The sequence below is a fragment of the Psychrobacter sp. CMS30 genome (genome assembly GCF_904846565.1).
GTDB lineage: Bacteria > Pseudomonadota > Gammaproteobacteria > Pseudomonadales > Moraxellaceae > Psychrobacter > Psychrobacter maritimus.
The window spans coordinates 115,343-160,966 of record NZ_CAJHBF010000005.1 but is presented as its reverse complement, the minus strand read 5'-3'; the positions used below and the strand labels follow the sequence as shown (position 1 = coordinate 160,966).

General features: G+C 44.0%; 35 protein-coding genes, 1 pseudogene and 1 riboswitch (1 of these 37 running past the window's edge). Of the genes and pseudogenes, 14 read left to right on the top strand and 22 right to left on the bottom strand.

Translation table 11 applies throughout. The annotated features are described in order from the left end of the window. From JMX94_RS04425 to JMX94_RS04415, 3 genes are all read left to right on the top strand, one after another. Positions 1 to 396, top strand: a 396-nt coding sequence (locus tag JMX94_RS04425) for a PQQ-dependent sugar dehydrogenase (protein ID WP_201563562.1), incomplete at its 5' end; no start/stop codon positions are given. A 197-nt stretch (positions 397 to 593) separates the two neighbouring features. Next, positions 594 to 2,243: a BCCT family transporter gene (locus tag JMX94_RS04420; protein WP_201563560.1), complete on the top strand. Its 1,650-nt coding sequence runs from the start codon at positions 594 to 596 to the stop codon at positions 2,241 to 2,243. Between the two features lie 225 nt (positions 2,244 to 2,468). Then, a complete protein-coding gene (locus JMX94_RS04415; protein WP_201563558.1) occupies positions 2,469 to 4,124 on the top strand; it encodes a BCCT family transporter in 1,656 nt (551 codons plus the stop codon). A 201-nt stretch (positions 4,125 to 4,325) separates the two neighbouring features. Here JMX94_RS04415 and JMX94_RS04410 read toward each other — a convergent pair whose 3' ends face one another. The 16 genes from JMX94_RS04410 to JMX94_RS04330 form a co-directional block, all read right to left on the bottom strand. Then, positions 4,326 to 4,691 (bottom strand): hypothetical protein, encoded by a 366-nt coding sequence (locus JMX94_RS04410; RefSeq protein ID WP_201563556.1) that lies wholly within the window; start codon positions 4,689 to 4,691, stop codon positions 4,326 to 4,328. Between the two features lie 251 nt (positions 4,692 to 4,942). Next, positions 4,943 to 5,296 (bottom strand): DUF3144 domain-containing protein, encoded by a 354-nt coding sequence (locus JMX94_RS04405; protein ID WP_193031653.1) that lies wholly within the window; start codon positions 5,294 to 5,296, stop codon positions 4,943 to 4,945. A 136-nt stretch (positions 5,297 to 5,432) separates the two neighbouring features. Further along, the gene (metK, locus tag JMX94_RS04400; RefSeq protein WP_201563554.1) at positions 5,433 to 6,599 is read right to left on the bottom strand and encodes a methionine adenosyltransferase; all 1,167 of its coding nucleotides are present in this window, start codon (positions 6,597 to 6,599) and stop codon (positions 5,433 to 5,435) included. Between the two features lie 144 nt (positions 6,600 to 6,743). Beyond that, positions 6,744 to 7,340: a DJ-1/PfpI family protein gene (locus JMX94_RS04395; protein ID WP_201563552.1), complete on the bottom strand. Its 597-nt coding sequence runs from the start codon at positions 7,338 to 7,340 to the stop codon at positions 6,744 to 6,746. A 79-nt stretch (positions 7,341 to 7,419) separates the two neighbouring features. Beyond that, positions 7,420 to 8,115, bottom strand: coding sequence for an endonuclease III (gene nth / locus JMX94_RS04390; RefSeq protein ID WP_201563550.1), 696 nt, complete (start codon positions 8,113 to 8,115; stop codon positions 7,420 to 7,422). A gap of 53 nt (positions 8,116 to 8,168) precedes the next feature. Continuing rightward, on the bottom strand, positions 8,169 to 9,020 hold the full coding sequence (locus JMX94_RS04385; RefSeq protein WP_227673514.1) for an RnfABCDGE type electron transport complex subunit B: 852 nt from the start codon (positions 9,018 to 9,020) through the stop codon (positions 8,169 to 8,171). A 123-nt stretch (positions 9,021 to 9,143) separates the two neighbouring features. Further along, a complete protein-coding gene (nudC, locus tag JMX94_RS04380) occupies positions 9,144 to 10,232 on the bottom strand; it encodes an NAD(+) diphosphatase (protein ID WP_201563548.1) in 1,089 nt (362 codons plus the stop codon). A gap of 144 nt (positions 10,233 to 10,376) precedes the next feature. Beyond that, a complete protein-coding gene (locus tag JMX94_RS04375) occupies positions 10,377 to 12,488 on the bottom strand; it encodes a ribonucleotide reductase N-terminal alpha domain-containing protein (RefSeq protein WP_227673513.1) in 2,112 nt (703 codons plus the stop codon). Positions 12,489 to 13,039: 551 nt separating this feature from the next. Then, positions 13,040 to 13,420 carry a YbeD family protein gene (locus JMX94_RS04365; RefSeq protein WP_192524586.1) on the bottom strand — a complete coding sequence of 127 codons (381 nt, stop codon included), beginning with the start codon at positions 13,418 to 13,420 and terminating at the stop codon, positions 13,040 to 13,042. Positions 13,421 to 13,547: 127 nt separating this feature from the next. After that, positions 13,548 to 14,246 carry a class I SAM-dependent methyltransferase gene (locus tag JMX94_RS04360; RefSeq protein WP_201563546.1) on the bottom strand — a complete coding sequence of 233 codons (699 nt, stop codon included), beginning with the start codon at positions 14,244 to 14,246 and terminating at the stop codon, positions 13,548 to 13,550. Between the two features lie 99 nt (positions 14,247 to 14,345). After that, on the bottom strand, positions 14,346 to 14,993 hold the full coding sequence (tenA, locus tag JMX94_RS04355) for a thiaminase II (RefSeq protein ID WP_201563544.1): 648 nt from the start codon (positions 14,991 to 14,993) through the stop codon (positions 14,346 to 14,348). Between the two features lie 123 nt (positions 14,994 to 15,116). Further along, positions 15,117 to 15,234, bottom strand: a riboswitch (TPP riboswitch). A 140-nt stretch (positions 15,235 to 15,374) separates the two neighbouring features. Continuing rightward, positions 15,375 to 15,965, bottom strand: a complete 591-nt coding sequence (locus JMX94_RS13400; protein ID WP_201563542.1) for a TetR/AcrR family transcriptional regulator — start codon at positions 15,963 to 15,965, stop codon at positions 15,375 to 15,377. After that, positions 15,952 to 17,199: a multidrug effflux MFS transporter gene (locus JMX94_RS04345; protein WP_201563540.1), complete on the bottom strand. Its 1,248-nt coding sequence runs from the start codon at positions 17,197 to 17,199 to the stop codon at positions 15,952 to 15,954. Before JMX94_RS04345 ends, JMX94_RS13400 begins: the two co-directional genes overlap by 14 nt. Positions 17,200 to 17,462: 263 nt before the next feature. Next, positions 17,463 to 19,385, bottom strand: coding sequence for an RNA polymerase sigma factor RpoD (rpoD, locus tag JMX94_RS04340; protein ID WP_201563538.1), 1,923 nt, complete (start codon positions 19,383 to 19,385; stop codon positions 17,463 to 17,465). Between the two features lie 697 nt (positions 19,386 to 20,082). Beyond that, positions 20,083 to 22,266 (bottom strand): DNA primase, encoded by a 2,184-nt coding sequence (locus JMX94_RS04335; protein WP_201563536.1) that lies wholly within the window; start codon positions 22,264 to 22,266, stop codon positions 20,083 to 20,085. A gap of 178 nt (positions 22,267 to 22,444) precedes the next feature. Next, positions 22,445 to 23,617 carry an outer membrane protein assembly factor BamD gene (locus tag JMX94_RS04330; protein WP_201563534.1) on the bottom strand — a complete coding sequence of 391 codons (1,173 nt, stop codon included), beginning with the start codon at positions 23,615 to 23,617 and terminating at the stop codon, positions 22,445 to 22,447. 809 nt (positions 23,618 to 24,426) lie between these two features. On the opposite strand from JMX94_RS04330, the gene JMX94_RS04325 reads away from it, so the two are divergent. After that, positions 24,427 to 25,614: an RluA family pseudouridine synthase gene (locus JMX94_RS04325; RefSeq protein ID WP_227673515.1), complete on the top strand. Its 1,188-nt coding sequence runs from the start codon at positions 24,427 to 24,429 to the stop codon at positions 25,612 to 25,614. A gap of 106 nt (positions 25,615 to 25,720) precedes the next feature. After that, positions 25,721 to 26,617: a polyphenol oxidase family protein gene (locus JMX94_RS04320; protein ID WP_201563532.1), complete on the top strand. Its 897-nt coding sequence runs from the start codon at positions 25,721 to 25,723 to the stop codon at positions 26,615 to 26,617. Positions 26,618 to 26,739: 122 nt separating this feature from the next. Here JMX94_RS04320 and JMX94_RS04315 read toward each other — a convergent pair whose 3' ends face one another. Continuing rightward, positions 26,740 to 28,002: a YeeE/YedE family protein gene (locus JMX94_RS04315; protein ID WP_265088933.1), complete on the bottom strand. Its 1,263-nt coding sequence runs from the start codon at positions 28,000 to 28,002 to the stop codon at positions 26,740 to 26,742. Between the two features lie 539 nt (positions 28,003 to 28,541). Between JMX94_RS04315 and JMX94_RS04310 the strand changes: the two genes are divergently transcribed. Next, positions 28,542 to 29,165: a flavodoxin family protein gene (locus JMX94_RS04310; RefSeq protein WP_201563530.1), complete on the top strand. Its 624-nt coding sequence runs from the start codon at positions 28,542 to 28,544 to the stop codon at positions 29,163 to 29,165. Positions 29,166 to 29,255: 90 nt separating this feature from the next. On the opposite strand, the gene JMX94_RS04305 is transcribed toward JMX94_RS04310, so the two are convergent. After that, on the bottom strand, positions 29,256 to 29,549 hold the full coding sequence (locus JMX94_RS04305) for a hypothetical protein (protein ID WP_201563528.1): 294 nt from the start codon (positions 29,547 to 29,549) through the stop codon (positions 29,256 to 29,258). 702 nt (positions 29,550 to 30,251) lie between these two features. On the opposite strand from JMX94_RS04305, the gene JMX94_RS04300 reads away from it, so the two are divergent. The 3 genes from JMX94_RS04300 (at position 30,252) to JMX94_RS04290 (ending at position 34,373) form a co-directional block, all read left to right on the top strand. After that, positions 30,252 to 31,706, top strand: a complete 1,455-nt coding sequence (locus JMX94_RS04300) for a cytochrome c (RefSeq protein ID WP_201563526.1) — start codon at positions 30,252 to 30,254, stop codon at positions 31,704 to 31,706. A 356-nt stretch (positions 31,707 to 32,062) separates the two neighbouring features. Continuing rightward, on the top strand, positions 32,063 to 33,664 hold the full coding sequence (locus tag JMX94_RS04295; RefSeq protein WP_201563524.1) for a flavin monoamine oxidase family protein: 1,602 nt from the start codon (positions 32,063 to 32,065) through the stop codon (positions 33,662 to 33,664). A gap of 76 nt (positions 33,665 to 33,740) precedes the next feature. Beyond that, a complete protein-coding gene (locus JMX94_RS04290) occupies positions 33,741 to 34,373 on the top strand; it encodes a cytochrome c (RefSeq protein WP_201563584.1) in 633 nt (210 codons plus the stop codon). Positions 34,374 to 34,688: 315 nt separating this feature from the next. On the opposite strand, the gene JMX94_RS04285 is transcribed toward JMX94_RS04290, so the two are convergent. From JMX94_RS04285 to tolR, 3 genes are all read right to left on the bottom strand, one after another. Then, the gene (locus JMX94_RS04285) at positions 34,689 to 35,981 is read right to left on the bottom strand and encodes a PD40 domain-containing protein (protein WP_201563522.1); all 1,293 of its coding nucleotides are present in this window, start codon (positions 35,979 to 35,981) and stop codon (positions 34,689 to 34,691) included. Positions 35,982 to 36,155: 174 nt separating this feature from the next. Next, complete coding sequence (locus JMX94_RS04280; protein ID WP_227673512.1) at positions 36,156 to 37,196, bottom strand: cell envelope integrity protein TolA; 1,041 nt, start codon at positions 37,194 to 37,196, stop codon at positions 36,156 to 36,158. A 139-nt stretch (positions 37,197 to 37,335) separates the two neighbouring features. Beyond that, positions 37,336 to 37,794 (bottom strand): protein TolR, encoded by a 459-nt coding sequence (gene tolR / locus JMX94_RS04275; RefSeq protein ID WP_201563520.1) that lies wholly within the window; start codon positions 37,792 to 37,794, stop codon positions 37,336 to 37,338. Between the two features lie 88 nt (positions 37,795 to 37,882). Between tolR and JMX94_RS04270 the strand changes: the two are divergent. Continuing rightward, positions 37,883 to 38,116, top strand: a pseudogene (locus tag JMX94_RS04270) (MotA/TolQ/ExbB proton channel family protein); the annotation flags it as partial. Here the strand turns inward: JMX94_RS04270 and JMX94_RS13540 are convergent. After that, complete coding sequence (locus JMX94_RS13540; RefSeq protein ID WP_374220397.1) at positions 38,100 to 38,297, bottom strand: MotA/TolQ/ExbB proton channel family protein; 198 nt, start codon at positions 38,295 to 38,297, stop codon at positions 38,100 to 38,102. The pseudogene JMX94_RS04270 and the gene JMX94_RS13540 overlap by 17 nt on opposite strands. Before the next feature lie 844 nt (positions 38,298 to 39,141). Between JMX94_RS13540 and JMX94_RS04260 the strand changes: the two genes are divergently transcribed. From JMX94_RS04260 to JMX94_RS04245, 4 genes are all read left to right on the top strand, one after another. Continuing rightward, positions 39,142 to 40,437 carry an NCS2 family permease gene (locus tag JMX94_RS04260; protein ID WP_201563518.1) on the top strand — a complete coding sequence of 432 codons (1,296 nt, stop codon included), beginning with the start codon at positions 39,142 to 39,144 and terminating at the stop codon, positions 40,435 to 40,437. A gap of 701 nt (positions 40,438 to 41,138) precedes the next feature. Beyond that, positions 41,139 to 44,366, top strand: coding sequence for a bifunctional proline dehydrogenase/L-glutamate gamma-semialdehyde dehydrogenase PutA (gene putA, locus JMX94_RS04255; RefSeq protein ID WP_201563516.1), 3,228 nt, complete (start codon positions 41,139 to 41,141; stop codon positions 44,364 to 44,366). Positions 44,367 to 44,377: 11 nt separating this feature from the next. Beyond that, a complete protein-coding gene (locus JMX94_RS04250) occupies positions 44,378 to 45,070 on the top strand; it encodes a 1-pyrroline-5-carboxylate dehydrogenase (protein ID WP_201563514.1) in 693 nt (230 codons plus the stop codon). A gap of 357 nt (positions 45,071 to 45,427) precedes the next feature. Continuing rightward, on the top strand, positions 45,428 to 45,624 hold the 5' end (the start) of the coding sequence (locus JMX94_RS04245; protein WP_227673511.1) for a uracil-xanthine permease family protein. 1,165 nt of this gene lie beyond the right edge of the window; only the first 197 of its 1,362 coding nucleotides appear in the window; its start codon is at positions 45,428 to 45,430; the stop codon falls past the right edge of the window.

Below are 45,624 nucleotides of genomic sequence, written 5' to 3'. Positions count from 1 at the left end.
GATGAGCTTCATCTTATTGAAAAAGGTAAGAACTATGGCTGGCCAATCGTCTCGAATGGCCGTAATTATACCGGAACCGATATTCCGGATCACGATACGCGTCCTGATTTTGCAGCGCCTGAAATTACTTGGACGCCGGTCATATCACCTTCTTCTATGAGTATTTATCACGCCGGTAAACATAATGACTTTCCAGCGTGGCAAGGCAATGCGCTGATCAGTGGCTTATCATCAAAAGCGCTCATCGTGGTGAGTTTTCATAAAAATAACGGAGCGGCAGAACGCTATCGCTATGATATGGGTGAACGTATCCGTGGCGTCTTAAACGTCGATGGGCAAGTGTGGTTATTAGAAGATGGCGCTAAAGGTAGGCTGCTGCGATTATTGCCGAACTAGTGATGTATCTAATGGCCTGCATCAATCGCTGGCTAAATAATCTAACTGGATAATTACTTAAAATGTCTAAATCAAGATTTAAAATAGCCAAGCAAGTTGTTACAAAAAAATATCTTTATCAAGTTTATTTTGTAGTTAATTGATAATTAAAGGTTAGTTTGTTAAGGTGACCTTTCTTAAATATGAGGTTTTAGCGAATGAACGAAGTAAAAGTAGGTAAGCTCGGCCCATTTCCAAGGGTAAATAAGCCTGTATTTATCACGTCAGGTATCTTAATTGTCGGCTTCATCATTTTTGGCTCGTTATTTACTGAAACTGCCGCAGCGCTTTTTAGCTTCTTACAGGACTTTATTGCCGAAAAATTCCGCTGGTTATTTATCATCTTATTTAACGTGGCGCTGGTGTTTTGTATTTACCTTGCCGCCAGCCGCTACGGTGATATTCGCTTAGGTAAACAGACAGAGCGACCGCAATATACCTTGTTTTCATGGATTGGGATGTTGTTTTCGGCGGGCATCGGGATTGGATTGGTCTATTGGGGCACAGCGGAACCCTTATACCACTTTATGGCACCGCCCGTTGGCGAGGGACAGACTGTAGAGGCAGCAAAGCAAGCGATGAATCTGTCGTTTTTGCATTGGGGGCTGCATGCATGGGCGATTTATACCGTCGTGGCACTGTCGTTAGCCTATTTTCACTTCCGCCGTGGTCTGCCGTTATCGATTCGCTCAACCTTGTATCCTATCCTCGGGCAAAAGATTTATGGTAAATGGGGTCATACCGTCGATATCTTGGCGGTATTTGGGACGATGTTTGGGGTTGTGACCTCGTTAGGTCTTGGGGTTATGCAGATTAACTCGGGTCTAGAGGGTTTATTTGGTATTCCTAATACCTTGACCGTACAGTTTATTATCATTGCCTTTGTAACTTCACTGGCTTGTGGCTCGCTGATGCTAGGTCTTGATAAAGGGATTAAGCGCCTCAGTGATATTAATATGGGGCTGACCGGTATTCTACTGGCCTTCATGGTGATTTTGGGTCCCACCTTATTTATCTTTGACAGCTTTATTGAAAACGTTGGCAACTATTTGGCAAACATCGTCACGTTATCAACGTGGAGTGAAGCCTATAGTGGCACTGATTGGCAAAGTGCTTGGACGATATTTTATTGGGCATGGTGGGTCAGCTGGTCACCATTTGTCGGCGTATTCATTGCACGTATCAGCCGTGGTCGTACCATTCGCGAGTTTGTATTTGGCGTGCTGCTTATCCCGATGACAATTTTATTTTTCTGGTTTACAACTTTCGGCGGCGTTGCGATTCAGATGGAGCTGCTAGCCGCCATCAGTCCTGATTTGGTCAGCCCAGGATTGGTCGCCGCGGTGCAAGCGGATACCGGTAGTGCCATTTTTAAATTGGTTGAATACTATCCGCTTACCAAACCTATCACCCTATTGATTGTGGTGATGATTGTACTTTGGTTTGTGACCTCGTCAGATTCGGCCAGCTTTGTCATCGATATGTTGACCGCTGGTGGCGATACCAATCCACCCAAAATCCAACGCTTATTTTGGGCCATTATGCAGGGCGTGATTGCGGCAATTTTATTAGCAGCAGGTGGATTAGGAGCATTACAAGCGGCGGCCATCGTGGCAGGATTGCCCTTTGCTTTGGTCATATTTGTGATGATGTATGCGCTGTTACGTGGCATGAGTCGCGACCGTCTTATCTTATATCGCAACCAGCAGCGTTACATTACTGACGAGTCAGCCGACCATAATTCAGCCAATGAGTTTGTGGATGAAGAGTTATTAAAAGGTCCGCCTAAAATTGTGAAAGGTGATTGATAGGCTATATATAGCCGAATTAAATATATATTTATACGTTGAATCATATAGTTAGCTTATATTTATTTTACCTAAATAAACAATATAATAATTGTCATTTAAAATCCTAAGATGCATCGTTATCTTAGGATTTTTTAATTTTGCCCATTAACAGATGACTGACCGGATTTGATAGTTTGTAAATATCTTGTTAAGGTTGGCGTCCTAAAAAATTGAGACGACTGAATGGATCACGTTAAAGTTGGCCGATTGGGCCCTTTTCCACGGGTAAGTAAACCTGTTTTTTTAACCTCAGCGATTTTAATCCTCGCATTTATTATCTTCGGTGCCTTTTTTAATGAATTGGCAAGCGAAGTGTTTGGCCAAGCGAAGGCATTTGTATCGATGCGCTTTGGTTGGTTTTTTATCATGGTGGTCAACTTAACGTTGGTGATGAGTATCTATCTGATATTTAGCCGCTATGGCGATATTAGATTGGGTCACCAAAACGAGACCCCAGAGTACAATATTGTTTCTTGGATTGGCATGCTGTTTTCGGCAGGCATTGGTATTGGCTTGCTCTACTGGGGTACAGCTGAGCCGCTATATCACTTTATGGCACCGCCTTTAGGTGAGCCTGAAAGCATTGCCGCGGCCAAGCAAGCGATGAACATCTCGTTCTTGCATTATGGTCTGCATGTCTGGGCAATTTACGGCATGGTGGCGTTATCGTTAGCGTATTTTCATTATCGCCGCGGCTTGCCATTGGCCATTCGCTCAACCTTATATCCGTTATTAGGCAAAAAAATCTATGGCCCTATGGGTCATATTGTTGATACGCTGGCAGTATTTGGCACCATGTTTGGTGTGGTTACGACCTTAGGTCTTGGGGTGCTACAGATTAACTCAGGGCTTGAGAGTTTATTTGGTATTCCAAATAACATCACCGTGCAGATTATCTTGATTGCTTTTATCACTATGCTGGCAGGATTGTCACTATTGATGGGGCTTGATAAAGGCATTAAGCGTTTAAGTGATATCAATATTTTCTTTACCATTGTGCTCTTAAGCTTTGTGATTATTTTGGGTCCAACCCAGTTTATCTTTAACAGCTTCTTTGAAAATATCGGTAATTACCTACATCAAGTAATTCCACTTGGGCTATGGACGGAATCTTATGAAGGTGAAGCAAACTGGCAGTCATCATGGACAGTATTCTACTGGGCGTGGTGGATTAGTTGGTCACCATTCGTTGGGGTATTCGTTGCCCGTATTTCTCGTGGCCGTACTATTCGTGAGTTTATCTTAGGGGTTTTATTAATCCCTATTACCATTTTGTTTTTATGGTTCACCGCCTTTGGTGGTTCAGCAGTGCATATGGAGCTGATGGCGGCGGTTGACCCAAATGTGGTAAGCCCTGGACTGGTTGAAGCAGTGCGCGCGGATACCGGTAGTGCTATTTTCAAATTAATGGAGTCGTATCCGCTGACGGCAGCGCTGAATGGGCTTATCGTGGTGATGATTGTCCTTTGGTTTGTCACCTCATCAGATTCTGCCAGTTTTGTGATTGATATGCTGACCTCAGGCGGCGATACCAATCCACCAAAAATCCAGCGCTTATTCTGGGCAGGTACCGAAGGGGTTATCGCGGCGGTGCTATTAGCCGCAGGCGGTTTGGGTGCGCTACAAGCAGCCTCTATTGTCTCGGGCTTTCCGTTTGCCGTGGTCATTGTCATTATGATGTATTCATTACTGCGAGGTTTGAGCCGTGATAGATTGATACTTTATCGTAATCAGCAGTGGTTTATCACTGAAGAATCTGCCGAGCATAACTCAGCCAATGAGTTCCGCGATGAAGAATTATTAACCGGACCACCAAGTCTAAAGCCGACTAATGACTAGTGATGAGTAATAGATATAATTAAAAGCTATGTAGCGAATGTTCATAGCAAGCTTGCTAACAGACAGTCGCAGTAAAAATATAAAAAATCCCAGTGTTAAGCTGGGATTTTTTATGGGCGTTTAATAATTTATTGGTTTTTAACGGATGATAAGTATTTAACGATATGCTTTTAAAATCAGCGTTACTGTTTTAGACATTCATTATGAGCATTCGCCTTTTACATAGCTGATTGCTTCAGGGGTGCTACAAGCTGAGCAGGCATTGCCCGCCGTGCGATAGCTTATCACTGAGCCCACTTGCGTTTTTACGCAGACCGGATCGTATTGCGCCGTACACATGGTTTTTTCGGGATCAAAGGTTGGACACTGGGCAACGATTCCTTTTGGAGGTTGGCTGGTATTAGAAGCGGGCGGCTGAATAGCTGTGTTATCAGGCATAGGGCTTGAGTTAGAGTTAGGGCTGATATTGTTACAACCCGCTAAGCCGAGCGTCAAGGTTATGGTCAGTGATAGGGCGAGGGTAGAAGGCTTTAATAGAGATAGCCATGGTTTAGATAGAGCGCTCATAATAAATATCCTTATATTTTATGTATACGTGCTTTTAATTATTCATTTTGCATCAAAAGTTTGTGTTAAAAAGTCAATTATCCATGCAATGGTTAGTATTTAATCATAGAACATTTGCTCGTAAGATATTTGATAGTAAAGGATTTATGCTCAGTCATCTAGTGCAAAACAGATAAAAAAACCCAAGCTTATAAGGCTTGGGTTATTTATGTTACTTCTTAATAAAATTCTTGAGCGAGCTTTTAGAAAGCTTACTGCGCAGGTTTATCATCTTTATTAAGCTGTACGTACTTATCAAAGTTTTGTGCATAATCAGTTAAGTTGTCGCTTAGCATTTGGCGATATTGTTTGGTATAAAACTCAACGATATCGTCTTTTTCTTTGGCGAAATCATCACCTTTTACAAAGCCAATCGAGGCAACTGATGCACTATAACGTGCCGCCGCATAAAGCAGTGACGCACCTACTTGACCTGAATGCGCTTCAGGACCTAGTTGACTGTTTGCCACGCCAATAATCGCATCGGCACGCTGATAAAACGCTTGCATCTCAGGGGTGATTTCAAGAGCGGCATCAATATCATCATTTTGGGCATTGTTTGGCATATTGTCTTGAGACATAAGCGACTCCTAATAAGGGTAAGTAAATTTAAATATATCACGCCAGTCTTTAAACTTAAGAAGGGTAAAGACTGGATAAATCTAAAAAATGGATAAGATAGTAAAAATTCTAACGTTAGGCTTATAAACCTGCATCTGCTTTTAAGATTTCCGCTTTGTCAGTCTTTTCCCACGTAAAGGCGGTTTCAGAACCTTGGCGACCGAAGTGACCAAAGGTTGCCGTTTGCTGGTACATCGGCTGCAATAAGTTCAGCATACGCGTAATACCATAAGGACGTAGGTCAAAATGCTTACGAATCAAGCTAATGATTTCATCGTTGCTGATTTTGTTAGTACCAAAAGTGTTAATTGAAATCGAAGTCGGTTCAGCAACGCCAATCGCATAGCTCACTTGTAACTCACAGCGATCTGCAATACCGGCAGCGACGATGTTTTTGGCCACATAACGTACTGCATAGGCAGCGCTGCGATCGACTTTTGAAGGATCTTTACCACTAAATGCACCGCCACCATGACGCGCCATACCGCCGTAAGTATCAACGATAATTTTACGACCAGTCAGTCCAGCATCACCGACAGGACCACCAATGACAAATTTGCCAGTTGGATTGATATGATAGCGCGTACCGGCATGCAATAACTCTGCTGGCAATACTTGCTTAATAATGGATTCCATTACTGCTTCTTGCAGGTCTGCTTGCGAGATGCTTGGATCATGCTGCGTTGATAAAACCACGGCATCAATGGCAACCGGTTTATTACCGTCATATTTGAGGGTGACTTGGGCTTTGGCATCGGGACGTAACCAAGGCAGCTCACCGCCACGGCGCAGCTCAGATTGACGCTCCATCAAGCGATGGGCATATTCGATAGGCGCTGGCATCAATACTTCGGTCTCATTGCTGGCATAACCAAACATTAAGCCTTGGTCGCCGGCACCTTGTTCTTCAGGATCGCTACGATCGACACCTTGAGCAATTTCAGGAGATTGCTTACCGAGCATATTAATAACGGCACAGGTCTCGCCATCAAAGCCCAAGTCTGAGTGATGATAACCGATGCCATTTACCGTATCACGGACGATACGTTCAACGTCGATATTGGCAGTCGTGGTGACTTCGCCTGCCAGTATGACAGCACCTGTCTTAACCAGCGTTTCACACGCCACACGGGCATGTAAATCTTGGCGTAAAATGGCATCAAGGATAGCATCTGAGATTTGGTCAGCCATTTTATCTGGATGGCCTTCGCTCACAGACTCTGAGGTAAATAAATTATATTCGCGCATAGTGGGATCGCTTAATTGCAGGGACTGTAATATATAAAATCAGTCATTATTAAATGTTAACGGAAAATAGAAGGTAAAAGTGAATCAAAAAATTATGATATTTTACCGTGAATCGAGGTAAAACTCTAGTGTCAGCCATGACGGCTAACAATTGTAGAAATCATCGAGGCGGCTGTCTTCTTGCCAGCGGTATTCTGTATAGTCAGCGACTTCTTTTGCGCTATCGCGACCTTGTCTATCAGCAATAAAACCAAGCGCCATATCCATGCCAGCCGTGACACCTGAAGAAGTATAAAACTTGCCATCTACGACCCAGCGCGCCTGCTTTATCCAATCAACCTGATCTGATTGTTCGGTTACCCATTGCCAAGCACGCTTGTTTGACGTGGCTCGTTTATGGTCTAAAATACCTGCCTTCGCCAATAAAGCACTACCCGTACAGACGCTAAGCACCCAGTCGGCGTTATCAGCGAGCGTAGTCAGGGTCTGCAAAAACTTACTATCATTAATCAGTGGGCGTGTACCTTTACCGCCGACGACCAATAATATATTCGTTTGCTGGGCTAACTCTGCTACTGCGACAGTTTGTAAGGCAACACCATGATGGTTATGAATGATACCACCTTTCATTGACGCAAACTGAATGCGAAAATCGTTAGGTAAGCTACCGAATAGCTCAATAGGTCCAAATAAGTCCAAGGTTTCGAAGTCGTCAAATACGAGTGCGGTCAGGGTCTGCATCCTGCTTCCTTAAGTTAAAGTATTAAGCCGAAGTGTTTAGAAAGGAGATGTTTAAAAGTTTTTAAGGCTCTAAAAGCCTTTAAAGCTCTAAAAATGCCGCTTTATCCTTAAACATACATTCTTCATAAACAGGACAAGCGCCGCATTTTGGGGTGCGAGCCTGACAAGTATAGCGCCCATGCAAAATCAAGTAATGGTGAGCATCAACGATAAAGTCATCGGGGATACGTTCGAGCAGTTTTTTTTCAACGATTAAGACATTTTTACCCGTGGCAAGTCCAGTACGATTGCCGACGCGAAAGATATGGGTATCAACCGCCATCGTCGGCTGCCCAAAGGCGGTATTTAACACCACATTCGCCGTCTTCCGCCCGACACCCGCTAGAGACTCTAAGTCTTTACGGTTATCAGGGACGGTGCTATCAAATTTCTCAATCAAGTCACGGCAGGTTTTAATGACGTTTTTGGCTTTGGCATTAAATAAGCCAATATTCTTAATATACGCTTTCAGTCCTTCTTCGCCTAATGCCAAAATGGACTCAGGCGTATTCGCTACCGGATAAAGCTGGTTGGTGGCAATATTGACGCTGACATCGGTCGCCTGCGCCGATAATATGACCGCGATAAGCAGCTCAAAGTTACTGCTATAATTGAGCTCAGTTACTGGCTCATCAATCGTCGCAGCCAACTTCTCAAAAAACGGACGCACATCACGATTGGGCATACGCCTCGATGGCGGGGTATCGGCAGTTTTATGTTTAACGGTTTTACTCATGGTATTGTTACCATCGTTTTATTCATTGGTTAGTCAGGAGTAGATATTGGCTATTAAAGTTGTGCAAGCTCAGCTTGTAACCCTTCAAGTTCCAGTTGTTTGCTCTCATTAGGCCGTACGCTAAGCTGCTTTTCTAACTTCTTAATTTTACTGCGTAGCTTTGCCGCTGCAATGGTATTTTTTGCTTGTGCTTCACTGATATTCAACGATTGACTGGCGGCATTATTCAGTTTTGCCTCCACCATGCTGACCACAGGTTTGCTATTGCTGCTATCCGCCAATTGCTCACTGACGCGTCTTAGATGGGTATGATAACGCTGGCGCAAATCCTCTTGTTCAAGCGTGCGCTCAGCTGTTGATAGGGTACGCTCAACGGTGACCAAGTCAATGCAATCAACCGGGCAGGGCGCGATACATAGCTCACAGCCTGTGCATAAATCCGTAAAAATAGTATGCATATGCTTGCCAGTCCCGACGATGGCGTCAACAGGGCAAGCAGGGATGCATTTGGTACAGCCGATACAATCATCTTCTCGAATCACCGCGCGCACTTCTACTGGACGCTGCGAGCTTACATCTATTGGCCATTTTGACGGCTCAGCGCTAAAGGTTTGTGTATCGCTACTATCTTGATTGATGATTTGTGCAATCGCATCGGTCACCGGCTGACCGCCGGGCACACATTTATTATAAGGCTCATTGTCGATAACAATCGCCACCGCATACGGCAAGCAGCCATCAGCGTGGTCGCAAAGTCCGCATTGGGTTTGCGGCAAGCAGGCGTCAATGCGCGCAATCTTTGCTTGGGTGGCGACAGGCAAGCTTTCTATGTTCAAGCTATCGAACAAAATAGGTAGATTAGTGAGACGGATATGACTGCTGTTTTTATTCATGGTGCTTTGCATTTAATGTAAAACCTTTATATCAATGCTAGATGCTGATATTAAAATAAATAGGGTAATAGCGCTATTTATTAAGAACATCTATATTTATAAAAAGACATCTTGCCCGTATGAATTAAATATCCATTAAAGTGAGATGCCTTGTTCATGAGCAATTTGGGCAATCAGCGCATAAGCAATGCTGCCTTTTGACGGTATTTTTGGCAAATCTGACAGGTCAAAAAAATCGGCATGTGACAGCTCATCTTCTTGTATCACGATGTCACCGCCAGCATGAGAGGCTCGAAAACCAAGCATTAAATTAGACGGAAACGGCCAAGGTTGACTGCTGACATAGCGAATATCTTTGAGGCTGATATTCACCTCTTCTGCAACTTCGCGTACCACCGCATGCTCTAAGCTTTCACCGACTTCTACAAAACCGGCAATCAAACCATATTGTAGCGCTTGCTGAGGCGTTTTTTGCTGCCCATAACGGTGATGGTGCGCCAATAATATTTGCATTTTACCCGTTTGCGGATTCGGTCGGGTAATGGCGGTAATAACGCACGGCTGCACACGTGGATACTGGCGTAAGCGGCAAACTTGGCAGACCATCGCACGCTCAGCGCTTGCGGCATGTACCACGGGAGCGGCGCAGCGACTACAAAACTGCGTATCTGCTTGCCAACGTAATAACTGTATGGCTTGGCTAAGCTGGTCAGATAACGCGAATGGCAGCTGCGTGATAAGCAGACGATACGCAATAAAAGCGCAAGTATCGGTGTCTGGACTAATTTTCTCGTCGCTATTACTTGTTAAATCGTTATTCTTTAGAGCGTTGCTTTCTAAATCATGACTTTCTAAAATTCTAGGTAAATCAATATGATTGGCTATGGCATAGTCATAATTAATGGCAATGGCCGCTTGTGATGTAAAAGTATTGGCAGTATCGGTTTCAAAATCAGCCAAACTATCGTTATCTGCACTATCAATGCTGAGTGTGCTGCTTTTTACCTCATTATTAGGTAACCAATGAGTCGGCGCTAAGCTTTCAAGTAACATAACTCGCCCAACTTGATAGGCTGGCTGAATGTTATGGATGTTATGAATGTCATGAGTGTTTAACGCTGTATCATTAACCGAATCTGGTAACTGAACCTGTACAGGCCACCAACCCTTGGGCGTTTGACGACATAAAACCGTCTCGTCACGAAGTATAAAGGCGTGGGTCATAGGATAAGTTTCCAAACAATCAAAGACAGACTCATATCCGCATCGATATGAGTCTGTTTAAAATGGACAGTTAAATGATAACTCAGTAAGTAAGTAAGTAAGTAAATAAGCAAGCTACCTATCTACTACCGAATAAACCAGCAATTAGGCAGCAAGCAACTGGCTTAAGCTTTGTTGCCCGACATCTAGCGCCTGTTTACTCACGGGACGATTGTTCTCAAAGCCATCTAAATGATGGTCAACGGCCATGATGACATCGGCGATATAAGCCAAGGTACCATCATCAATTCTTGCACCGCTATCAATACGCTGCTGCAAATAACCCGCTAATTGGCTGAGCATGCTAGCAGGGGTTGGCAATTGTAAAAAGCGTACCGCACCTGACACTTGACGCAGCATTTCAGGAATGTTTTGAATATTAAGGATATCACGCTCAGGTTCAGCCAAATAGTCATTGACGGCTTGTTCGGCACTGGCAATGGCGGTACGGCTCTCTTGTATCAGCGTATCATAGGCGGTATTCAGCTGATGTAATGAGATATGTGGATTGTTTAAAGGCAAATAAATAGCCCCTGGGGTGTGCATTTCTGCCATGGCGATAGTGGCATTTTCAGCGTGCATCAATGCTAATAATAAATGGTCAAAATCTTCTGGCGTAGGCGCGCGCCATTTGCTCACCGCCTCTGCTGCGGTACTCAAGCTGTTTGCAGCATTTGCTAAGCCTAACAATCGGAACGCTGAACTCAGCTCGGTCAGCTGCTCAGTGATTTGCGAGGTTTGCATATCGACAGGATTGATAGAATCACCGCGTGCGTAGCTATCGACATTCTCTTTGATATTATTGATTTGTGCTTGAATAATGGTGTTTAAAGTGTCCGTCAAAGCACGATTAGGACCAAATAAGAAGCGCGCCATTTGCTCAAGTTGCGGCGTCTCTAACTGATTGGCAGCATATTGTTCACGTAGGATTTTAGCCTCTGCTGTATCGCGCTGGCAAGCAAAGCTGACCAAGTCTGCAAAGCGTGTGTCCATTACGGGCAGATAGCTTTGGAACTGCTGCTCTAAGTAAATAAGCGTATGTTTTTGGCTTAAGTTCAGCGGTAAAATGCTGGCAATATCAGCCACGGCGGCAGTTGCTGCTTGCCAAAACAAACGGTTAGAGTTTGCGGCTATCAAAGCGCAAGCTGCTGACATGGCATCGAGTTTTTTCTGCTCATCGTCGCTCACATTGCCGTCTTGATTTAACAACGCAACCCCAAGTCCACTACGATAAGCGTAAGTCAGTAATTCGCTATCAAGATTGAGCTCGTGCAGCGGTTGAAAGTTGTTTTCAGGGTTGGCAATGCTGACGCTGCTGCTACCAAAGGTTGAAAAATAATCAGCGGCGATTGGTGCTTCTTGCCCGTGAGCATTGAGCTTATTAATAATAGGCAGTAGTAAAGTCGGCTCTACTGACTCAGTCAATAAGACAAACTCAATATAACGATCAAGCGTCATAATGGCTTCTGATAAGTCCATAATCAACGCTGGCGCTGGTGGTGGCGTATCGCTATTATCACCGCATTCGATCAATACACACGAGCTAAACTGGCGCGATGGCGTACGTACACCTGACATGATAGGCGTCGGTAGAGAGATTTTAAATTGTGAGGTTGCATCATAGAAGCGCTTCACATAATCGAGACGCTCTGATTTTTCATAGCTGGCAAACAAGCACATGCCAACCAACATATATAAGAACTGTGGGCTTTCATAAACGGTCTTGCTGACGCGATCTTGCACGAGATATTTACCCGCCATTTGCTCGACAGCAGCATAAGCAAGATTCATATCGCGCCAGTGGTCAAGGTATTCTTCTAATTCATCAAATTCCGCACGGCTATAGTCAGCTAAGATATGCTGATCGTATTTACCGGCATCAGTTAGCTTTTTGACATGGTCATACAAGTGAGGAGGGGTGAATTTATTATAAGCAATCTTACGTAAATGGAAGATGGCCAAACGCGCGGCTAAATACTGATAATCAGGCGTGGTTTCAGAGATAAGATCAGCGGCAGACTTGATGATGGTCTCATGAATATCACGAGTTTTGATGCCTTCATAAAACTGAATGTGCGACTTTAGCTCAACTTGTGATACCGACACATTATCTAAATCATGAGCAGCCCACTCGATAACCTTGTGAATCTTATCTAAATCAATAGGCTCTAAACGTCCATCACGTTTGGTTACTTGGATTTTATCGATATGTGTCATGCTGACCTCGTAAGTTGATTGCTTGGCAATTAATTTATAATGATGCTTATAGTGTTACTTATAGTAATGCGGCGCGGTTAATACCGGCGGGCATTCTTTATCACGCTATCTTTATTACGCTATAACATCCTGTCACGGCAGAGTGTTTTTTTAGGCAAAACGATGCCGTTGCTCATAGTGAGGGTTTAAATCACTGAGCACTACATATAGCGTATTTGTTAGTAGGTGGACACAATATAGCGGGAAAATTTTGAAAATGCTATATTGATTTTAGCGGCAAACTATGTTGATGAGAGGGTAAAGCGTGTCCAAATTTTAGCAAAGGACGATGGGATAAGGGTTAGACGCCAATAAGAAAAATAATAAAAGTTTTGTAAAAAATGGCGCGAATTTGCTTTTTATTGTTGGCTAAATTAACGAGCGCAAATCTGCTGAATGGCGCGCATATTTCGGGTGGTGATTGTACCCCAGCCAATAGAAAATCGCCACCCATATGAGTGACGATTCGGACGAAAAACGGGCTGGTTTTTGTTAAATTGATAAAACTATGATTAGACGACCATACGTACCGTTTTTGCATTATCGAGTGATGCATAAAGCGTGTTTACTTGCTCAACGGTGGTCAAGTATAAATTGGCACGCACCGAATGGAAGCGTCCTGTTTTTGACGGTTTAACTTCCATAGACGCCAAATCAAACTCTGGAAACTGGCTACCAAGGATAAGCTTCACTTCATTGAGTAAGCTATCGTGCTCGCCTTCATGACCGATGATGCTCAGTGGGTAGTTCATTGGGAACTGCCACAGCTCAGGGTTTTGCACGTCGGTTTTTTTGCCTTTTAAGATACCGTCATTGGCGACCAATTCTGTCACTTTGACCTCTCTTTTAGGCGTTTGATTTGGGTTAGTGGTGTCTTTTGGATCATCAGTCATGATGTTGTCCTTATCTTTGTGAAAATATGAGCTTATGGGTTATGCCGATAAGCGCTTTGTTTACCATTTATAAGGCCACTCATCATATTATTCAAGGGTCACCAAACGTTAAGCGGTATTAAAATCGTTATTTTTTATAACCACATACCGCCACATAATCGCCGCGATCATAGCCTTCGATGACCTCTTGTACCTTGTCATTGGCATACATAGGATGGGTCAATAAAGTTTGCGCATATTCAAAATCGACAAAACCATTGGCTTGCATTAACTCGATTTTCTCATCAGAGGTACGCCAGTTTGCTGACTTCACCAGCTCAATAGGATAAGGGTCAGCAGGGGAGATGTGTTCGAGTAGTGGATGCTCCCACGTATCTACCGCGCTGGCCAAATTGTATAAGCTGGCAAAACCGCTTTCTTTTGGCACATCAATCAGGATAAGTTTGCCGCCAGTCTTTAGAGCATCAAAGGCCTTTTTGATACAGACATCCAAATCGCTGATATAGCTGACGCTGCCATTAAACATGATGATATCAAATTTATTAGGCGCAATCTCGCAGGTTTCGGCAGGGCTGATATCCACTTGCAAGCCGCGCTTTGCAGCGACTTCAGCCATATCTTTCGAAGGCTCGATACCATGCGTGATATGAATGTCGTAATCTTTGGCCAACAGTGATTCGAAAAGACCGCTACCACAGCCGATAGACAATATCTCGCTATCTTTATCTAAGAAATGAGCGACCAGTTTTAGCTCACTGGTCAGTAAGTTTTGGTTGTCAAAAAACCAGCTGTCGTACGCGCTTGCGTGTTCATCGAATGCTGCCATGATGTTTCTCCTTGTTGATCGTTATTATTGATCGTTATTATTGATCATTGTTTTTGATTTTAGAGGGCTTTTTTAGAACCAAGCTAGATTGAGTATAAGTTAAGACAAATCTAACGCCTGCTGCCAAAAATTGACTTCCATACGTGCGGCGGTGTTAAATAACCGTTGGAACTTGTCTGCTTGAGCAGGGCTGGCATCGGCTAATAGCGTATTAATCAGCGCTTCGTTTTGCGCGGTAATTACTTGAAACTCATCACTGGAAAACACATCAATCCATGGTTGATAAGGGTTGTTATCGATAAAACCCTCATCTTTGATGCATTTACCAATTTCTCCATAGCCCATCAAACAAGGCGCAATAGCGGCATAAAGTTCGGCTAGTGAGCCTGACATCGCAGCGTCTAATATATAGCGACTATAGGCGATGGTGACGGCAGATTCAGGAGCGTTTTCTACTTGTTCAAGTGGTATATTCCACTGACGGCAGAAATCCAAATACATGGCGATTTCCATATCGAGCATGGCATTGATACCTGCTTGACCGACGCGCATTTGTGCCAGCGTGTCACTCTTATACACGCTCAGCGCCATCACGCGGGTATAGTGAATTAAGTATAAATAGTCTTGCACAAGGTAGTGGCGAAAGCTGTCAGGGGCAAGCGTGCCAGCGGCCAGCTGCTTGACGAAATCATGCTGAATGTAATCATCCCATGTGGGACAATTGTGACGTAGCGTTTGGTAATTCATAGTTTTCACTTACTTTTATAAAACGCAAGCAAGCAAATGGCAGAAAACGAGAAGTGATAAGGCACAAAAAATTTGCCAGTCTAGGGTAAATAGATTGGCAAAATATGAAGTAAATGTGACTTATCTATCGACACGCTTGTTTCCTACGTCAGTGCTAACTGCATCAGGTTCGCGGGTAACTCTCAGCCATGATTTTGATTGTAGTTAAAGCGTCAAAATCAAAGCACCCCGACAAGGTTTATTTTTTAATAATAAATATAAAATTTAAATGAGTTCGAACTGCTGTTATTTAAGCAGATCAGCCCTATGATAGGCGAACTCAGCCATCATTAGCAAGTGATGTCCAAATAACGATAAAAAAAGCAGCTTAGATTTAAAAAGTTATTTTTTATCAAGCTGTTCAATAGCAGTGTGATAGAGCATCAGCATGGCTTTAAAACGGCGCTCATATAAGCCTTCTGCATATAGCAGCTCTACACTTAAGCTATCGATTACGCCTAGATAGGCATCGGTATACAGCTCTAGCTGCTCAGAGTCGAGCTGATAAGGCTGTAGAGCCAGCTGTATTTGCTCAGTCAACACCTTTATATAGACATTAAAAGTCGCCGCGCTGGTATCGGTCAAATGCACAGGTGCGGCATAGGCCATGCGAATTAAAAACCGTAAGGTAATCGCGCTTTCATAACGCGCTTCAAAAGCATGGCAATACGCTTCACCGGGAGTAGGAAATTCACTAGTCGTCGCAAAGCATGACTTAATAAACGCACATTCTGACTCGAGAGCATCTTGCAGTAATTCTAAAAATATCGCTTCTTTACTGGCAAAGTGCGTATAGAGAGAGGCTTTGCGGATGCCCACAGCCTTGGCAATATCACTAAGTGATGCGCCCTCGTAGCCGTGCATAAAGAAAGGCTCAAACGCAGCATCAATAATACGTTGCTTAGCGCTTGAGCGTGGTTTATGACTTTGCATAGGCCTCCTCTAATGATGGTGTGGCGATACTGCTATAAGGTTTTAAGCTTCTAGAACCAAGATAGACCAATGCCAAAATAATCGGTCCCATAGCACCTAGCAAGATTAACCAGTATAAGGTGTTCATCTCAACCAATTGTCCCGCGATGGGTGTGGCAGTAGATGAGAGTAACATAGGAATGGCGCCCAATAAAGCTGCGCTTGAACCTAAAGCGCTGCGCTGCGATTCCATTGCAATTGCCATCAACGTCGCTTCTAATACACCAAGACCAAATAATCCCAAGGCAATGCCAGTGACAATACCGACCAAACCCATCGATAGCAGATAAGCGATGATGCAAACGGCACTACCCAGCATCATGACACCGGCACCGATTAAGGCCAAATGTGACGCCGATATTTTTTTGACCAAATAAGCGGTAGAAGAAGCACCTAAAATTAGACTGATACTGGTCAAGCCAAAGACAAAACCAAATTGCTCTAGGCTAAGACCATAGTCTGTTTGATAGACATAAGCAGAACCACCGATGTAGGCAAACAAAAAGAAATACACCGCAGATAGCGCAAATAGATTAAAGACAAAGGTCTTATTTTTTAATATGCCGACATAAATGCCTGTAATATCTTTTATATTTAATTGAATGCGCTTGTCTTTTGGCAAGGTTTCTTTGATATTCATCAACGTATTAATCAGCACGATGATACCTAACGCCGCCAAAATAAACATGACGCCGCGCCAACCATAATGCGCACCGACGATACCACCGATTGCTGGCGCGACGATTGGACCTAATGCCACAATGGTATTTAATAAAGCATAAATTTGTGCCGCTTTTGGTCCATCGACTAAGTCGCGTACCATGCTCATCACCACCACGATAGCCATAGAGGCGCCAAGACCTTGCAAGATACGAGCAAAAATTAGGCTTTCAATACTTTGTGACCACATCGCCCACACGGAAGCGCCAATATATGCCAGCAAGCCTGCAAATAATGGTGCTATTCGCCCTATGGCGTCAGATACGGGACCAAATACCAGCTGTCCTAAACCCATAAAGATAAGAAAGACGGTCAAAGTGATTTGCGTGGTGGCGTAGGAGGTATTGAGGTCTGTTGCCATATTCGGCATAGAGGCCAAATACATATCAATCGCTGCAGGGCCAAGCGCCACAATGATGGCAAGAGAGATGACGGTTTTGATACTGATGTGTTTTACATTGGTTTGTTTATTCATAAGAGTGCACTATTAACTATTTATCTATTTAATCTTTTAACTACCGAACGGTAGGTAGTTATACTCGCTATTTTAAATAAAGGCAATATTTTTATGAATTAATTGCTTATCGTATGCCATAGCGGCTCTATATTTAATAGGTAAAAGCTAATAGCCCTTAAATAGCAGCCATCAAATAACAGGCACAAAAAAGCTGAGATATACTCAGCTTTTTTGGTTTGCCATTAGGCGTAATAAGATGTGCTTAGCACATATTATTTAAATTAGTCATTTTCAAGGAATGAGCGCAGATGCTCAGAACGTGAAGGATGACGCAATTTACGTAATGCTTTTGCCTCAATCTGACGGATACGCTCACGCGTTACATCAAACTGCTTACCAACTTCTTCTAACGTATGGTCGGTTGGCATATCGATACCAAAGCGCATTTTTAGCACACGTGCTTCACGCTCAGTCAAGTTGCCCAATACGTCACGCGTCGCTTCACGCAGACCAGCTGCGGTCGCATCATCGACAGGGCTTGAGATCGTACCATCTTCGATGAAATCGCCTAGGTGCGAGTCTTCATCGTCACCGATTGGCGTCTCCATAGAGATAGGCTCTTTGGCAATTTTTAGCACTTTACGGACTTTAACTTCGTCCATCTCTAAGCGTTCGCCTAATTCCTCAGGCGTTGGCTCGCGTCCCATTTCTTGTAGTAATTGACGTGAGACACGGTTTATCTTGTTAATGGTCTCAATCATATGCACAGGGATACGAATCGTGCGCGCTTGGTCAGCGATAGAGCGGGTAATCGCCTGACGAATCCACCACGTGGCATAGGTTGAGAATTTATAACCACGGCGGTATTCAAATTTATCAACCGCTTTCATCAGACCGATATTACCTTCTTGGATTAAGTCCAAGAATTGTAAACCACGGTTGGTATATTTCTTAGCGATAGAAATTACCAGACGCAAGTTAGCTTCGACCATCTCTTTTTTGGCACGGCGCGCTTTTGCTTCGCCAACCGCCATACGACGGGCGACGTCTTTCATGTCGTGGATTTTCATATCGAGCTGCTGCTCGTAATCACGAATTTTACGTTGTAATAAAATCACATCGTCAGCGACCTTTTCTAGCGTACCCGCAAAAGCAGGTTTGCCTTTGATGCGCTCAATGAGCCAATCAACGTTGGTTTCATTGCTAGGGAAAGTTTTACGGAATTCATCACGCGGCATACGACCACGGCGAATCACCAAACGCATGATTTGACGCTCTTGCTTACGCACATCGTCATAGACGTCATGCATGATAGCCATGACTTGGTCTGACAAGCGATTGTTTAACTTCAACATCATAAAGCGTTCGGCAAGCAAGGCATAAGCAGCATCTGCTTCTACGCTACCACGGCCATAATCAAGCAAGGCTTGTTTGGCTTTAATAAATAAGTGTTCAATCTCTTCTAGGCGCAGACGTACTTCTTCTGGATCGATACCGCCGGTTTCTTCTTCGGCTTCTTCTTCAACTTCGACTTCATCGTCCTCGTCATCATCGTCAAGCGCAGCTTTGGCATTGGCTTTTGGTTTGATAACTGGCGGATTCTCTTTTTCTTCTTTAATACGCTCGCGTTCTTCTTTCGCCGCTTCTTTTGCTTCTTGGGCGGCGATTTTGTCTTCTTCGGTTTCAGGGTCTAAAAAACCTGTGATGACGTCAGACAATTTTTTCTCGCCATCTTGAACTTTTTGGTACTCATCAAGGACGAACTGTACCGTACCCGGCCAATAAGACATCGCATGCTGCACGTCACGAATACCTTCTTCGATACGCTTAGCAATGGCAATCTCGCCTTCACGGGTTAAGAGGTCAACCGTACCCATCTCACGCATATACATACGTACAGGGTCAGTGGTACGACCAGGCTCAGTCTCGACCGAAGCCAAAACTGCTGCTGCCTCATCGGCTGCCATGTCATCATCGCTTGAATCATCGTTCATCAAGATGTCATCGGCGTCGGGCGCAGATTCAAAAATTTTAATGCCAACGTCCGTTAGCATTTGCACGATATCTTCAATCTGATCACTTTCAGTAATAGAGTCGGGCAGTTGGTCATTCACCTCAGCATAGGTCAAATACCCCTGCTCTTTACCCATTTGGATTAAGGTGGCCAGTTGAGATGTGGACTTAGAAACTGACTTATCGTTCATAAATACTCGCTTGCTTGTATCGGACATTTTTATATTGTGACTCGCTATCGCTTACGGGGTGCGTTGATATAATCAATCGATTCATCAAAATATGGCGTAAAGGTTGTCAATAATAACAAAAATGAGTGGATATGAATAAAGGCTCAAAATACTACAATTACAATACTAAAAAACCGCTAAAAATTGGTCATGCGCAAAATACTTCAAAATCATATTACCTAAAAATACAGTTGCCTAAAAATACGGTTATCTGAAAAATACTATGAATTAAAAAACAACCCTAAAAAATACTATGAGCTAAAAAATGGTCATTCAAAAATACAGCGATTTAAAATTTATGTTTCAAAAAGCGCCTTAAAAATGCATACCTAGAGCTGTGCTTTTAGCTAAAATTGTGCTCAATGATGCGGGTTTATCGTCATCTATTAAGTCGGGCTATAAATAGTTAGCGACACAGTTTAACACAGACCAGCGTAATCAAGCACGAGCTAGTGATGCTCGCTGCTATTTATCTAGCATTTATCTGGTATTTATTAATGATATTCCCCATTATTTTTCACCCATTGGTTTTTTATCAGTAGCCTGATGGAGGGCGGTATATGCAACTGGGCATAATCATTAATAGTGGGGGCAACCGCGATGCTTTTAAAGGGTCGCTGCCCATAAATAAAATCTAGGACGTATCCCAGCCTAGCTGTTAAGATTTCACCGTTGCCATTTGTGCCGATTGCTCTGCTTGCTGCGCGCGTAACCAGTCGTTTAATAATTGTGACTGCTTACGGACAATCGCCAGCTTTATATTGTCGGGGTTCTTAACCAAATCTTGGATTTTTTTCTTCATATGACGTTCAATCAACTGGCTGACCAACTCTTCAACCAAACCATCAAGGCTTAAGATATTGCGCGTGGTAAGCGCTTTATAAAAACTACCCCAATCGCGGCTAAGCGTCTCTTGGGTGCTGGGTTTGACATTGGATAAGATAAAGTGCGCCGCTGCATTGGCGTCTTTAGGTAGATAATTAAGACAGCGCTTAATGGTGCTGACGATATCGAGCAGGGCGTTATCTTGCAGGTCTTCCCATTCCAGTGGACGCAATATATCAGCGGAGGCTTTTTGTTTAATATGCGCCGGCAGCTGCAAATCATTAATACCCGCCTGCTGCCAAATGGCTTCGATAGGGTCATCACTTAAGGCGCGCGGCTGGAATAAAAAACACAGCTGCAATTGCTGACTGATGGTCATATCGCCATCAAAATCTAGCAGCGCGTCTTTAGCATCTTTGTTTTGACTACGTTTACCGCCCAGCTTTTGATAAATGTCATTATTCAGCAAATAACGAAAGCTACTGCCTTTAGGTAGGGCGGTGGTCAACGCGCGCACTTGCGACATAAGCTTGGCTTTACCTTCTGCCAAGGTTAAGTCGTAGCGTTCACTTAAGTAAGCAAAAATATATTGCGATAGCGGCATGGCCGTGGCGATTTGCTCGCGCATCGCATCCGCGCCCTGACTTTTTATAAAAGTATCAGGGTCATGATTGTTAGGTAAGGTTAAAAACCGCAGCTCTTTATCATCGCCAAGCACAGGCAGCGCGACTTCAAGCGTGCGCCAAGCAGCTTTTTGTCCCGCGCTATCACCATCGAAGCTCAATGTCAGGGTAGGGTTTAATGTCAACAGCCGTGATATTTGGCTCTCATTAATCGCCGTACCCATAGAAGCTACCGCACCATAAATCCCTGCTTGATAAAGGGCAATGACATCCATATAGCCTTCGACCACCAGCCAATCATTTGCGCGCTGCTGGCGAGATTCATAGTAGCCGTATAGTACGTGCTGCTTATGGAAAACGGGCGAGTCGGACGAGTTGATATATTTGGGTTTTACTTCGTCATCAAGCGCGCGACCACCAAAACCAATAGTACGACCTTGGTTGTCGCGAATCGGGAAAATAACCCGATCACGAAGTAGGTCATAGTCGCGCCCTGATTCTGATTTGCGCACTAAGCCCAAGGCTTTAAGCCCTTCAATGTCCTGCGGGAATTGATGTTCAAGATGCTGCCAACCAAAGGGCGCATAGCCGAGACCAAAGGTTTCAAAGATGTCTTCGGTAATACCACGCGATAAAAAGTAATGCTTAGCATGCGGATGGATAGTGAGATTATGCTGATAAAACTGCTGGATTTGCTCTAGCAACTCGTAAAGATTGCCGTCTTTATCAGAGACGCTATTATCATCGTAGAGAGTAGTAGTATCAGCCTCACCGGTTAACCATGCAGGTGGATAACTACTATTGTCTTGATAGTTGGCATCACCTTGGTAGCTAGTATCGTAGTCATCCATCGCATAAGGAACGGAATCATACGCCTCTAATGGCGGATAATTGTCATAGTTGTCGTTATAAGCTGGCGGTTGCGTATCAGCAGCTGGCACGTTTATGGATGGCTGAGTATCGGCTACAGGTTGGTTATTAGTCGATTGTGGGTGCGTTGCTGCTGCCGATGTTGCTGGCTCAATAGCGGTTTTTGGCTTGGTTTCCGGCTTAGATTTTGGCTTAATTGGGGCACGCTGATAGCTGACGTTCTGCTGCTCTTCTTTTGGTACTTCGATGCCCGTTTGTTTGGACAGCTCATTAACCGCTTCGATAAAGGTTAAGTTTTCATAATCACGCAAAAAACTGATGGCATTACCACCGACACTACAGCCAAAGCAGTGATAGATGTTCTTTTGCGGATTGACATAAAAAGACGGCGACTTTTCGCCATGAAACGGACAGCAGCCTTTGTACTCACTACCCGCACGTTTAAGCGTGGTATGACGCCCAATGATACTGATTAAGTCAGCTTGGCTATTTAATTGCTCAAGAATATGGTTAGGAATGCTCATACAAAAAACAGTTTACCATAGGTCAATTATATTAAGCATCGACAATCAGCTAGAAATAAAAACTGAAAGTAGATAAAAAGTATAAGAAGTAAAAACAGAAAAATAAGGCCAACAGAATGTTGACCTTATTTGTGATGATAGGCGCTAAGCGTCTAAAATAGACGAGGGTAGTATCAGTTTACTCCGCAGGTATCGTCGTACGGCGTACAGGATTGGTGTTTTGCGGATCGACATTGGCTTCTCTGGCGGCATCGCCGGTGCTCGATTGGCTCGTCACGCGTTCAGCTGACGCTTCAGGTAGACCTAGACCCATATTAATGCCAGTAGTACGTTTTGGAGACATATTTAACGGAGCGTTAGCATTAGTACTCGCGTTGGCTGCTGCCGCATTGTTGCTCGGCAATCTTAATTGGCTGGCATTACGGATAACTTGAGTTTTGGTGGCACCATTGTAATCGCCTGTCGCAACTGAGGTGTCTTTGTTAAAGCGGTTCAATTGCCCAAAGGTCAATTTATTCAACAAAGTGCGCTCACGTTTGGTATTCAATTTAACGCGTCCATCAGCGCTTAGCATGTTTGGATAGTTAATCTGCAACAGGGTTTTATATTCTTTTGCCAAGTCATTAAGACCGAGTTTTTCATGGCTATAAGCCAGTACCGCAATAGCGTCAGGCACAGATTCGCTTAATGGATAGTATTGGAACACCCACTTGGCACGGTTTACAGCCGCAACATAGGCTTCGCGCTCAATATACCAATTCGCCGCGCTCATCTCGCTTTCGGCAAACTGATTATAGATAAAAGTCATACGCTGAGCGGCATCTGGCGCATAAGGGCTGTTAGGATATTTATTGATAAGCTCTTGGAAATTGGCAAAGGCAATACGCAAATAAGCGGTATCACGCTCAGCTTGATTAAGCTTAAACAGTTTTAAACCTTCTGACGAGCCTTGCATATTGGCCACGCCGCGTACGTAGTAAGCATAGCTGACTTGCGGATTAGACGGGTACAAATTAATAAATTGCTCAGCGCTGGCAGCAGCGGTCTCAAACTTGCCACTTTCATATTGAGCGTACATCATATCGAGCAATGCTTGTTCGGCATATTGTCCGGTCGGATAAAAGGTGCGCAGATTGGTCAAATCTTCAACAGCTTGCGTATAGCGACCTTTATCAATCTGGGCGATGGCGTCATTATAGTAACGCTGCTCTGACTTCTCAGCAGTTTCAACCGCATCCACGTCTTTACCGCCGGTTAGGTTTTTAAACGTTTGACAACCCACCAAGTTGATACTTAGGGCAAGTAGGGTGATTGAGGACAGTTTGATAAACGTATTGCCAACAGCTTGCATATTTCTTCTCCGACACAAGACGCGTAATAGCAGCGACGCTATTAGGCTAAATAATAAAAGGATAATAATGAAAAAACGATGCTTGCGGCATCCGTTAACTGTCTATTAATGAGTAGGCGCTATAAATAGGCGCACTCATTAGCAACAGAATTTTTATCGAATGCAGTTTTGCTCGTATGAATAAAATATATTTATTTTAAAAATTCAGTGCCATAGCATACAGCAAAACATGGCTTACTTTATAGAATAACCTTTGCTTCGTCTATTTTTTCGTTATCTATTTTGTAGTTAAACGGCGAATGCTTTATGTCTGGTTACGCTAATGCTTTATGTATGGTGGCCATGGTGACATTGTTCCGTAGTGTAGCATGAGCCGCTGTCACGAGCGATAATGAATATGGCTGACAGGGACAAATATACAGTAAATTACAGCCATGTTATATTTTAGAGAGTTAATCTAGCGAATAACGCCCAGTATATGACGGCTGAGAACCTGTCGCATGGTCATGATAAAATCATAGATAACGCGCAGCTTCTGTAGGGCTTAGGCGTTCAGCATGTTACACTATGACGATGTGACTTTTGCTTTTTTTGCCCGCACTTATTTTTGCCGGTCAGCAAGCGTTAGTCTGCTCTCTTATGAGGTCAGCTTACAAAACAATGTAAGCGACTTTACCATGTATGAATCCGCTATGAATAATGATGCTATGACGACCAATTTACCTAAGAATCAACCGCTAGATGCTAATATATCAACATCAACATCAGAAACGCTATCTGCGCAAGAGTTATCCGCGCAACAGTTAGCCATGAAAACTTCACCAACGAAAGGTTCACCCGTGCAAAAATCGACGATGCCAAATGAGTTATTAGAGGATAATGAGCCGCTTACTGACCATGAAAGTGCGCCTGATGAGCAGATGCAAGAGCTGTCCGATGATGATGAGCTAGAAGAATTGGTGGATGGTGAGCTACTTGATGAAGAAGATGAGGACGGCGATGATGCAGCGTCAGTCGCTGGGCAAGCCGTCCCTGTCATCGTTGATGTCACACATACGGTAGTAGAAGAGGAAGCGGGTTTACGTATTGATAAATTGGCGTCAAAAGTATTTACCGATTTTTCGCGTGCCCAACTACAAGGCTGGATCACTGACGGCAGCTTACTTTATAACGGCAGCGTGCAAAAACCAAAAATCCGTGTCAAAGCCGGTGATATCTTACATTTATCGACGACCCTGCAGCAGCATAGCGAAGATCAACCAGAAAATATCGATATCGAGGTGGTTTATGAAGACGACGATGTTTTAGTAATTAATAAACCTGTCGGTATGGTTGTCCATCCTGGCGCTGGCAATCAAACCGGCACTTTGGTGAATGCGCTACTGTATCACTACCCGCAGCAGCACCATTTGCCGCGTGCCGGACTGGTACACCGTATTGATAAAGATACCTCAGGGCTATTGCTTATTGGTAAAACCAAGCCTGCGCAAATGGCCTTGATGGAGCAGCTCAAAGACAAGTCCGTCTATCGTCATTATCAATGTGTGGTAGCAGGAGATGCAGCAAGTTTACTGCGTCATCGTCGTATTGACGCGCCCATTGGTCGCCATCGCAATCAGCGTACCAAAATGACCGTGATGACAGCAGGGCGTGAAGCTGTCACCCATTTATTAACCGTGACGCCGCTTAACGATAACTACTGTCTGCTAGATGTCAGTCTGGAAACAGGGCGTACGCACCAAATTCGCGTGCATCTTAGCCATATTACGTATCCGATAGTCGGTGACCGTGTCTACGGTGGTCGTCGTCAATTGCGTGCCGGTTTAACAGAAGCGCAGCGTCAAGCGATTAATAATTTCCCGCGCCAAGCATTGCACGCCTATACCTTGGGTTTCGTTCACCCAACGACTGGCGAAGATATCGAAGTCACCACACCCATCCCTGAAGATATGCAGCAATTGATGGCAGTCTTAAGCGATGGCTATGACGAAGAATAATCATTAATGACTTCATGATGTTTATTTAAAAAGCATAAATTAGCGCTAATGCCTTAATAACGATAACGATAACGATAATGATAATGAGAAGTGTGGTAAATCGACCATGACTAGCACAATAAACAAGCTTCCTATTACCTTGCTTGCTCAGCTTGATGACGTAGCGGTTTTCCAAACGGCGGCTTTTATCAGTGACGATAATGCTGACGCTGTTGCTGCTAATTTACAAAATCAGCTGCAAACAGACCAGCAAACCCAAGCAAGTTATGGGGCGCTAAATTTAGGCTTGCATGTTAATGACAATGCAAAGACGGTCTTAAACAATCGCATGCATTTGCTGAGCGCTATCAATGAGCAATTGGCAGCAACACAGCGCCAGCCTATTGATAGCTTGCACTGGCTCAATCAGGTTCATGGTAAGCAGATTCATGATATCGATGCGACTGCGCTGGCTATGCGTCCGCTAGATGCTGATGCTATGGTCAGCTGCCAAGCGGAATTAGGGCTTGCGGTGATGACCGCCGATTGTGTGCCGATAGTCTTATACCAACCGGCAACGGGGCAGATAGCCGCCATACATGCAGGCTGGCAAGGGCTGGCATGCGGTGTTATTAAAACGACGGTTGAACGCTTTAGCAGCTCTGAACCAATCATGGCGTGGATTGGGGTTTGTATCAGTCAAGAAAATTATGAAGTCGGCAGGCAAGTACGAGATAAGCTGTTAACAGGTTGTATTGAAAATCAAACCTTAGTGGCGCAGCATCTAGAGAGCTTTGAAGAACGTTACGTCTTAGCTTCTGAAGCGGATAAAATTAAGCTGAACTTACCACAATTAGCGGCTGACCAATTAAAGGCAGCAGGTATTATAGTTAGCAATGAGTTCGCTATACCTTGTAGTTATGCTGACCCGCATTATTATTCTTATCGGCGTCAAACGCATCTTCAGCAGCCTGCGACAGGACGTATGGCATTGGTCATTGTTCGCAGCCTTGCTGTTTCTTGATGCAAACAATTGGCAATAGTTTTTAAGTAATGAAGCGCATTATATTGATGATGCAATAAAAAAATAGCAGGCTTATCATTAGCCTGCTATTTTTGTGTTTTATTAAAATTATACTTTATGAATTAGCATACAGAATCATTCGATTTTGGCACAGATAATCCGAATAAAGGACGCAGATATAAGGCTAAAAAAGTCCCTGCCATCGCCATGATGCCCCATATATAACCATGAGCACTAAAAGAGGCGATACCGCCGAAGTAAGCACCGATGTTACAGCCGAATGCCAAACGTGCGCCATAACCCATCATTAATCCGCCAATCACCGAAGCGGCGAAATTCCCCAAAGTAATCTGGGTAAATTTGAATAAACCACCCGCTGCTGAGGCAATAAAAGCGCCAATGATAATGCCGATATTCATGACTGTGGTTGAATCAGCGAAAATAGATGCGTTCAATGCGGCGGCATTCGCCCCTTGCCAATAGCCCCAGTTGGCAACATCAACACCAAAACTGCTGGCGATTTTAGAGCCCCACAATGAAAATGCAGAAGTAATGCCCCATGGTTGACCACGCGTGAGCAAGGTTAAAGCATTTAATATCGCTAAGACAATGGCGGCTGCGAATAACGGCCAAGAACCTCGAAAAATACGTCTCCAACCTGACTCAGTTGGAACGGGAGCCATCTTTGGAGCCTTGGTCTTTTTCTCAACAACGAGCGTAACCCACGCAATCAAAGCAAACAGGACCAAAGACAACACCCAAGCACCGCTATAACCAAGACCAGTAGAGGTGGCTAACGAAAAAGGCGCAAAGGAGGGCATCTCTTCTGTCCAAAACGGCAGATGATAAGCACCAATGGTCGCGCCAATGACGAAGAAAATAAAGGTAATAAACATCACCGAACGTCCGCCACCTACTGCGTAAAGCGTACCAGAAGCACAGCCGCCGCCAAGCTGCATGCCAATACCGAATACAAAAGCGCCGACCAGTAAACTGACACCAACTGGCGATACATAACCTGCGACTGAGCCGCCAAAAATCGTCGTTCCATAAGCAAGAATGGGCGCAAACAACGTAACCGCAACGGCCAACATCAACATATGAGAGCGCATGGCTTGCCCATTACCAACCGACATCAGGCGTCTAAAGGCAGAAGTAAAACCAAAGCGGGCATGAAATAGGGTATAGCCGAGCAATAAGCCGATAGCAAAAAGCAGCGGCTGGGCGGTAGTCTGGGTAATAGACAGATAGACCAACAGGGTAAAACCAACAATAACACCAGCTATTATCAATGGCTTTTGTGGATTATTTAAAGCCAGCGTCTCTTTAGCAATAGGCTCTCGTGTATCGTTCACGGGCTGAACGCTCGTCGTTATAGTCGTCAAGGGAATCACATCCTTCTCTGATATAATATTTCAGAGTTCATTGTTCATGGTTTGTATCATTGGTTATGATAAGGTATTTGGAATATCCAACAGATTTTTCTAGGTATGATTGAATAAGGGCTATATGATAGACCCGTTTTAAAGAATCACTACAAGAAGAGCGGGAATTAACATATTCATATATGGAATAAGTAGATAAAAATCAATGAATGGTAGGGTATGGAGATATTGAGCCGATATCTTTTTTTCGCTGTATTTCGCTGTATTTCGCTGTATTTCGCTATGCTTCTCTGTATATAGTCATTTCAATAACTATATCATCCATTTAATTTTGCTTTTAAGTTCAGCGTCTAAAAATAGCGCAGCTCAGTGAAGGTTGAATTTATCAAAGCTTGCCTCATATCAATGAATTAATGCGTCCGCTGTCCTATATAATAGCTAGCTGCTACATAACAGTAGCCACATAAAGTATTTATAATAAAGATTATTGAACATTTGCAGCATCACTACTATTCACCCAATCCATTATTAGAGTTCGTATGACTACATCTATCACGCCTTCCTTAGCTTCCACGGACAATCCGCCTAACGTATCGATGGCTGTCATCTACCATAGTAACTACGGACATACTAAACGTGTTGCCGAAGCTATAGTGATGGGCGCGCGCCAGCAATTGCCAGAAGCACAAGCCAAAGCGGTCGATGTTCATGATGTCGATTGGGAGTTTTTGGATCAGGCGGATTTACTGGTTTTTGGTAGTGCCGTATATATGGGTAGCGTGACGGCAGGCTTTAAGACCTTTATGGATGAGACATCCAAGCGTTGGTATCATCGTAAATGGGAAGGTAAGTGGGCCGCAGGCTTTGCCAATTCAGGCGGTCTGAGCGGCGATAAGCTAGCCGTCTTGCAGCAGATTTGTCTTTATACCATGCAGCATGGAATGAATTGGATAGGTTTGCCGCTTATGCCAACGGGTCATGAAGCACATGATTTAAATCGTCTTTCAAGTTTTTTGGGTTTGATGACTCAGTCGCTAGATGGTCCACCTGAAGAAACCCCAGGGAAGGGCGATATTGATACAGCTATCTGGTTTGGTGATCATTTGGCGAACACCATTATCAAGCATCAGCCTAAACAGCAGATGGAAGCCGCTAAAAACTAGCCTAAGCAGTCACTCAGGCGCTATCAGTATTTTGAATACTTTATGAAGGGCAAAATAAAAAAGCAGATATCAAATCGATATCTGCTTTTTTTATTGAGCGTTATTTTGTGTTGCTACCTTTTTAACCACAATGGTTCTAGTAACATCATTATCAGTGATAAAGGGATTATCAACAGTATTCTTAGCAGGAATAATCATAACTAATGCAGCGGTAGGGGTAGAGATACTTTCATTAGGTACAGTTGTTAATGACCGGTCTTTAACAGCGAAAGTTTTCGCAGGGAGATTTTTGACAGGAATTGGGCTTTCGACAAATTGAAAAGATTGGCAACCTGTCAGAGGTATCGTCGCTACAAGCAGACATATAAAGGCAAATGATTTCATAAGGACATCTCGGGCGCTAGTTGGCGATTTTAAAATGGTTAACGACGTTAAAATAATGCGCGACTTTAGCATGGCGCTTATCATAAGCAAAACAATGGGGAATACAATGGAGAATACAAAAGGCTATTTATTATTAAGGTTGAGATAATGTGTAAGCTAGAGAGAACAGCAGATACCACGACATAAAAAGGCGATTGACCCTAAGCGCTATGTATCTATTATGTATACTTATAATTGATAATGATAAGCAATAAAGCCGAAATTTAGCAGATAAATTGTTTTGTATATTCGTTTTTACGGATAAAATTAAGATTTATTAGGCTTTAGTGATTGTTTTCTAAAGGATTTATCTAATTATTGATAATTATAATATAAAAATACATATTAATTTATTCTAAGGTAGCAGCGCTAAAGCGTTTCTTTAAGTTTTGTAAAAAAATGCAGCCAATCCGTTACTATTCAAGTAATAGTCGTGAAATAGTCTTACATTAGTGAGGTGAGTAGACATTCTTTAGCAACTATCTTTATTAAGTTGCTTTTATCACCCTCTTTTATGAAGCATTTACTGGACGATTTGCTACCTCATTTAATGGATTATGCATTGGGCATTATAAGTCATCAGTTATAAAAACTTGCCCAATATCGAATGTCTTATCCCAACAATAATTACAACACCCTAGGTGCCAGCTATATGAGGATATTATGAAGCCACTTTCTGTGATGTTATCGATGCTTGTCATTGGTATTACCTCCAGCGCCGCAATGGCTGAAGGTGTTAACCTTCCTAATGCCAACTTACCCAATGCCAGCTTGCCTAATGTAAGCCCTGCCAATAGCGAGCTTGTCAACCGCGGTGCACATATTGCCCGTGCTGCTGACTGTATGGCATGCCATGGTGAGGATTACACCGGCGGCACAGCGATTGAAACTCCGATGGGAGAGATTTATTCAACCAATATTACCCCCTCGAAACGTTACGGTATCGGCGATTATACCGAAACGGATTTAAAGAACGCTTTGCAAAAAGGCCGTGCACCAAACCACATGCTGTATCCGGCCATGCCGTATCCTTCTTATAGCGGCATGAAGGAAGAAGATATCAGCGCGTTGTTTGCTTATTTGCAAACCGTACCGGCCGTCGATGAAGCCCCGAAGCACAAAACCAATTTACCGTTTCCTTTTAACATTCGCAGCTTAATGCTTGGCTGGAATTTTCTCAATGTACCGTCTACCGAAAAGCGCGACGGACTGAACGAGACCCAAAAACGCGGTGAATATCTGGTCAACAATCTAGAGCATTGCGGTACTTGTCATACCCCGCGTAATAGCACCATGGGTTTCGATAAAAAAATGTATCTATCAGGTGCTCAGCTTGGGCATTGGCATGCGCCAAATATCACGCCTGATGAGTCGAGCGGTATCGGTAGTTGGAGTGAGCAAGATATTATCACCTATCTACGTACCGGTGAGCTAGACCAACGCGCTTATGCGGGTGGCCCTATGGGTGAAGCAGTCGCGCATAGTACCCGTTATCTAAAAAATGAAGATTTGAGTGCCATTGCCTCTTATCTAAAAGCGATACCAGCCATTCAAACAGAAGATAAGGTCTCTGCTGTTGATGTGTCACGCTTGCCAACGCCCGTCAATGAATCAATCACTCATGATCTACTTGCGCAAAAAGATTATTTAGCCCAAGCAAAAACAGAGGTGAGTAATGGTAGCAATTCGCCAGAATCGCTATATTTAGCAGCATGCGGTAGCTGTCATGGTGTCGATGGTTACGGTCAGCCTGATGCGCGTTATGCGCCTATCGTGGGACTCAGCAGTATTCGCCGCGAAAAGCCTGATGCCCTCGTTAATATGATATTGCATGGGGTAGAGGGAGCAACTGATACGTCGCCTATCATGCCAGGGTTCTCAGAAGAGCTGAACAGTGAACAGATTGCTGGCATTGCCAACTATGTACGTGTCAATTTTGGTGGGCTTGCTAACAGTGAAGTCAGTGCTGCTGATGTCGATCGCATCGCTAACACAGGGGTGGATAAACCTTTCTTAATCAAGTACGCAGGTTTATTGGCAATCATCGGTATTCTCGTTGCTATTGCGGTCATTATATTTATTATACGAGCCATTTTACGTTCTAAGCGCCGCCGTTAATTCTAATTTCGCTATTTGTAATGACTTTGATTGCCATGATTTTCATTTAACTACGTTCAATTGACGTCATACAAATAGCAAAAAACTCAATCAAACAGCGGACTAGTAAGCTTATAAATGCGTTTTAGGTAGTTATTATAAGACAGCTATTATCAAACAGTTATTATAAGACAGGGATTAACGGCAATACGGTAGGGCAGCTTGGCAAATAAACGCAGAATTAAGCCAAGCTGATAAATAGCATAAATACTGATAAATAAAGATAGGTGTTTAGCAATAAAACCAGTGTCTAAGAATCAGTGTCTAAGCACCCGTGTTTACCGTCATGCACGAAAGTCTACTTTAAGGATATTATTATGAAAGACATGCTTCAATCACCAACGCGGCGCCAACTGCTCTCGATGATTGGTAAAACAGCGGGCGCAACCGCGATGTATCAGGCAATGACGACGTTAGGATTTGCCTCAGAATCGAGCTTTAAGGAAACCATGGACCTTAAGGGTGCACCGCCGGGCGCTAGTATCGTCATACTTGGTGCCGGTCTTGGCGGCCTGACCGCGGCTTACGAGCTACGTAAAGCGGGCTATGATGTCAAGGTGCTCGAGTTCCAAAACCGTGGTGGCGGTCGTAGCTGGACGCTCAATAGCGGTGATAAATATACCGAGCTTGGCGGCGAAGAAGTCACCTGCGATTTTGAAGAAGGTAACTATTTTAATGGTGGACCATGGCGTCTGCCAAGCCATCACTATGCCGTTTTTCATTATTGCAAACAGTTCGGCGTTGAGATGCAGCCTTTTATTCAGACCAATGACCGCGCTTATCTGCATCGTAGCACCCATTTTAATGGTGTACCGCAGCGCTTGGGTGATGTAAAAAACGACATCCAAGGGCATGTGTCAGAACTATTATCAAAAGCGGTCAATGTTGGCGGTCTTGATCGTTCGGTTAATAAAGAAGATAAAGAAAAGCTCCTAGAAGGCTTAAAAGGCTGGGGGGTGCTCGATAAAGACTATCGCTACCGTGCCAGCAATGCGACCAGTAAGCATCGTGGTTATAGTATTTTTCCGGGTGGTGGCTTGATGCCCGATGAAACCCCATCAAAGCCTTTGCCTATCAGTGAGATATTAGATTCAGGCATGTGGGCCGATATTTATGGCAACCATATGACCTATGCGCATCAGCCAACCATGTTTCAGCCTGTTGGCGGTATGGGTAAAATCGGTGATGCATTCACCCGCGAATGCCGCGATATGATTGAGTTTAATGCCAAAGTGACCAAGATTCATCAAGATGAAAGTGGCGTTACCGTTGATTATGTCGACAGTAATAGTCCAAATGGCGCGACCAAAACCATTCGTGCTGATTGGTGTGTGTGTAATATTCCTCTAACGGTACTGACCCAAATTGATATCAACGTCTCAAAACCGATGAAAGAGGCGATGGCCGCAGTGCCTTATGAGACTTCTTATAAAGTGGGCTTAGAGTTCAATCGCCGCTTTTGGGAAGAGGACGAATGGATCTATGGCGGCTTGACCTATACCGATATGCCGATAGCCCAGATAGCCTATCCTTCAGAAAATATGTTCAAAGACGGTACAGGTGTGTTGTTGGGCGCGTATGGTTACGGCCCAACTTCTTATAAATTTAATACCCTAACCCCGCAAGAGCGTATCAATGTCGCGCTGGCTTACGGTAAGTATATCCATCCTCAGTATCCAAAAGAGTTCCGCGCCGGTACATCAGTCGTCTGGCACCGTATCCCGTGGACACTTGGTTGTTATGGTATTTGGAATGAGTCGACTCGTCGTCAGCATTATGACACCTTGTGTAGTATTGATAATCGTATTGTACTCACGGGCGAGCATTGCTCACACATTCCGGCATGGCAAGAAGGTGCTATTTTATCTGGTATGGATGCCGCCAAGCGCCTACATAAAAAAGCAAAAATGCTGGGTTAATATGAATAACTATAAAAATTCAGAGGCTATCATGGACAATGCAATCGTGAATAAGGCAGTCGTGAAGAAAAAAGTCATGAAAAACATGACCCCCAAACTGCTGACTGTGATGCTGCTAAGTGTGATGAGCAGTGCAGCGCTTTTAGGCTGTAGTCAACAGTCAGATGATGAAGTGACCATTTCTACGGTACAAGATCAAGACTCCTTGACAACCAATGACTATCAAGCAAGTCGTAATACGGGGGCGTGGGGCGGCGTATATATGAGCCGTGAGGAACTTGCTGCCCCTGCCATCAACATCGTCGATAACAGCTCACTTCCCACTATGGATAGCGATCCAAGTATTGCCGAATGGGAAGCCAAGTTTGAAGGCACGAATGCTTTTGTGACGACAGATGGTAAGAAACTGTATCACGACTCTTGTGCCGCTTGTCATATGCATAAAGGCGAGGGTGCTTATGGCGCAGGTTATTATCCGCCACTGGCTGATAACAGTAAGATGCAATCGAAGTATTACATCATTGATATCTTGATTAATGGCTTTCGTGGCATGCCATCCTTCCATAAGATGATGAATGATGAGCAGATGGCGGCGGTCACTCAATATGTGGTCAGTGATTTAAATGGTTATACTGATACGGTTACCGCTGAAGATGTGGCACAGCTAAGACACGCGGTTCCGCCAGCTAGCGATCCTAGTGATGAGTAATGCAATGAGTTAATTTTTTAGTGCTTATTTTTAATATAGTCAGTTCAAAATAAAAGCGAGACATTATAGCTGTGTGCGACTGGTATAAATTTTCCTTGCTTGCTGCTATCACAGAGCCTACGAAAAATTCATCCCAGTCGTACTGTATCGATTTTAAAGTAATTCTACTATATCACTGATTATTACTATAAAAATCGCTCTATTGTTTCAAGCCAAAAAAAGCGCCTAATGATTTATTAGGCGCTTTTTTATATCGAGGATTTCATTTCTAGGATTTGCTTAACTGGTAAAATGACAAGTTAATAAATTCATAAGCTATTTAGGACTCGCTGACCAAACTGGCGAGCGGATAGTACCTTGACCAGATTTACCAAATGATTCGCCACCATTCAATGATTTGATGGTCAGTACGCCTTTACCACCTTGCTTTGAGGCGTAAACCACACGTTTACCATTGGGCGAAAAACTTGGAGCTTCGTCGATACCAGTATTGCCTAAGTTGGCAGTGACCGCGCCGCCACTGTTCATAATGGCAGCTGAGCGACCACTTAAAAAGGCAATTTGTGAGCCATCGCTACTGAACTGCGGGCTGGTCGCATAACCACTGCTTGATACTTGAGTCGTACGTCCTGAACCAAATTCATAACGATAGATACGCGGTTTGTTAAACCCTGCACGGTCACTGACGAAGACAAAAGATTTGCCATCAGGGGCATAGTTCGGCTGCACTTCACTGCTTGGCCAATTGGTGATACGTCGAGGCGTACCGCCGCTGGCGCTCATCTCATAAATATCAGCACTGCCTTCAAAGCTGCTAGAAAACAGAATCTTGCTACCATCCGGTGAAAATGAAGGGCTAAGATTGCTACCAGGGAAGGGCGTTAATGGTGTCGCACCGCCGCCGCTCACGCTTTGTACATAAATAACAGGATAAGACTTATCGCGCTGCACTGAATAAGCAATGCGATTGCCGTCGGGTGACCATGTAGGCGAGAAAATAGAGCCCGCCACCTCGGTAATGGTTTTGGCATTTTCGCCATCTGCATCCATTACTTTTAGGCGCGATATTTTCTCTTTGCCAGTGCCAATCTCTTCGATATAGGCAATGCGCCCTGAGAAGTCGCCGGGAATACCAGTGATAAGCTCATATACTTTATCAGCGATAACATGACCTGCGTAACGCATGCTTTCTTTATTATTATCAGCGGTGAGGCTTTGCTTGCCTTCTATCACGCGCCCAGATTTTATATCGATGACTTCATAATCGGTGACGACTTTGCCACGATTACTGCGCGTGCTACCGACCACAAGATAAGGGATGCCCATGCTTTGCCATACAGGTAGTGTGCCTGCTAATTCGCTACTACTGCGCGGCTGCTGCGGTAGGTTTTGACTGGTGACTCTCAGCTCTGTTCTGCTTAAATCATTTAAGACAATAGACGATAAGGTCGTGTCACCAGCAAAGGGCACAAAAGCCACTTGGTTTTGCTGCACCGGAATCTCATAATCCAACTCTAGAACGACGGGTGCTGCAAAGACGCTAGGAGCAAGCAATAAGCTTGAGGTGCTGGCAAGTAAAGAGAGGCATAGTTTTTTATGGATGCGCATGACCAAATCGAACTCCTAGGTTGGGATAATGTTTTTTAAAGGCGGTAAACTAACGGTTAAATGCTATCGCAGCAGTTATAAATGTGTCGTAGTGAGTATTAAGTCATTCAAACTAAAGTGTTAGCAATGATGTTTAAGCTAAAGTTAGCAATAATATCGTCTTAGGGCAACTGATTAATTGCTGCCCTTAAACTGTATGGTAAAGGTAGGGTATTTAGGATCATCGGCGTCAATTGGTAAGCTGCCGGTATTCAACACCGCCTGCTTCGCCGCTTCATTTACCGCGCTATCAGGTCCTGAGGCAGAGACGTTAACCACATTACCACTAGCATTGACAGTGATGGTTAAGGTGGCGCGCTGCGTCGAGCCTTTTGCTGCCGTCGGTGGATTATAGTTGCGTTTGATGAGGTTGATAATTTCACTATTGCTGGCACCGCGGCTGCCACTTGATGCCGAGCGGCTACTGCCTTTTGCGGTACTTGAAGTCGTGGCGTCACCAGATAGCATCGACTGTCCATCATCTCCTAAGCTAAGCGTTTGACCTGCGCTACCAGAACCACCGGTATTGATTTCTATATTTCTATCACTGGCCGTAGGGCGTTTAATCTTAGGCGGATTATTTTGCTTATTTCGAAAATCCCCGAGCCTTTTTTGTTCTTCAATAAGCTGTTGTTTCTTATCTTGTTCAATTTGCTCATGCTCTTCTAGTACAGATTCATCTAATTGCGCTGCCCACTCCGCCATATTACGCTCATACTCTTGAGTTTGCTCAAGTAGGCGTTGGTGCTGCTCTTCACTCATTAGCATAGGGCGACTAGCGGAATCATCAGAACGGGTAAAAACAGGCACGCGCTGAGAATTAGGCTGCGTTGGGCTGTCGTAGCTGACGCTGCCATCAGTACTATTTTCTGGCGTATTACTGGATGAGCCGCTTGCACCGCTGTCGGCTTGCATGGCGCTGGCCGCTGCACGATTGGCAATTATCTGTCCTTGCATCTCAGCCAATTGTTCAGGGGATATCATGACGGTCTCAATAGTGCCCGCGGTCTCGACTTCCATATTCTGATAGCTATAAATTAGGATACCAATCACAAGGCCATGTGCCAGTAAACTGAGCAACGTAGGCAAGGTTAGCCCGTTACCTTCAGGTTCGGTCGGCACATAAACGGTTGGCGCATTACGCATGGCACTGATACTCAAGGATATGGTACTCAAAAACAGGGTACTTAAACATAGGGCACTCAAAAACAGAGCATTCAAGAACGTGAGACTGAAAAAAGAGCTTCATCAAATTATCTACTTTATTATAACCAACTGAGCTAAAAGTGGGCGGTCTTATAATGAGGGCGCGTTATTATAATGAAGGCGCTGGTAATGGCGCGCCTGTCAATAGCCCTACCTTTTGGATACCTGCTTGTTGTAAAGTTGCCATCAGGGTCATGATAGCGCCATACTGATTGTTTTGATCGGCATTGATCATAACCTGTAAAGGCTGTGCACCCACTTCGCTACTTTGATTTTGCAGATTGGATAATGTATCAATCAGCTCCGGCTCGCTAATCGGCAAGTCGATATTGTTCTCATAACTGATAAAAATCTCGCCACTGCCCGTTAACGACACAATCACGGGTAGCTGACTTTGGCTCATGGTATTGGTTTGCTCTTTTGGCAAATCAACGTCGACGCCCGTAATCAGCATCGGCGCTGTGACCATAAAGATAACAAGCAGCACTAGCATTACGTCGATATAAGGAACAACGTTCATCTCCGCATTCAGCGCTTTTTTCTCACGGCGATAGGGACTTTGTTTCATAGACCGGTTACCTGAGTGCTTTTTACCTGACTGCTTTGATTAACTTGGCTAACTTGCGTACTAGGCTGCGGATTTTCGATACTGGTTTCGCGTTGGCTTGGGTCGTCAGCAGCAGTTGTTAGAGTCAGGATTGACGACGTTGGCAAGTATTGGTTCGGTCGCACCTTATGTCGGTTTATTTGGCACCGTTTGGGGCATTATGAATGCCTTTTTAGGACTGTCGCAAAGCGAACAAGCGACCCTAGCCACTGTTGCGCCCGGTATCGCTGAAGCCTTGATTGCCACCGCTATGGGTTTGTTTGCCGCTATTGCGACAGTCCTAAAAAGGCATTCATAATGCCCCAAACGGTGCCAAATAAACCGACATAAGGTGCGACCGAACCAATACTTGCCAACGTCGTCAATCCTGACTCTAACAACTGCTGCTGACGACCCAAGCCAACGCGAAGCTTACGTTCAACGCCATCGATGATGTCATCTTTAGGCTGGCGTTTTTTATGCATTCTTAAATATTCAGAAAACCCAACATAAAAAATCTGCTCAAGCCCTTGGCGCTCAGGTGAACCTTGCACACCTTGATAAAGCTTCGCCAAATCTTCTCCTGACCAAAACCAAGTTTCAAACTGCTGGTCGAAATTTTTGGCCGTACCCAAACGGGCACTCATACGAAAAATAATCACCCAACTAAGCAACGAGGCTAATAATAACAATGCCATCACAATCTGTACCAATAGACTGGCTTGGGTGATGAGGTCGACAATATTTAATGATTCAGGCATGGGTTAGGCTCATGGGTAATTAATAATAACGGCTTTGATTTTAATGGCTAAATGCTTATAGCGGCTAGGGGCGGGTAGCATTTTCACAACATGCTGATTCTGACTCCTCGCTATAACCCCGTAGTGTACTGTGAAATGATAAAAAGGTCATTTATTAAAGTGTTAAATGTAAATTTAATCGTTGGTGCAAAAATTATAATAGTGAATGGGTTTTATAAGGCTGTCGATATAGTCAGCTAATTGTGCCCATTAACTTAAAAAGCGTGACATTAATTGAAATTGTAAGACAATTTCACTAGAATGTAATTGTTTGTTGCTATCGCTTTTCATGGTGGCTCTGCATTTGCCAAAGTTATATGTGGCTAAAGGATTAAAAACATCATCTCGAATCTTAGTTTGTAAGCGTCATTTATAGTCGCAATTTGGAAGCGTCATTTATCGTCGCAATTTGGATGTATTTTTATATGTTTGATTTAAAAGCAGCATTGATGGTCGCTATTGCAAAACGGCGCTTATCAACGCAGGTGGATAATGATAATTTACTTACTGCTATTTGGAAGCGACTCTTATGAACGCAATCGAACGCTATTTTGGGATCAACGGTGAAAATACCACGATCAAAACAGAGATTTTAGCTGGTGTAACCACGTTTTTGACCATGGCTTACATCATTTTTGTCAACCCTAACGTACTTGCTGACGCTGGAATGGATAAAGGCGCGGTATTCGTTGCCACCTGTCTTGCCGCCGCTATTGGTTGTTTTATCATGGGGTTTTATGCCCGCCTGCCAGTCGCGCAAGCCCCAGGTATGGGACTCAACGCCTTCTTTACTTATGGCGTGGTTTTGGGCATGGGCTACAGCTGGCAAACGGCGCTTGGCGCGGTATTTTTGTCAGGTTGTATCTTTGTCCTACTCAGCTTATTTAAAATCCGTGAAATCATCATTAATTCTATTCCAGACAGTATTAAACAAGGCGTTGTCGCTGGTATTGGTGCATTTTTGGCGTTTATCTCCATGCAAACTGCTGGGGTCATCGTTAATAACGATGCGACATTGGTAGGTCTTGGTGATATGACAGCATTTGCGCCGGCCATGGCAGCACTTGGTTTTATTATTATTGTTGGTTTGTCTCACAAAAAAATACCAGGTGCGGTGACTATTGGTATTTTACTGGTAGCGCTTATCAGCCTTATTACCGGTAATACCCAGTTTTCAGGTATTATCTCAGCGCCGCCGTCTATTGCCCCAACGTTTATGCAGCTTGATATCGCTGGTGCGTTTGATGTAGCAATGATTAGTGTTATCTTTGCCTTCTTATTTGTGGATTTATTTGATACGGCAGGTACGCTGATTGCAACCACCAGCCAAGCAGGTTTGATTGGTAAAGATGGTAAAATCCCTAATATGGGTAAAGCGCTGTTAGCAGATTCGACGGCGACTGTAGCAGGTACTCTACTGGGTACGTCATCAACGACTAGTTATATCGAAAGTGTCTCAGGTATCGCCTCCGGTGGTCGTACTGGATTAATGGCTGTGACCGTTGGCGTGCTATTTTTACTCAGCGTGTTCTTCTCACCGCTTGCCGCCATGATTCCTGGTTATGCGACAGCAGGGGCTATCTTTTATGTGGCAGTACTGATGATGGGCACATTAAAAGACGTTAAATGGCATGACTTAACAGAAGCGGCGCCAGTCGTGGTGGTCTTGTTATTTACGCCTTTGACCTATTCTGTTGCTGACGGTATTGCGCTTGGCTTTATCACCTATACCGCTATCAAGGTAGTCGCTGGTAAATTCTCTGATGTGAGTATTCCTGTTTGGCTTTTAACAGCCGTATTATTGATTAAGATTGTCTTCTTATAAAATATTAGCTAGTGTGTTCACCATAAAAACCCTCTTTATCTACTAAAATGATAAAGAGGGTTTTTTATAAGAAAATCATAGGTAAAACGTGAATAAGTGGGATAGGAAAATCCTAATTATGGCTTCAAAAAACCAGTTAAATCAGCGTCAGCAATCTAGATATATAACCAAATCGTGATATTTACTGTTATGTTAATAACCAATTGTTTTTAAACCATATTCTGCTTGGTTAAAATAAGTAACAGCGTGCGTTTGACGCTTTTTTTATGCTACCATGACTAAGCTAAGCGCATCACCTCAATCAACGCCGTAGAGGTTTTTCTTACAGTGAATTTGCGTCATATAAGATGACAGATACGGTTTTATTAACACGATACCGCATCTGAGCATCACTCTCCATTCACTACTAACAAGAAGAAGGCACTAATGCCGCTTAGCTGTTCGTTGTTGCCTTTATATTGTTAACGTAGCCCGTTTAACACTAAAACGACCTACTTGACCGCGTCCAGCCTATGCTGGATTTTCTCGTTTTGTGATGGTGTGGTTTGGCCTTTTGATTATTGCTGTAAATATTCATCGACGACTATTATTTAATTTAATCATGTCTTCAATTTAATGATGGTTATAAGTATTTTTCAAAATAATCAGAATTTTTACCACGCTATTTATTATGGTTTTTAAACGATAGTTATGGAGTTGTTATGAACCCAGTAGACCAGTTTACCCCGCAAGAGCCGATTTTATTTAAGCCGGTAGATTTGCTAGCGCCAGACTATATTGCTCAGTCGTCAGAAACGCTGCACGCCCGTATTTCACCTTTATATAGCGTGGATGAAGAACGTTGGTTGTCAGAATTGTTGCCCCTTGCCAAGCCGACTGATAGCGAACGTGAAGCCGCTGCAACGCAGACGCGCCAACTGGTCGAGCACGTACGTAATGATGGCAAAGCTGTAAAAATGGTTGACTCATTATTACTTGAATATAGCCTCGATACCCAAGAAGGTATTCTGCTGATGAGCTTGGCAGAGGCATTGATTCGGGTGCCGGATAACTATACTGCCGATGCGCTGATTCATGACAAAATGAGTGTGGCTGATTGGAAAAAGCACATAAAAAATGACAATGGCTTCATGGTCAATGCCTCGACGTGGGGCATGATGATGACCGGCCGTGTGGTCAGTATTGATAGTAATACTACGGCTTCAGGGTTTTTGGACCGCATGACCAAAAAGATGGGTGAGCCGGTCATTCGCAGTGCGATGCAAAAAGCCATGCGTATTATGGGTCATCAGTTTGTATTGGGCGAAACCATTGAAGGGGCGAATAAAAACAGCAAACCTTATCGTAATAAAGGCTATACCTATTCATTCGATATGCTAGGTGAAGCGGCCATTACCCATAAAGATGCTGAAAAATACTTCAACGATTATCTGCATGCGATTAAAGCGACTGCCAGTATCAAAGTTAAAGAGGGTATGCCAAAGCCGTCGGTATCTATTAAGCTGTCAGCCTTGCATCCGCGCTATGAAGCGACCCAAGAAGAGCAAGTCATGGGTCTATTGCGTCAACGCTGCCTACTATTAATTGAAGCGGCGCGTGAAGTTAATGTCGATATCAGTATCGATGCCGAAGAAGCCGACCGCCTTGAGATTTCTCTGAAACTATTTGAGTCTCTATATCGCGATAATTTAACCGCCGATTGGGATGGCCTAGGTATCGTAGTCCAAGGTTATTCTAAACGCGCGATTGCTATTTTAGTGTGGTTAGCGCGCTTGGCAACTGAAGTCGGCGATCGTATTCCGGTCCGTTTGGTCAAAGGTGCGTATTGGGATACTGAGATTAAATTGGCGCAGCAAAAAGGTCTATCCGGCTATCCTGTGTGGACACGTAAAGAAGGTACCGATACTGCTTATCTTGCTTGCGCGCGCTTCTTGTTATCCGAGCATCTGCGTGGGCTCATCTGGCCACAGTTTGCGACGCATAACGCGCACACGCTGGCGTCGATTATGACCATGAGTGCGCATAGAGACTTTGAGTTTCAGCGTCTACATGGTATGGGTGATGCGCTGTATGACCATATCTTGCAAGCTTATCAAATTCCGGTACGTATCTATGCACCGGTTGGCGCGCATAAAGATTTATTACCATATTTGGTACGTCGATTGCTTGAAAACGGTGCCAATAGCTCGTTTGTCCATCAATTATTAGACAAATCTTATCCCATTGATAAGCTAACCGTGCATCCATACGACAAATTATTGACCAATGATACTTTACATAACCCTGATATTCCGCTGCCGTTAGATATCTATGGCGAGCGCCGTGCCAGCTTCGGTCCCAATATTTTTGTAGAATCGCAATGGCTACCGTTTAAAGCTGCTATTGATAGTCATCTGCATAAAACGTGGTCAGCAACTTCTATTATCAATGGTAAAGCGGTTGATGAATACGAAGCGGATGGTAAGACTCATCAGCTTGAATCTCAGAAAGTGCGTGCACCTTGGAATCATGAAGTCATCGCTGGTGAGGTAAAATATGCCAATGCGGAATTGGCGGTGCAAGCTATCGATGCGGCAGTGACAGGGCAAAGTGCGTGGCAAGCAGTACCAGCCGCGAATCGTGCTGCTATATTGCGCAAGGTGGCAGACTTATATGAAGAAAACTATGCTGAACTGATGGCGCTCTGCCAGATTGAAGCCGGTAAAACCATGCAAGACGGTATCGATGAAATTAAAGAAGCCGTTGATTTTTGCCGCTTTTATGCCGACGAAGCAGAGCGTTTAGACGACGTAGTTCATGAGTTTACAGATTTGACAGGTAAACCCTCGCGTCAGGTTTATAAAGCACGCGGTACTTTCGTATGTATCAGCCCTTGGAACTTCCCATTGGCTATTTATACCGGTCAAATCGTGGCAGCACTAGCAGCAGGCAATACAGTAGTGGCTAAACCTGCCGAGCAGACCAGCTTAATCGCTCATTTTGGTGCACAGCTAATGTATCAAGCTGGGGTTCCAGCCGAAGCATTACAGTTAGTGACGGGTGCGGGCGATGTTGGCGGTGCTTTGACAGCTGCTGATAATATCGCAGGCGTTATTTTTACCGGTTCAACCCAAACGGCGCAGCGTATCAACCAAAGCTTAAATAATCATGTGCAAGCCAGTGGCGAGCTACCGGTCTTTATTGCTGAGACGGGTGGTCAAAATGCCATGATTGTTGACTCAACTGCGCTACCTGAACAGGTGGTTAAAGATGCGGTATTGTCAGCCTTTGGCTCGGCAGGTCAGCGTTGTTCAGCTTGTCGTATCTTATGCGTGCAAGAAGAAGTCGCGGATAATTTAATCGAATTGCTACAAGGTACTATGGCAGAATTGGTCGTCGGTAACCCACTACACGTCACCACAGACGTAGGTCCGGTGATTGATGCGGATGCCAAGCGCAGTCTGGAGGCACATATCGAACGTATGAGCGCTGAACCAACAGCGACTATTTTGGCGCAGACGCCTATGAGTGCAAGCTCGGTTGTTAGCGAAGAGCATTCTACCTTTGTCTTGCCAACGGCGATTGAGGTCAAAAGTATCGATGTCATCGGTGGCGAGCATTTCGGTCCGATATTGCATGTACTGCGTTATCAAGCGCCTGATCTGAATAAGCTTATCGATGCCATTAACGGGACTGGTTTTGGTTTGACTTTGGGTTTTCATAGCCGTATTGAAAATATTGCTGAGCATATAGAGCGCCGTGCGTTTGTTGGTAACACCTACATCAACCGCAACCAAATCGGTGCCGTTGTAAACGTTCAGCCATTTGGTGGCTGTGGTCTATCGGGTACGGGTCCAAAAGCGGGTGGTCCACATTATGTAGCGCGTCTCATGCAGCTGCAATCTGAGTCAATAACGACTGAATCACTCACTCAAACACAAATCGCATAAGGAGTAGCAAGATGGCGACTGAATTTAAAAAGAATCATGCCCAAGTTTGTGAATCTTGGCGATTACTTGGCGCGGTCAATCGCGCAACGTATCTACAAGCAGCCATTCCAAAGTTGGCCTTGCTAACTGGCGATGTCAATAAAGCAAAGCGTTTATTCAATCATTTATTGAGTGCTGCGCCAAGCTTAGATGAAGTGCAGCGTATGACGGGCGCGACGGGTGAATCCAACGATTTATACGTAACCGCTCGTGGCAAAACCATGGTCATCGGTGGTGAGTCTGCGCGCGCAATGGCAGTACTTGGGCAGCTTATAGCCGCATTATTGACTGGTAACGAGGTGATACTACATTGCCCAAGCCAAGATGAGATGTGCAATGAGGCTGCAAAAATACTGTATGAGACAGGCATTAGTGATGATGTATTGAGTGTGGCGAACGATTCGCAAACCGTGACGCTGCTATATATCGATCGTCTGGCACAAGTGGCTGTCGCTGGCAATCAAAGCGAAGTCCAAACGATTAGCCAAGAGCTTGCTAATACCGATGGTATTTTAACGCAAGTGATTGCTGTCACTGATATGAAAGGGCTGTCAGAGATGCTCACGCCTGATTATCTCTATCGCTTTGTCACCGAACGGGTAAGAACCATTAATACCACAGCGATTGGTGGTAATGCTAGCTTGTTGGAGCTTGGAACAGAGTAATAATCTTATATAGATAAAAAGTTAGATTATTGCTAGTAGATAAAAAATAGAATCACAGACATAACGGTCAGTAATTGTTTTCCAAGCGTTTTGGGAAATGATTACTGACCGTTTTTTTATAGTCTTTTTTAAGATATTTATTATTTTGCTTAGACGTTAAAAACCTTTTAAATCCATGGTTTTTTAGCTTGTAGGGAAACAATAGTGGTGATACTATAAATAAAACCTGACCAAATAGTCATCTTTTTAATTGATATTGTGACCAATAATAAGGTGGGGAATTTAACTAGAGCGGCCTACAACTATTAACAAGGATTGTTAATAGATTTAAGATCATATTAATCAAGGATGATTAAAATGTCTCAATCTTTAGAGTCTCAAAAAAACGCTGAGCTGATGTATCAGCTCAATGACAAGCCTAGCTTTTGGCCCGCAAGTTTTGCCGCTTTACAACATTTGCTAGCTAGTATCGTCGCTATTGTCACTCCTACCTTGATTGTCGCCGGAACCTTGGGTTTGGGTGACTATGTACCTTATCTAATCAGCTGCGCGCT

What these genes read in the sequence shown, in the direction of transcription:
- JMX94_RS04420 (WP_201563560.1), top strand. Translation starts at nt 594, where the DNA reads ATGAACGAAGTAAAAGTAGGTAAGCTCGGCCCATTTCCAAGGGTAAAT.
- JMX94_RS04415 (WP_201563558.1), top strand. Translation starts at nt 2,469, where the DNA reads ATGGATCACGTTAAAGTTGGCCGATTGGGCCCTTTTCCACGGGTAAGT.
- JMX94_RS04410 (WP_201563556.1), bottom strand. Translation starts at nt 4,691, where the DNA reads ATGAGCGCTCTATCTAAACCATGGCTATCTCTATTAAAGCCTTCTACC.
- JMX94_RS04405 (WP_193031653.1), bottom strand. Translation starts at nt 5,296, where the DNA reads ATGCCAAACAATGCCCAAAATGATGATATTGATGCCGCTCTTGAAATC.
- metK (WP_201563554.1), bottom strand. Translation starts at nt 6,599, where the DNA reads ATGCGCGAATATAATTTATTTACCTCAGAGTCTGTGAGCGAAGGCCAT.
- JMX94_RS04395 (WP_201563552.1), bottom strand. Translation starts at nt 7,340, where the DNA reads ATGCAGACCCTGACCGCACTCGTATTTGACGACTTCGAAACCTTGGAC.
- nth (WP_201563550.1), bottom strand. Translation starts at nt 8,115, where the DNA reads ATGAGTAAAACCGTTAAACATAAAACTGCCGATACCCCGCCATCGAGG.
- JMX94_RS04385 (WP_227673514.1), bottom strand. Translation starts at nt 9,020, where the DNA reads ATGCAAAGCACCATGAATAAAAACAGCAGTCATATCCGTCTCACTAAT.
- nudC (WP_201563548.1), bottom strand. Translation starts at nt 10,232, where the DNA reads ATGACCCACGCCTTTATACTTCGTGACGAGACGGTTTTATGTCGTCAA.
- JMX94_RS04375 (WP_227673513.1), bottom strand. Translation starts at nt 12,488, where the DNA reads ATGACACATATCGATAAAATCCAAGTAACCAAACGTGATGGACGTTTA.
- JMX94_RS04365 (WP_192524586.1), bottom strand. Translation starts at nt 13,420, where the DNA reads ATGACTGATGATCCAAAAGACACCACTAACCCAAATCAAACGCCTAAA.
- JMX94_RS04360 (WP_201563546.1), bottom strand. Translation starts at nt 14,246, where the DNA reads ATGGCAGCATTCGATGAACACGCAAGCGCGTACGACAGCTGGTTTTTT.
- tenA (WP_201563544.1), bottom strand. Translation starts at nt 14,993, where the DNA reads ATGAATTACCAAACGCTACGTCACAATTGTCCCACATGGGATGATTAC.
- JMX94_RS13400 (WP_201563542.1), bottom strand. Translation starts at nt 15,965, where the DNA reads ATGCAAAGTCATAAACCACGCTCAAGCGCTAAGCAACGTATTATTGAT.
- JMX94_RS04345 (WP_201563540.1), bottom strand. Translation starts at nt 17,199, where the DNA reads ATGAATAAACAAACCAATGTAAAACACATCAGTATCAAAACCGTCATC.
- rpoD (WP_201563538.1), bottom strand. Translation starts at nt 19,385, where the DNA reads ATGAACGATAAGTCAGTTTCTAAGTCCACATCTCAACTGGCCACCTTA.
- JMX94_RS04335 (WP_201563536.1), bottom strand. Translation starts at nt 22,266, where the DNA reads ATGAGCATTCCTAACCATATTCTTGAGCAATTAAATAGCCAAGCTGAC.
- JMX94_RS04330 (WP_201563534.1), bottom strand. Translation starts at nt 23,617, where the DNA reads ATGCAAGCTGTTGGCAATACGTTTATCAAACTGTCCTCAATCACCCTA.
- JMX94_RS04325 (WP_227673515.1), top strand. Translation starts at nt 24,427, where the DNA reads ATGAAAACTTCACCAACGAAAGGTTCACCCGTGCAAAAATCGACGATG.
- JMX94_RS04320 (WP_201563532.1), top strand. Translation starts at nt 25,721, where the DNA reads ATGACTAGCACAATAAACAAGCTTCCTATTACCTTGCTTGCTCAGCTT.
- JMX94_RS04310 (WP_201563530.1), top strand. Translation starts at nt 28,542, where the DNA reads ATGACTACATCTATCACGCCTTCCTTAGCTTCCACGGACAATCCGCCT.
- JMX94_RS04305 (WP_201563528.1), bottom strand. Translation starts at nt 29,549, where the DNA reads ATGAAATCATTTGCCTTTATATGTCTGCTTGTAGCGACGATACCTCTG.
- JMX94_RS04300 (WP_201563526.1), top strand. Translation starts at nt 30,252, where the DNA reads ATGAAGCCACTTTCTGTGATGTTATCGATGCTTGTCATTGGTATTACC.
- JMX94_RS04295 (WP_201563524.1), top strand. Translation starts at nt 32,063, where the DNA reads ATGAAAGACATGCTTCAATCACCAACGCGGCGCCAACTGCTCTCGATG.
- JMX94_RS04290 (WP_201563584.1), top strand. Translation starts at nt 33,741, where the DNA reads ATGAAAAACATGACCCCCAAACTGCTGACTGTGATGCTGCTAAGTGTG.
- JMX94_RS04285 (WP_201563522.1), bottom strand. Translation starts at nt 35,981, where the DNA reads ATGCGCATCCATAAAAAACTATGCCTCTCTTTACTTGCCAGCACCTCA.
- tolR (WP_201563520.1), bottom strand. Translation starts at nt 37,794, where the DNA reads ATGAAACAAAGTCCCTATCGCCGTGAGAAAAAAGCGCTGAATGCGGAG.
- JMX94_RS13540 (WP_374220397.1), bottom strand. Translation starts at nt 38,297, where the DNA reads ATGCATAAAAAACGCCAGCCTAAAGATGACATCATCGATGGCGTTGAA.
- JMX94_RS04260 (WP_201563518.1), top strand. Translation starts at nt 39,142, where the DNA reads ATGAACGCAATCGAACGCTATTTTGGGATCAACGGTGAAAATACCACG.
- putA (WP_201563516.1), top strand. Translation starts at nt 41,139, where the DNA reads ATGAACCCAGTAGACCAGTTTACCCCGCAAGAGCCGATTTTATTTAAG.
- JMX94_RS04250 (WP_201563514.1), top strand. Translation starts at nt 44,378, where the DNA reads ATGGCGACTGAATTTAAAAAGAATCATGCCCAAGTTTGTGAATCTTGG.